The organism is Paenibacillus germinis (assembly GCF_013141785.1).
Lineage (GTDB): Bacteria > Bacillota > Bacilli > Paenibacillales > NBRC-103111 > Paenibacillus_E > Paenibacillus_E phytorum.
This window is the reverse complement of record NZ_WHOC01000081.1, coordinates 1-44,228: the sequence shown is the minus strand read 5'-3', so window position 1 is coordinate 44,228 and position 44,228 is coordinate 1. Positions and strand designations below refer to the sequence as shown.

Here is a 44,228-nt window from a genome sequence, read left to right as displayed (position 1 = left end):
GATGGGAGCGCAGCTTATAACGATTAGCCCACAAAAGCCGGATCATTCGTTATCCCTTCAGGAAAAGGAAGGATTGGAGTTTCAAGTCCTTAGCGATCCGAACGGCTTGGTAACGGCCAAGTACAATCTGCTCTTCGATGTTCCGCCGGGAGTAAGGGAACTCATGGAAGGTATCGGACTCGATCTAGCGGAGTACAACAATACCTCGAAATGGGTTTTGCCGGTTCCGGCTACATTCATGATTGATGAGAGCGCCATTATTCGCTCCTCCTATGTCAATCCGAATTTCATGCAGCGTCAAAGCCCGGAGGGAATTTTGCGAGAGCTAAAAAAGTTGTAACGTTTTTTGCATCATTCTTGCCGTACGATAAGACCTGACATATCCATATATGCTGATGATACGGGGAGAAGCTTATATGGCTGGGTTCAGCGACAATCGGTGCGGGCGGGCGCACGAGCAGGGCTGTATTCCCTGGTCGTGCGTTTAAATAGCCCACAAAGGCCGCAGACGTCCCGCGTCTTCAAGCGAACATTTTGTTGATAGAGAGGGATAGAGGAATGGAAAAGAATTCACAACCTCAGGACATAAACGTCGAAAAATTGCTTCGTCATTGGCTGGGTGCTATGAAGTTCCGATTCACGGTTGCCATTTCCGGAACAGCGAGCGATTTTGCTTCATTTGATGCTGATTACGGCGTCAGGACGCCGATCGAAATTGTACGTCACATATCTCAATTGTTACAAACCTGCTGTTCAACGATTGCCGGTTCGCCGCGCGTACGACTTGAATCTAAAGGCTGGTATGAAGAAGCGGCGCGATTTTATGAAATAGTCGAACAATTGGATCAAGCCATCTTGCAATTTATACCGGAGCAAAGCGTTGTCGAAAACCTTGTTCAGGGACCGTTAGCGGATGCGACCAGCCATATCGGCCAATTGACGCTGCTTCGCAGATTAGCAGGAAGTCCGGTTGCGTACATCAATTATTCGCAAGCAACGATTTAAAGGGTGGATGGCTAAGGCAGACGGACATAGATTCCTGTGTTGGCTCTCAAGCCGCGTATACCGCTTGAAGAGGTCAATGCGTGGGCGGAGCGAGAGGCTGAAGCGGATTAATGAGGCAGACGCAGGCGGCTATCGACCGCGTAATGGCCGTGATTTACTCCGGAGAGATTGCCCCTTATTTGGCAAAGTAATGATAGAGGACCGGTACGGCGAATGCCATCCGGTCCTCAGTAAAAAGAGAGCAATAAAATCATCATCCAATAAAAGGGAGGTCGTTCTCTATGAAAAAAATGTTATGGGTCATCCTCATGATGTCCACCGGAACTTCCTTTACGTCGCCTTTATTTCCGCTATTTCAGGAGCAGTACCGATTAAGCAGTCTGCAAATCACCATTTTATTCGCTGTGTATGCGGTCTTCCTGTTGCCCTCTTTGCTCATTGTCGGCTCCAGAGGAAGCGGTTGGGGGCTGAAGCGGGTTCTTCGCATCAGCATCCTGTTGTCGATCCTGGCCACCCTTCTCTTTATGGCAAGCCAGCAGGCCTGGCTCGTTTACGGGGCGAGAATACTGGAAGGAATCGCTTATGGAAGCTTTACGGGCACCGCAGTCGGGTTTTTGCTGAAGCAAACGTCCGAAGAGAAAGCGGGCAAAACGATTCTGTTATCGGGTATGGCCGTTTCATTTGGTTTCGGTCTAGGACCTGCCTTGGCCGGTTTGATCATCCAGTATCTGCATCTGATGCCGCTGCGCGCGCCGTTTTGGCTTTTGACCGTTCTGTTGCTGAGCGCTTGGGTCGGCCTGGAAACGTTGCAGGACGAGGATTTTCAAGCCCGGAAGGAACGCCGTCGAGCGGCGTCGGCATCGATCTCGCTCGGGGTGTCTACCGACATTAAGCCTCATTTCTGGTCGTTCAGTGCGCTGCCCGTTTTCACGCTGTTTACCTTGAACGGAACCGTTCTCTCCTTGATTCCTTCGTTCGTGAAAAACGTGATTCACACTTCCAACCTTGCCGTGTCCGGTCTCCTGATTCTGCTGCTTATGGGAGGCGGCACGATGATGCAAATGCTGCCTTGGTTCAAACAGCCGGTCGTACGCCTTCGGTGCGGTATCGCTTTATTAGCTTGCGGAGCCTGGCTTGTCGTTCTCTCCGGGACGTCGGAAAGCATAAGCCTAATGTGGATCGGGGTGCTCGTTCAGGCGCTGGGCAGCGGTTGGACGTTCCAGATCAGCCTGCGATTGGCCGGCGAGCTTCCGAATGCATCGGAGCGGCCGAAGGTGATCACGACTTTCTACTTTGCGGGTTACATCGGATTTATTGTTCCCATCGTGGGAGTCGGTCTCCTAAGCTACTTATTTGACTTGTACGTGTCTCTGATCGTCCTGAATGTTCTCGCTTCCCTGGTGGTTCTCTACATGTTGTGTTATTCCCTAAGGTTTGCCCGGTACTATGCCGCCAGAAACGGAACGCAAGCTCAGGCGGAAAGTCTTCCATCCAAGGCGGGTTCGCAGGCCTTGCAATCCTGACGGATGAGGGGGCGGTTTAATTGCCGTGCCGATGGGAGAAGGCCATTCGAACGGCCGGATCCACACCTTGAATGGGGAGATCGGACATGAAACAAGTTATTCAACATTTGCTGAGTTTCACACCGACGAGGATCGTACTGGCGCTTGCTCTTTTTGTCCCGTTCTTGTTTACCGTGATCTGGATGACCGGTTACCATAACGCGACACAGCGCCTCGGCGTGCTGCAGATCGCCGTCGTCAATCTGGGGAGGGGTTGACGGAGAATCCTCCCCATAGAGCACAGCCGGCGATCGCCTCGGCCGCTCCGGTAGAGCAATAGATACAATTTGGATTCAGCCGATCTTCCCGGTTTGCGCAGCCAATTGTAATCTGGTTTACAGATAATAAAAGAATTGGGTCGTAAAATAAAATAGGAATGAACGAAATTTGTATTAAGGGAGATGCTCGAAAATGAGTTATTTAGCCTTATCTGGAAAAACAGCACCAGTCACTGGAGGATTTTCCCCATAAGGTTTGCTTCAAATTTATTTGTAAACAAGTTAAATGCTCCGTGATATGGATGAAAACAGAAGAGGAGGCCTTCCTATGCATTACAAAGCGATTATTATCGGTACAGGTCCGGCCGGTCTAACGGCGGCGATCTATCTGGCAAGAGCGAATGTTGCTCCACTTGTTATTGAAGGAATTCAACCCGGCGGCCAATTGACGACAACAACCGAGGTCGATAACTTCCCGGGGTTCCCGGACGGGATTATGGGTCCCGAGCTGATGGATAACATGCGCAAGCAAGCGCTGCGCTTCGGCGCTACGATTCAGCCGGGACGGGTGACGGAAGTGGACATGTCCAAGCGGCCGTTCACACTGTTCTTGGAGGACGGCGGTCAATTGACGGCTGATTCGCTGATTATTTCGACAGGCGCATCAGCCAAGAAGCTGGGCATCCCCAGCGAAACCGAGAATATCGGCAGAGGTGTCAGCACCTGTGCGACCTGCGACGGCTTCTTCTTCCGCAACAAGAGAATCATCGTGATTGGCGGCGGAGATACCGCGATGGAGGAGGCGCAATTTCTGACCCGGTTCGCGTCCGAAGTTCGCGTCGTGCATCGCCGCAATGAACTGAAGGCTTCGAAGATCATGCAGGATCACGCGCGCGGCAACGAGAAGATTGCTTGGAGCCTGAACCGGACACCGCTCGAAGTAACGGCGGGGCCGATGGGCGTAAGCGGACTGAAAGTGCGTAACAACGAAACGGGCGAAGAGGAGCTGCTGGAAGCCGACGGGATTTTCCTGGCGATCGGCCACACGCCGAATACGGGCTTCTTGGGCGGGCAGCTGCCAACCGATGAGCTCGGTTACCTGCAAGTCATTCCGGGCACATCCCAAACCGCCATACATGGCGTTTTCGCCTGCGGCGACGTGCAGGACCGCATTTACCGCCAAGCCATTACGTCGGCAGGCAGCGGCTGTATGGCCGCGCTGGATGCGGAAAGGTTCTTGTCCGAGCAGCACGCTTAATATTTTCGCATAACGAATCAACCAATCATTCTTAAGGGAGGCATATGCCATGTCAGTTCAACCGATAACAGATGCTACTTTCCAAAATGAGACCGCAGCGGGCACTGTGCTCGTCGATTTCTGGGCGCCTTGGTGCGGACCTTGTAAAATGATCGCTCCGGTACTGGACGAACTGTCCGCCGAGATCGGCGATAAAGCCAAAATCGTAAAAATCAACGTGGACGATAATCCGGAATCCGCGGCCAAGTACAACGTCATGAGTATCCCCACCCTGTTAATATTCAAAGACGGGCAAGTCGTGAAACAACTAGTCGGGGTGCAACCGAAAGATCGATTGAAGGCGGCTATCGAGCAGGCCTGAGAGTTAGAAAAAACACCCATAAACCATATTCCACTTAAATGGCAGCGTACATGACACAATTACAAGAACGCACAGGAGTAGCGACATTAAGAGGTAACCCGATTACACTTTGAAATATAAGTTGCCAGATTACATGCATGAATTTCTTCGTAACGTAGGTATGATACTTGAAGAATTTAATAGTGACGATTCGTTTGAACTGCCTTCTACGGCAACTTATATAATAAATCAGAACTGCGTAATCACAGCCGGCTATGCGGATGTTGATCTAAAGCAAGCGAATGGATCCTTTGGATACAATCCACGCAGTGCAATCGTTAAAATCGCGTACCATGACACAGGCTGCCGTTATTACATCGTTAGCCCGTAGAGCGTTTGGGGTAAAAGAGTAAAATCGGGTTTACATTGGGCCATCAGTTGATGGAGGGAACAAAGTGTACTATAAAGTTATGAGTGGGAAAGTAACCGATCGAAAACCATCATTTATTCAGTAAATCTGCCAAGGCAACTAGCCAAGGCTTTTTTTCTTGTTAATGTCAGCATTTATTATAGGTATTTTCTTGTCGCGCTTTAGGTAACTGCACGCATTTGAGGTATCTTCTTGTCGTGAAATTTTACGATTTTGATGTTTGTAGGGACTTTCTTGTCGCTAATGAGGGTATTTTCTTGTCGTTAGACTAGCTTGTTAAAAAGACGTATTGACAGCTTTTCAGCTCTATTCTATAATTTAAACAAACGTTTAATTTAAACGATCGTTTAACGAAGAGGAGTGGTTAAAATGAACCAAGCACTAGGTGCATTTCTAAAACAAGCAACGACGAAGGTCGGGATTATCACAGCCATTACGTTTCAGTTGTTGTTTAGTTTAATTTGGATGACGGGTTATAAGGGAGTAACCGATAATACGAGCCAATTAAAGATCGCGATCGTCAATGAAGATCAAGGTTTGGGGAGCAAAATTGTTCAAAACCTGCAGAGCAATCTTCCGTTTCAAACAGAGTTAGTGACTACTAATGAACAAGCACAAAATTTGTTAAATGATCGTCAGGTTCAGATGGTTATGCATATTTCGGCTGATTTCTCTAAACAACTTCAAACACCAGGACAGACGGTACCCATTACATATACAATTAATGAGTCTAATCCTTCTATGACGAAGTCCGTGATGCAGGCGGTAGCCGGGAATGTCACGGCGTCTGTTAACAAAGAGGCTGTAGCAGCTGGGGCATCAGCCGTTCTAACACAGATGAATCCGAAGCTGCCAGCCGAGCAAGCAGGGCAAATAGCTCAAGGACTCGCAACTAAGGTGACCTCGGACATTCAAAGTACCAATAAAGTAAAGGATATGCCGAATCAGATGCTTCCTATGATGCTAGTGCTTGCTTCTATTGTGGGTACGATGATCATGGGAATGAACTTTAATGTATCTACGAATATACTCGGTGCATCTGTTAATAAAATGGGCAAAATGACTGCAAGAATCGCTGTGACTGTCATTGCGGTCGTTGTTGTGGGACTGATCAGTGCAACAATGGTCGTTGCCTTGGGCGGGCATGTGGAGAAAGGCTTTTTATCCCTTTGGGCGTTCGAAACCTTATTCTTACTCACCTTTGCGCTCGTCGCTCAAATGTTTTTGACATTGTTTGGGAACGCAGGTATGCTATTTAACATCGCGATGTTGTCCTTGCAATTGGTGTCTTCTGGCGCTATTGTGCCAAGGGAGCTTTTATCGCATTTTTATCATACAATCAGTAATGCTTTCCCAGCTACCTATGCAGTGAATGGGTTAATGAATATCTTGTTTGGTGGACCAGGTGTTGCCAAGGAAGTCAGTTTCTTGTTTCTTATTGCCGCAGTTGCACTAGTCATTGATATTTTGGTTGTGTCTGCGAAAAAGGCAAAAGCAGTGACTGCTATGGAACAACGTCCACAGACCGCTTAGCTCAAGTACGAGGAGGGCGTTGATAAAATGGTTGAACCAGAATTAGATATGAAGATGAAAATTTTATTAGCAGCTAAAAAATTGTTCGCGAAGCATGGCTATGATTGCACAAGCGTTCGCCAAATTTGTGAAGAAGCTGGGGCCAATGTGGCTCTGGTTTCTTATTATTATGGCGGCAAAGAGAGCGTTTTCTACGAAATATTTAAACAGTTTTTCCCTATGAACAAGATCGTTGATTTTATAGCCATTGAGGATCCTATCGTAGGTATCCGGACGATTATTCAGGGTGTCGTAGAGATCAGAACTGCTGATCCTCAAATGATTAGTCTTATGCAAATGGAGATTATTAGCATCACCCCACGTTTGGAAAAAATGAGAGAGCTCGTGTATCCATTATGGAAAAAGGTGAGGGATTTACTAGAGCAAGGCAGACAGGATGGTATTTTTCATTTTGAATCTCTGGATAGCACGCTTATGTTTGTGCTGGGTTCCATATTTTTCTATAAGCAGAGGGAGTTTTTTGAACTTTTGTTTACGGAGGAACGGCCTGATACCCAGACCTTAATTGAGCAAACGACAACCTATGTGCTAAATGCGTTAAGATATCAATGCAAAGGGGAATGATGGATTTATGGGCAAAACATGCATCGTATGTTTAGGTGAGCTTTTAATTGATTTCGTACCGGAGGTGAACGGGCAAGCGTTGGCAGACGTTACGAGCTTCCAGCGGGCGGCGGGCGGAGCGCCGGCCAATGTTGCTGCGGCGGTCGCCAAGCTGGGCGGCGACGCAAGGTTTATCGGTAAAATCGGCCGTGACCCATTCGGCGATTTTTTGGTGCGCACGCTTGACGAAGTCGGCGTGCATACGGCCGTTGTGCAGACCGATGAGGCGAAGACCGGTCTGGCGTTTGTTTCACTGCGCGCGGATGGTGAGCGCGATTTCTTGTTTTTCCGCGACCCGGCGGCGGACATGCTGCTGCGCGCAGACGAAGTCCAGGCGCAGTGGCTGGAAGACGCCGCGGTTTATCATTTCGGCTCGGTATCACTGATCGCCGAGCCTTGCCGCACCGCGACGCTGGACGCAGCGCGCCGAGCGAGAGATTTTGGCGCATTGGTGTCGTACGACCCCAATGTGCGCCTGGCACTGTGGCCGAGCGCTGACGCAGCTCGGGCAGAAATCCTTGCGCAGCTTCCGCTTGCGGATGTGGTCAAAGTCAGCGAGGAGGAAGTCGAATTCCTCCTCGGCGTGGACGCGACCACAGGTGCGCAGCAGCTGCTGCAGCGCGGACCTAAAGTGATTATCATCACTTTAGGTCCTGGGGGCTGCCGTGTCGTGACCGCACGGCAGGATGTCGTCATCCCCGGCCAGCCTGTGGCAGCCGTGGACACGACTGGCGCCGGCGATAGTTTTGTCGGCGGCATGCTTTATCAGCTGGTGGCGCTTGGCGCTGCGCCAGCAACCATCGTTGACGTGCTCGCTGAAACAGGAGCCGCTGAGCAGGTATTCGCCTTCGCCAACCGCGTAGGCGCAATTACGACGACGCGCAGGGGGGCGATTCCTGCGCTCCCTACTCTGGCGGAAGTGCAAGGCTAGCTTGTGAGAAGCCAAGACTATGTGCACTATCCCCACAGCTCAGAAATGGATACGAGAAAAGATTCATCCAATTAACCGAAAGTTAATGGGATGAAATAACTTCCTGACGTATGTGCAATTCTGAGGGGAAGGGATAGTGGTGTGAGACTGAGCAGTAAGAATTATCAATGCTGAGTGGTCGATTCATGGAAGCCAAGCCTAAGCTCACTATCCCCGCAGCTCAGAAATGAATGCAGTGATTGCAGGCCATAGAATTCTAACGACATGAAAATGCCTACAAAAGAACCTTGCTATATCAAGGTTTTTTTTCTTTTGTGGGGATATTTTTGTCGTTTTTTTTGCTACAAGAATATCTCCCTAATATGTGCAATAGACGTTTAATTGGGGGAAATGAACAAAGAAATCGTTGTTGACCGCTTTGGTTTGAATCTGGGCGGAGAAGAGCGTACTTGTTTCATCCATCTAGTTTGATTTGAAGTAAATATGATGTGTCCGCAAAAATTGAGCCTTGCTTGCGACAAAAAGCATCAGTTACTCTACACTACGTATACTTAGGTACTGTTACATCATTGGGAGGTGAGCCATTTAAGTGAAAATTTTGGATTTATTTTCTTATTTGTATAGAATCACTTTAAAAGTTAAGCAAGCCGCCTCCGCTTCTGTATGGACAATGCGTATTGATAAATGATTTATAGACTTGCAGAAAGTCTTCCTTTGCATGATCGCCGGCGAAGGGGTATAGCCCCTCTTGTAGACGTGAAGCTTGATGAAAAGGAGCGGATAAAAATGAACAAAAAACCAAATATTTTATTTCTTATGAGTGATGAACATCGCGCGGATACAGCCGGTTTTGCAGGAAACCCCGTTATCCGTACTCCTAATCTGGATCGGCTCGCCGAAGCCGGTGTCGTATTCACGAACGCCTACACCCCTTCGCCGATCTGTATCCCGGCCCGGCAAAGCATCATGTCCGGTCAACTGCCAGAGACGACGGGTTGCAAGTCATATGGGCAAGACCTGGCGCCGGGCCATATGACCTTTGCCCGCCGTTTCGCACAATATGGTTACGCGACAGTTGCTTGCGGCAAGCTGCATCACATAGGGACCGACCAGATGCAAGGTTGGATGCAGCGGATCGGGAACGAGATGCAGGTTGATCTTCCTTTTCTCGAAGGCCGTGACGAAATAGAGTGCGGTAAGGCTGTAAAACCGGTTGGAGCAATGAAATGGGACCAGCCCAAGGAAGTGAAGAGAGCAGGAATCGGAATGGCGCCCCATACGGTTATGGATGCGTATACGGTTCTCGGAGCGACTAATTTCATTGATGAATATTTTCTTAACCCTTATTATGACCGAGAATCGCCGGATCGTCCCCTGTTGCTGAAGGTAAGCCTTCTTCAGCCCCACTATCCGTACATCGCGGACGAATATAAATTTCGTTATTATTTGAATCGGGTGAAGCCCTTCGAGGATCAGGAAGTGTTCGACCATCCGTTTCTCAGCAGGCTTCAAGTGCGGCCGGGCGTGGATGCATCGGAGCGGGAAATTTGGCGGGCGGTTGCCGCATATTACGCCATGATTGAAACGGTCGATGACCATTTCGGCACTGTCATGCAGGCGTTGGAGACTGCCGGACAAAATCTGGACGATTGGATCATTATCTATACGAGCGATCATGGGGAAATGCTTGGCGAGCACGGTGTCTGGGAGAAGCAAAAGTTTTTCGAAGGTAGCGTGCGAGTGCCGCTCATCATTCGTTGGCCTAAAGGGTTTGACGGTGGACGCATCCTCTCGGAAAATGTCAACCTTTGCGACCTCTTTGCAACGATGTGCGAGCTTAGCGGCATCCCTGTTCCTCCTGTACTCGACAGCCGCAGCATGGTGCCGCTGCTCACGGGCAGCCCGCTCAAGTGGGACAATAGGACTATTTCCCAGTTTGGCCCGCATTACATTATGATTAAACAAGATCATTTGAAGTATCAATATTATGGTCCCGACATGCCGGAGGTTTTGTTTGATCTTAGCCGCAATCCGGAAGAAACGATGAATTTCTGCGGTGATCCCGACTATATGAGACAGATGGAGTCGTTTCGTAAGCAGCGGCGGGAATTTCTGCAAGAAGGAGCTGTCAGCTGAATCTTCCCGGAATCTGATTGTCAGAAAACTGAGACTTGCGGAACTAGCAGGCGGAACGCCAATTTTATTGGTAAATACGCCTGTAAAATAATGAACGGAGTCGAAGCCTGTAACTTTTGAAATTTCTGTACTTGGCCATCAGAATAACAGAATAAACGAGCACCCTACCTTCTAAATTCCTTCCCGGAAATAGACGATAGGGTGTTTTTGGTGTGGAATGACCTTAACCGACAACGTTTATCGAGAAAATCTGTCATATGACATTATGGCACTAGCCGATTTTACATCACAAGAACTAGCATAAGAGTTGTACAAATGAGAGGACTTTTAAATTAGAGAGGATGAGATGGACATGAATCAAAGAATCCGGAATCACCTGAGAAACTTCTATTTTTTGTTGCTTACTTTTGTGACAGGGTTGTTTTACTTTTGCTTTTATTTGGTGGGTATTACATTAGGGGTCTCGATGGCGTTCACTTTAGTAGGGCTTCCGATCCTCCATTATGTTTTGCGTTCCACTGGTGCGTTTGTGCAGCACGAACGGATCCAAACCGAAGCCTACACGGATATCTACATTGGCCCTGGTCCAAGCCGAACAAGAATGGAAGGAAGCTTATGGGATCAGGTTAAAGCTGAACTGTCCGATACGCGTAATTGGAAAGCGATATTCGTGCTGATGTTGAGATTCGTTATCGGACTTGTCAGTGTGATTTGCGCTGCTCTTTTCTATGTGACACCGCTTACCCTTCTGTTAGCGCCCATCTTGTCCGTCTTGAATATGTTAGATTATTTTTCATTCTTAGGGATGGAAATCAGAACGTTTGGCGACTCGCTCTACGTCATGCTTGCAGGTGTAATCCTTATATGGTTCGGTCCTTATTTGGGTAATGGCTTGGTAAGGATGATCGGGAGCCATACGCGTCGTATGGTTGAAGGTTTAGCTGGAAAATAAAGTGATAACAACAGATGATGTAGAATTCCAGCTGTAGTCTAGCATTAAAGGAATCTGCATATCAAATGAGAGTGGGGGAAGATTATGACAGTATCACTTATGAAAACATCCTCACAGTCCCTCTGGATGATGTGGGAGCACGTGTTTGACTTCTTAAACAGATTTCGAAGCGAGTCTGTGTGGGGATATGGCATATGTAAATTGGTGGTCAGGCAGCATCGCGGAAATAGTATTACCTGTCAAGACGGGCGTCGGATACTTGCCGGAGATTGGGTGGGCGAACTTCATCTGGATAATCGGCAAGTACTGAGGCTTACACGTACGGTCGGTGCAGATCGAGCCGGGTTGAGTACTGCACGCTTGTTTCGCCTTGCAATCAAGCAAATAAGTCAGGAGCTGGATAGCAATCCGGAACTGGTGAAAGTCCAGGCCTTAACCGGGATCACATTGCTTCACCGGGGGATCATTCACGGAATAGGGTTTGAACAGCATCCCATTGAGTCCAAATGGCAGGAACGATTTTATGCGATGTATCTTCGCTTTCTTCTTCGTATACTGCATCCGGAAGGGAAACAGCGAGTCGGGCACAGCATCGAGAAGTTATCTCCCATAAGGATAGTGATAAGCAAACAGTCTCTGAAGGAACGTTTTACGGTACGGAAAAAGGATTCGAAACCATCATCTCTTGATGGTAACCAGGATCTGCAGGGTCAAAGGAAGAAAGAGGCGGTCTCATGATACAAAAACTAATTAATTTATCCATAGATGTGATGATTCTCTATATGATAGTTCCCTTTATTCTTACCCGAATATGTAGGTGGGGCGTTCACTCCAAAGGAAAAGTGGCGAAGGGAATTGCCTTTACTTTCGATGATGGTCCTGACCCTTGCTATACGCCTAAATTGCTGGACTTGTTAAAAGAGCGTGAAGTAAAGGCCACCTTCTTCGTACTGGGCAGCAAGGCCGAAAAATATCCGGAGCTGATTCAGCTCATGTACCGGGAGGGGCACCAAATCGGCATTCATAACTATACGCACACTTCCAACTGGATCTTGTTCCCATGGACGAGTAAACGAGAGCAAGCAGATCGTACAGCTGACATTGTCGAGCGAATCACAGGAGAGCGGCCTATCTTTTACCGCCCGCCTTGGGGGCTTCTCAATCTAGGCGATCTCCTTTTGATGAGAAAGTCTTATCGGATCGCTCTGTGGTCGGTCATTGTAGGAGATTGGAAATTATCGGTCAGCGCTGAAAAAATGAAGCGTGCCTTGTTGAAAAGGATTAAGCCTGGTTCCATCGTCGTTCTACACGATAGCGGCGATACACTTGGAGCAGATGAAGAAGCACCGCGGCACATGATAGCAGTTCTGAAAGAAGTTTTGGAAGAAATTCAAATGAAGGGTGTGAAATGTCTACGAACGGATGAGCTGTTGGGTAAGGAAGTGAGGGGGATTGGAGACGTTGTATCGAGAGCCAAATCTCCTGGTCAGGTCCATATGTAGGCTCGCTTAGTGAATGAGAAGGTAAGGATAGAAAGCCTGGATTTATGAGAGAAATCCGGCTTCCAATGCCTTCTGTATAGCTTCTTCCCGGTTACGAACACCCAATTTCAGATAGGCCGTTGAGGCATAATTTCTCACTGTACCGTCAGATAAGTATAATTTCGAAGCGATGGTTTTATAACGGAGGCCTTTGGATACAAGCTGTAAAATTTCAATTTCGCGTGGAGTCAGGTCGTAGTTCTCGGTTGTTTTCGGTTTCAACAATTCGGTTTCATTCTTGTCCATTTCGAGCTTCTCAAACAATTTATGCGACATCTCCTGATCAATCAGTGTGCCCCCGCGATAGACAAGACGAATGTTTTCAGCAAGCTCACGCGGTTCAATAGATTTCAATAAGTAACCGTCTGCTCCGCTTCGCAGAACTTCCAGGGCCTGTTCGGTATCTTGAAACGTGGTCAGAATCAGAATTCGGATGTGAGGCCATGTTTGCTTTATTTTTTTTGATGCTGAAATCCCATCCATGTGGGGCAAGTCCAAATCCATGAGCACCAACTGTGGCTGACACTGCTCGCATAACTCAATGGCTTGTTCGCCATCCTCGGCCAATCCCACCACTTGCAAATCCCTGTGTCCCTCCAGAATGGTCCGGAGGCTTTCTCTGATGAAGGGTTGGTCATCGACGATTAGTAAGCGAATGACCTCATCCGATAATTCCACTTGCCTTGGCAATGTGCAGGTAACAAGCGTTCCTTCACCATGCTTTGTATAAACAGAGACTTGCCCTTGTAGATTCATGGCTCGCTCTTTCATCGCGTTCAAGCCGAAGCCATCCTGCCATTTCTCCGTCCCTATACCGTTATCCTGCACTTCCAGCCTAATGTGCCGCTGCTCAAATTGCAGTGAAACGGTAATTTCCGTAGACTGCCCATGACGTACAGCGTTAGTTAACGATTCCTGCAAGCAACGAAAAAAGGCCATTTTGGCTTGCTTGGGTAACGGGTACTCCTCACCAAAAGTTCGGAAGCGAACGCTCACTTTGGCATGTGCTTGAAATTCTTCTCCTAATTGTTGCAACGAATGGAGCAGCGGAAGCGTCTCCTGCGGTGACTCTAATTGATGCAAGTATCCTCTGACTTCGTCTATGCCCTTGCGAGCTAAATTCAACAGAGAATCGAGCTTCTGTTCCCCGGCTTCCATAGAAAGTTCCGGACGCAAAGTTTCTAATCCCATGATAATAGAGGTATAGGAATGTCCAACCGTATCATGAAGATCCTTGGAGAGCCGATTGCGTTCTTCAGCTAGCGTGATGCGTTCGATTTGGGACAAATACTGTTCTAAAACCGTATTCTGTTCACGGATGACCTCACTTTGCCGATGATTGACCACCAGTAAATGAAAGGCAAACCCAATGGCATAAACGAGCCCGATGTGAATCATCATGATCAAATAATCGCTCTGATGAGAAAGCACTTTTATCAAAGTAGGTATGAGAAGAATCGTGACGGGCCCTGACCAACGATAGGATTTATGAGCGCTGTTCACCGCAATCAGGAAAGCAGATGGTAGAAACGCGAGATAAGCTTCCGGAAACAAAGAAGTTAAATACAAGATTAGTCCGCCCGAAAAAATGATTTCTGTAAGTAGATAATACTTATAGTTGAGAAGCAAACAAAGCCAAGGAACGGAAAAAGCGATAATCTGCCAAAAAATCAAAGCCCAAAGGGGCAGCGTTATGTCAGCATGAAAATTTACGGTTGTGATCATGAGAGAAGTACTACCAATAAGTCGGAACATGAGCATAATCCAGTCATACCAAAACCACTGTTTTACAGTTTCAAACAAGTCCATCATCCTCTACTAAACTTTCAGATTCTTGCTGTTTCCTTACCAGTATAGAACAAATATTAATCAAACGACACTTTTCTCAGTAGTCGTGGGATCGGTTTAACATTTTGATCATTTGACGTGTGTAACCGCCGATCAACCGTACCAACCCATTTGCTAACCAAGCGCTCACAAAAGTCATAAGAATCCCCACAACTGATACAAGAAGAGATTTCGTGAATGTATCTATCGGTATTCCAATGACGTTTATGTCAGAAAAAGGAAGTAACAACGGAGCCAGGATAAACAAAAGAGGCGTCACATAGAGCATGGCTGCACTTAGGAGACAAAGAAGCCCAATCAAAAATTTCAACATCAACCAACAGATAGCGATCCAGTTGCGGGGATCTTGAAGCTCCTCTTTGGCTTGCTCCCAGAAAGACGCCTCTAGTCTTATTTTCCGTTCGTAAGGCGGAGTGGTGATATCGGTATAAATCTTCGTTTGTATACGTTCGAATTGTATGAAAGTTGACGTGGTTCGCAGTACTTGTGTGAGAAGTGGAATGCCTGCCACTGTAAAAGAAAGACCAAAACCTAAGGTAAGGGTAACTAGATAAAAACAAAAGTAAAATAATCCTGTAGCAAAAGTGAACAGTAAGAAGTAGCCATTTTGAATGAAGCCTATGATCTTCTTTTTCATGAATAACTCATCGTCCCTTCAATGTAATAGCCGTATCCTACTGCTTTCCGTGTCAAATAATCTAGTGCCAAAATGTCATATGACATTATTGGGAAAGCCAAGTAAACGATGACGAAATGCAACTTGTTCGTATGACAATCGTTTTGCAATACTGGGTAGGCCGAGCGTTCACAGGCTAAAGCGAAAAAGAGGAGATGGATATCATGAGAAAAATAATTCGCAACACCAGTCTCGCAGTACTACTATTATCTGCGAGTGTCGTTACAGCTTGTACTGCTTCAAATGGTGCACCAACATCAGTACCGGTATCAACAGAGAAAGTCAGCTTGGAGGGACCTCTAGATGGGAAAGAAGTAGAGGCGTTCGCTGATCCCTTATTCGCAGATAAGATGAAGAAATTTAATACGGTCGGCTCCAATTTCGTAGTCGTCAAGGATGGGAAAGTAGTGTTAAGCAAAGGCTACGGATATGCAAATAAGGAAAAGAATATCCCTGTCGATAAAGACACTATTTTCCAAATTGGCTCTGTTACCAAGTCTTTTACAGCATTGGCGGCTATGCAGCTTGTCGATCAAGGGAAAGTGAGTATGACTCAAGATATTCAAGCATATCTTGGAGGATTGAAAGTACCGAATACAACGGGAAAACCGCTGACGATGTTTGATCTGCTTACTTATTCGAGCGGTGTGGACTTGCCGGATATCGTCACTGATTTTTCGCTGGAGCATTTGAATAAGGACATTCCAATGAAGGGGTATTTCAATACGCATATGCCGACTGTGGTAAGACCCCCCGGAGAAGCTTATACGTATGACAATTTTGGTTTTATGTTAGCGGGATATGCGGTAGAGAGCGTAAGCGGCATGCCTTATTCTCAATATATGGAGAAGAATGTATTCAAACCATTAGGGATGAACAAGACCGGTGTTCGATTAACTCCTGAGGTATTATCCAATATGGCTGCACACTATGGACCGAATGGCGAGCTTCAGCCGACAATTGGATTTGCGCCGTCAGAGAAGCCTGAGGGAAGTATGACTTCAACAGGCGAAGACATGGCTAAGTACTTGATCATGCACTTAAATAAAGGAGTATTTGAAGGCAAAGAAATCGTAAGTAAAAAAAGCATCGATCTGATGCACACCTACCATATTTTCGCTGACCCAACAATTCCTATCACAACCGTTGGATTTGAAGGGTATTTCAACAATTTGATGAATGGCCAGCATGTGATACTCAAGGGAGGGAATGTTCCGGGCCATTCCTCGTTGATCGCCATCCTGCCAGAGAGGAATACTGCTTTTTACATGTCTTACAACAACGATTCAATGATGAGTTTAGAAGTGTACGAGGCATTTATGAATCACTATTTTCCTAAGACTGGGAAAACACAGCCATCCACCTATATGCCAGTCAGTGAGCAAGCAGCTCAAGCATACATTGGATTATACAAAAATACGCGTGTACATGCGTTAAGGACTCAAATTTCTTATGCGGACGGGAATTTGCTCATGGAAACGGGGACTACGGGCAAGCACACGCTGAGAATGGTCCATCCGCTTCTATTTGAAGACGAAGCCGGTAATAAAATGGCATTCAAGAAAGATGAATCGGGCAATATCGCCTATTTCTATTATACGAATCCAAAAGGACTGGATTTCGTTGCTCATGCGCAAAAAGTGAAGATGAAAGCGGCATTTTCCGATGTGCCTAATGACAGTCTATTTAAATCGTATATTGATAATCTAAACGGATTAGACATTATGGGAGCCAAGTCAGGTGACCGCTTTGACCCTAAAGGAACGATGACACAAGGAGAATTTGCGGATGTGCTGCTGCGCGCCCACGGTTGGCATACAATTTCGGATTTGTTCGAAGGGAATAAGAAACAGATGATAGTTGGAATACCCAATTATCAATCAGCGTCTCCAATCACAAGACAAATGGCGGCGGTTATGATTCAAAATCTCAAGCAAGCAGCGCCTGGAACCAATGTTAAGCTAATCGGCAAAACGGATTCTTGGGCGGCTGAAGCTATCACTGCGCTTGTTTCTCAAGGCATTGTAGACCCGGATACGAAGGTTAATTCGGATCAGACTGTTGATTTCCGCTCCACACAAAATTTGAGTCGTCAAGAAGCCAGTGCATTACTTGATAAAGCTTTTGGTTACTACACATTGCCAATTAAACTCTAAGGGTCAAGGGCTGGCGATTAACGGAAAAGTGTTAAAAGAAAACAAATAAATATTTACATCACTCCCCAAAAACCGCGAAGCCTTGATGCTACGCGGTTTTTGTTCTTTTTTATACAAAGTCTTTCATTATTCTTTTATTGGGCTTTAGTAAAATTAAAGAATAGAGATTGCAATATTCATTGAGACTTGTTTCGACGTGTACAGTTAAGATTGTGCAAGTAGGATCAATCATGGGAGTGGGAGAACAACGATGTTTCTATTAAAATTATCAGGTTCTACAAGAGTACTACGGAGTTTCACGATTCGTTTGTTAGTGGGATTAATGTTATTTAGTTTGTTCTCGTCTTCGCTTTCGTTGAATGCATCGGCAAGCGGAGGTAACGTTGGACCGGACGGCAGTCCCGGTTGGACCTATTGCGCGGATGAGGGGACGACTTGCGCCTTCTCGGGAACGATGGAAGTCCGATATTGGGGATATGACAATAACAGCCAGACCTCGATCGGCTATCGGACAAGCGTCGCAGCGAACAATATAGATTGTACAACGGCTGCTTTCGGCGGAAGCGATCCCGCGGACGGAGTCGTAAAAAAGTGCTACTACCGCGGCGTACAGTTAGACAGCGGGGGGATAACAACAAAGATTAGCGGACTCAACAAGATTGTTACAGTTAGCTTTAGCGTATATGCCTTGCAGGCGGGAACCGCGGATGGTTTGAAGAGTAAGATTACCGTGAAAAAGACGAGCGGAGGCAGCTTCGCGGCGTTAGGTCAAGCCGATACGGTGGTGAATGCAACCTATACCCCTACATCGAGTACGCTTGAGATTCATTTTGAAGATACTGTAACTGGTTCGGAAAATGCAATTCGAATAGATGGCGGTGCGTTCGTAGATAGCTCGGGCGCTCTATACAGTCAATCGATCGAGATTGCCCCGCTCCGATTTGCCCCGCCCGTTCTCGTCCCCGACGCGACCGATAATTATACCATTAATGACATTGAGATCGTGTTTGCGGACGATCCGCTGTGGCGCGGGGCGATCACGGCAGTATGGAACGGGGGATACTCGTTAATCGAGGGGACGCAATACGTGGTCACGCCAGGTCTCCTTACGATCAAAGCCGGCATGCTTGCCAAAGGCACTCATAACCTCCTGATCAAGGCAACGGGGTATTCGGAAGTGACGGTGAATCAATCCGTCATCAAGTTTTACGAAGGACCGGAATCGGGAACGGGTACGGAAGCCGATCCGTATATCATTGCAACTCCCGAACAATTGGATGGCGTTAGAGAGAATATGGGGTACCTCGAGCATTATCGGTTGAAAAACGATATCGATTTGAGCGGTTACCCGAACTGGGAGCCGATTGGCACCAGTAACGACCCCTTTTACGGACACTTGGACGGCAATGGGAAAATCATCTCGGGACTAACGATCACTAGCGTTGGCGGAAATGTAGGACTATTCGGGAGGACGTGGACGACTAGTTCGATTAAGAACACGAAGCTGCGCAACGTGAATATTACAGGTGGATATAGCGTCGGTGGATTGGTTGGCACCAATACCGGCATCATAGAAAATTGCTCCGTTACGGGGACGGTGAGCGGAGAATACTACGTCGGCGGATTGGTTGGCGGTAGCGGCGCAATGGAGATCAGCAACAGCCTTTCCTCGGCGGATGTGAGCGGATTGAACTATATCGGCGGCTTGGCTGGATCACTTGATGGAACAATCAGCCATAGCTATGCCACAGGAAATGTGAGCGGTCAAGAAGCAGGAGGACTAGTCGGTATAAACAGTGGAGAGATCCTTTACAGCTTTGCCACGGGGAATGTAACGGGGACGAATATGCAGGATATAGGCGGCTTGGTCGGATTCAACTTCATGGGAAAGATCAGCTATAGCTACGCCTCGGGGAAAATGAACGGAAGCTTTGGAGTAGGAGGCTTAGTCGGTTTCAATAGCAATGGAGAGATTAGCAACAGCTACGCTTCTGCCGCAGCTAGCGGAAGTTATGGCGTAGGAGGCATGATCGGGGTTAACAATAACAGTTCTGGCGGAGAGATTATCAACAGTTACGCGTCAGGTGCCGTGAACGGAAGAGAAATCTATAGCGGGGCTCTGGGTGGGTTAATAGGAAAAGACAACTTGGGAATCATCACGAATAGCTTCTACGACTCAGTAACTACCGGACAATCCGTATCTGCCGGAGGGGTAGGTAAATCAACCGAAGTCATGAAGGATAGAGCTACCTACGAAGAAGACAGCGCTAATGCTTGGGATTTTGCGGATTTCTGGGCAATAGATTCGTCGCTTAACGGCGGGTATCCTTACTTGCGAGACATTCAGGTATTTTTAACCTATGACGGGAATGGAAGTGCCATCGGGGCCGTTCCGGCCAGCGTCTCTTTCATGCCGGGCACGGTAGCTGACATTTATTCGGGAACCGTGGATTTACGCAAGACGGGATATCTTTTCGATGGATGGAACACGCAGGCGGATAGCCACGGTGATTCCTACTTGCCGGGGGATTCCTTCCGCATTACGTCCAATGAAATTTTGTATGCGAAATGGAAGTCGACCAGCGCGATAGCCACGCTGACTTCGACGATCGGGACCGTAAGCACGGGGGGAACGGCGAACGAAAGGATTACGAGCGTTCCGAACGGAACGACGTTAGCCGCATTCAAGGCGGCAATCACTCCGGCCGCGGGAGCCTCGTTTGAGATCTACGATGCGGACGGAACGACCGTTGCGACCGAGCTTGCAACGGGCAAGAAGGTGATCGTCATCGCCAAGGATCGAATCACTACGGTTACGTATGCGGTGATGGTGAGTGCGCCGATAAGCAGTGCGGCAACGCTGATCTCGACGATCGGGACCGTAAGCGCGGGAGGAGCGGCTAATGAAAGCATCACGAAAATTCCATACGGGACTTCGTTAGCTTCTTTCAAGGCAGCGATCACGCCGGCAACAGGTGCAACGTTCGAGATCTACGACATGGACGGAACGTCCGTAGCGATCGAGCTTGCGACGGGCAAGAAGGTGATCGTCACCGCGGAGGACGGGTTAACGAAGGTGACCTACACGGTGTCGGTGAACGCAGTGGCGCAGAGCGGATATAGTGGAGGCGGTGGTTCGCCAAGTGATACTCTCTTAAGATCGACAGATGGCAGGCTGACGCTTCCGGCAGGTAAAGCGGGAGAGGTTAGCTTGGGCAATGAAGTCGTCGTCTCGATCCCGGCCAATGCGACGGACAAAGAAATAAAAGTCACCATCGATAAAGTAACGGACTCTCAGAAACTTCTCGTGAATAATGAAGTTCTAGTCAGCGCGGTATACGAGATTCTGAAGAACTTCCCGGAGAACTTCACGAAGCCGGTAAAGCTGATCTTCACCTTCGATCCGAAACAAATAAAGGGGAATCAAAAGCCCGTTGTCTTCTACTATGACGAAACGAAGAAGGAATGGATGGAAGTCGGCGGTCTGGTAAGCGGCAATCAGATCACCGTAGAAGTAGATCACTTTACTAAGTATGCGGTATTCACCTTAAATCAAGGGGAAAAACCTGGTAAGGAGCCTTCGGCCGACTTCAGCGATATCTCCGGACACTGGGCGGAGTCAAGCATCAAGCAAGCGGTTAGTATTGGCCTTGTTAATGGGTACGCCGACGGAACGTTCAAACCGAGCAAATCCGTGAGTCGAGCCGAATTTACTGTCATGCTGATGAATGCGTTGAAGTCGCAAGAAGCGGGCACGGAGTTGACTTTCACAGATACCGAGAAGATCGGATCCTGGGCCCGGAAAGCGGTAGGGCAAGCGGTACAAGCGGACATTATTAATGGTTATAAGGACGGCTCATTCCGTCCGACCGCAGAAATTACGCGCGCCGAGATGGCAGTAATGATCGCGAAGGCGCTAAAGCTATCCATCGTGCCGGACGCCGAAACCGGATTCTCGGATGACAAGAGCATTCCGTCATGGTCGAGAGGCGCAGTAGCCGTAATAAAGGAATATAACCTTATAGAAGGAACGGGCACGAACCGTTTCAATCCTATTGAGCAAGCAACGAGAGCGGAAGCCGTAACGGTTTTGATGAAGATGTTGGCGCTTAAGGGTAAGTAGAAAAGCCGCGTGGGATCAACACATCCAGTCTAATACTTTATTTTCCTTGAACAAAAGGACTCATACTAGGCGTGGTTTCCAGATCGATTGTAAAAATATGTTGAAAAATGGAAGATCATATGATATTTTAAATGTATCGTTTTATTTACTCAAACAAATATGTTTTATTTGCGAAGAACGCAAATTTCGGATGAATGTCCGGGATTGCGTTCTTTTTTGTTTTGGCGAGAAAACAGGGGGTGAGGTTTTGAATCGCAGGAGAAGCCTGCTTATTAGTTTGGTTGCTGCGGTTATGGCGGGGTTGCTTGTATATGGGGTGTATGTCATGCAAGTGAATCAGGTCGAGCTGCAGCAGACTGTTCAGATTGCGGTTCCGAAGGATTTTATTCGGGCCGGTGTCTTGATTCGTGAGGATATGGTGGAATTTAAAGCTGTTCAGAAGGGCAGTTACACAGAAGGCATGATGACGAAGCTGACGGAGGTGGTTGGGCTGGAGACGTTGATACCGCTTGGTAAGCAAGAGCCTATTTTGAAATGGAAGGTAAATCGTTATCATCTGCTCCCCAATGAGCAGCAGGCTACTTTTCAAATTCCTAAAGAATATTTATTGTCAGTTTCAAATGGTATTCGTGCCGGGGATCGTGTACGTATTTATCTGTCTGGTGCTGATGGCAGCTCGCGTAGGCTGTTCGATGAGAAGGAAATTACGGTTGCTTCCGTGAAGTCCTCGGCGAATGTGGAGGTGGATAATCCGAAGAGTTCTAATCTGCTCTCCAAGGTGGAAGGCGATAAGGAAAAGATGTATGCTTCCCGATTGGAAGCGAATGGCGCTATCGACCAAATCAACCTTAATTTAGCGGAGAGTGAGTGGCTTCAGATTGATCAATTATGCAGCTCGAAGAAAGCGAAGTTGGTTATCGCGTTTAGCTCCTCTTCTATTTTGGCAGAAGAATGAAAAGGTGGACGAGGTCGGCGAGAAATGAAAGGAGGTATGAGATTTGCATATAGGACTGCTATCAACGGATCAACGATTAATTGATGAGATTACGAATGTGGTTTATTCGAAGCCATTAAACTGGATGATCTGCTCGGCTGCTGATGATTTACGTAGTAAATTAACGGAGATGCCTTACTCACATACGATCATTTCGGATCGGGAGATGGATTTTGGGGATTTTGAAGAGTTTCTTGAGGAGTTACAACACCAGTACGTAGGTTTAAAAATCATTGTCCTGCTCTCGAACTATCATGATGCTTCCATAAATGAGAAATATTTGAAAATGTGCAAGCTGATGAAGCTTGATTATGTCCAGCCAGGGCGCAGCACTGCTGTTATTGCTGATGATATTCGGGCTTGGGTTGATGGTTCTGGGGTAGATCATGTGAATCAACAATCGTCAGGCAAGTTAATTACTTTCATCGGCTCAACGCCGAATATAGGTACGACTTTAGCTTCATTTGGTGTAGCACATGCGCTAGCTCTTGAGACATCTATGAAAGTAGGATACTTGTGTCTCAATCTAAAAAGCTCTAAACTTCATCGTTATTTAGGGCGAGACGAGCATGTTTTTACGTTGGATGGTCTGAGAGCGGAGCTGAAGGCGCAAAGTCTCACACCGGAAAGGCTGCAGCAGGTATGCGATAAACCGAAAGAGGCACATGGGCTTCATATCTTATATGGGAATATGCTTCGAGAGCAGGCGGAGTTTTTTACACCATCGGAGATTATTCATTTACTGCGTGTGGCTCGAGGCACTTTTGATGTATGCATCATAGAAGTTAGCGCTTATTGGGACAATGCGGCGACGGTTTGTGGACTGCTGGAAGCAGATAGCAAAATTGTGGTAACGACAGCGGATATCGCCCATTTTCAAGAGGATTTTTCGAGGTGGATCAGACAGGTTGGCGCTGTTTTTGGTCTTCAGCCGGATGGCTTTGAGTTAATGGCTGTTCAAACGGAACGACATGCCAAGCATAGCGAGTTCACGATTAAAGATATTCGCAAGGAAACACAACTGCATCTGATTGGTCAAGTATCTAGGCATGCTGATGCGCTATCGCGTTGTAATCAAGGCAAACTGTTGGACATGTTCGTGCTGACCCACGCCATGCATGAGGAGGTTAGGGCGGTTTCTCGAAAATTCATTGATTACTATAAGCTGCCAAGGAAGGTGAGTTTACGACAAGTAACATGGCTGCAAAAGATGATAACAGGCAGACGTGCTGCAACTTAAATCAAGCAGGGAAGAGGTGAGGGGAGTGAGTGAAGAAAGGTTTTCAATCATTACATACATGCATGAACGCAAAAGCGAGGGCGCAGTGGTTGATTTGACTTCAAGTACTGAGCTGGAAAAGAGAAGAGGATCAGATTATGGCTCAGTGAGATCTGGTTTTGGGGCAGAGCAGGGAGGGCGGACTCTGGGCTCTGTGGGAGAAGATGAAGATGGCGAGGGAAGTCCAAGAGCTGTCGGTGGAGAAAGACCTGAACGGCAGATGCAGGGGGATGTTCTTTTTAACCAGTGGGTACAGGATATTCGTAGTGAACTTGTTTCGATGAAGGGCAGGACTGAGACCGAAAAGCAGCTGTATAACGAGACGTTGAATCGTGCGATTCTTGGTTATGAGGAGGATCGAGGCAAGTTTCTTGCGATTATCCATGATCTAGTTTCGAAAAGAAGACTTTCGGATGTGCCTCCGAGGACGAGTGGATATACGACTTTGCCGGAAGCCATTTTTGCAGAGATTATTGGGCTGAACGTTCTTGAACTTGTACTAAAACATAAGGAGGGACTTGAAGAGATTCAGGTTGTGGGGAGACAGATTTTTGAAGTGCGCGGTGGGATGGCAAAGCCGTCTGCCTATTCGTTGCCTTCTGTGCATGAATTAGAGAGGATACAGCAGAATTTGGTTCTGTTTAACAATGATACTTTGAATCCCAGGAAGCGATGGGCAGAGGTTGTTCTTCGGGACGGATCCCGCGTTACGATGACTGGGTTCGGGTTCACGGCTGAACCGACATTAACGATACGTTTTTACACAATTAAGCGGTTTGATTTAGCGTCCCTTGCTGCTGTGGAATTAGCCACGATGGATAAAAGGATGGAGAAGCTGATTCTGATCTTGATCCGATCCTATTTCAATATGGTGGTTATCGGTCCTACCAACTCTGGGAAGACAAATTTAATCAAAGCGATTATTGCCGAAATGGACGATAATGAACGAATTATTACGATCGAATCGAGATTCGAGTTGAATTTAAAGCGCGATTTTCCGCATAAAAATATCGTCGAATACGAAATTGACGAGGAGGATCCGAGGCATTCTGGGCTGCAAGCTTTTAAATTGGCATTAAGGCAATCGCCAAAGCGCATTTGTCATGCTGAAATTCGGGATGATGACGCGAACCTTTATGTGAGGGCTTGTACGCGGGGTCACGAGGGCAGTATTACTTCGGTTCATGTGAGTGAACTTGAGGATGTGCCTGATGCGATTACAGATATGTGTATGTTGGATGGCAGGGGGATGAATCCACTTCGTCTAACGAAACGGATTACAGAGTTTGTGACACAAATCGGTATGGAGATGGCTGTCGTTGATGGAAAAAGAAAGATTGTGCGAATCGTCGAATATCGTTATGAAAATGAGGAGGTTTGCGTCACGGATCTCGCAGCTTATGACAAGTCGACAGATGAATGGACATTTCCCGGGAAATTGTCGCATCATGCATCGCGGAAAATAGTTAAGTACGACAAAGAGGGGTTTGCTTTGTTGAGGGAACTCGGATTTATTGAGAAAGAAGGCGAGTCTTAGCCATGATTTTCGCCAAATATGTCTTTCTCTTGTTGTTATTTGTTCTAGTTTTTGTACTTATTCAATCGCTTTTACATGTACTTATCCGACAACGCAAAGCGAGATATAGGCTGCATTATGTCAAAACCTCCACGTTCGTCGCTAGATTCAGCGAATATTTGGGAAATAGGAGCTCTTTATTTAAGCATATAAAGGAAATGATGGAATCCGTCGAATCCAAAATGAGCATGCGAGGCATTATGACAGTTAGTTTCGTTTTGTTTTTAGTAGGATTGTTGGCGGGGATGTTGTTTTTTCAGACGTTAAAAGGGGTCGTTATCGTTACTTCGATCTGTGTTTCACTTCCTTATATGCTGCTTCGGTTGAAGCTGGTCAGTGTCAGACTGCAAACTCGATTGGAGTTTCTTCCGGCCGTTGAAGTGTTCTATCAGTATTATATGGTGGATCCAAATAAAAATATGAAAATGGCTCTTAAATATTGTTTAGAAGAGAATCGAATTCTTTATCCGATCAAGCCCGTATTTGAACAATTATATCGTAATCTCATGACGCAAAGGGATACGGAGGAGAGCTTACACATTTTCTCACTCACTTTGGGCCATACATGGGCCGATTATTTTGTCGGAGTCATGCGTGTTGCTTTGACGGAAGGGAGCTTTGTCGGTGAAAGTTTAAAGGATTTGATTGTCGATATGCGGAAAGCGCAGCGATTCGATCAGTTGGAAAGAAATCGACTTTTGGAGATACGTATTGCTAATTTTACGCCGATATTATTTCTTGCCTTATTCTTATTTATTAATTTCAAGGTAAACACGGAGAACGCTTATTTGTATTATATTGTTGACCCTGGTGGACGAAACATGATTCTGGATGCGCTTCTCCTCATTTTTGTTTCGTTTTTAATGGGCATGTACTTATCTATGCGTAGAATGTGAGGGATTTGCTGCAATGATTATTGAAAGCACGCAACTAGCTAATCTGCAGATGGTTTCTAATTTGCTGCTCTTTCTTCTTTTTATGACTATTTTTTATCACTTTTTCATGCATATGCCTACACGTAAGAAGAGATGGAGATCACTACATGTCAAAAGAGCACTGCAAGAAACAAAACTTCCTTCATGGATGTTCTCATGTTTAGGGATGAGTGCGAAAATCGTGGAGGAAAAGCGTCAACTGCTGCTAGGGTGCGGTATTTGGATGAATGCAAACCTGTATGAAGGTGTGAGAAGGATTGGGATAGGTGGCGCACTTTTGCTCGGTGTAATTGCTTATTTAGCTCTGGAGTATCCGATGCTAACTTTGTATATACAGCCGATTTATGTCATGGTTGGGACTGCTTGCGTACTCATTTTTTTGTTTTTTGACAAAAAGGTGCTGGCTCAATTAAAGGAAAAACGAGCGCATCGAATAGTCCGTGAGATTTACGTGATTAGTCATCATCTACTCTATTACAACGATTCTGGACTGAATTTACACGCCAAGTTATCCTTATGTGTTTCACAGACGCGCTCGATCCGGTCGCACTTTCAGTTGATGTTGAATGAATGGTATCAAGGCTCGGAACAGGCTATTAACCATTTTAAAATCAGACTTGGGACAGACGAGGCACACAGCTTTGGGGAAACGCTTAATGCTTTGAGACTGAATGAACATGGCAGCTATTACGAGTTGTTAAAGCAAAGAATTCAGGACTACAAAGAAAAAATGGAACTGGTTCGAGACAGTAAAAAAGAAACTGTGTCTTATCTTTTGTTTGTATTAGCAGGACTGCCGATTTTGAACACATTTCGGGTATTCATGTATCCATGGATCGCTGAAGGTCAACGATTATTTAATGCGATTAACTAAGGAAAGAGGGAAGTTATGAGAAATATTTTGATCACAGTTATGATGCTAATTGTTGTGGCATTACTATTTACATCGATTATTAATGATGGGTCGACAGGGATGAGGCGGAATATTTCGACGCACGGAACGCAGGCAAATACGGATATTACGGCATTAAGGCCGTAGTGATGGCAGATTTGCTGTGAGATCGATCCTCGTTACGGTGATGTTGATTATGGTGGTGATTGTCATATATAACAGTGTGGTTGGTGGCAGCACAGGTACTCGGAAGCAAGTAAGCAACAGCGGAGCAAGGATCAATGGGACGATTGAGCGGATTAACCCATGAAGCAGATTTTGGTGTTTATCCTATTTGCGACTTTGCTTTGTTGGTTTATGTTTGCTCCTGTTTATAAGCATGTCATTATTGTTCGGCAGGCTGTTTTGCAAAAAGAAGTCGATTATTTGCTTGAAATCGGTGCTAATGGCAGGCACGGTTATATTAATAGCACCATGATTCAGGATTCTAGAGATCGGATGGCGGAAAGAGGCTTCATTCCCGGAGATCTCGTTTACACGGTAAATACGACTACAGGGGTCGGAGGAATGGATCCAGGAATGCCCGTTTGGCGAGGAACGGGATTGAGTTTGAAAATGACATATCCGTATCATCGACTTTTTGTCATTGATCAGCTTGTCGGAATTACGGTCCCTTCCGGATCGGATCGTATGGGGGCAACAGGCATGAAGATGAGTGAGTATGTGCCTTAAGGGCCTGAGGTGATGTCTTGTATAAACTGCTTTTAATCGTCTTGATGAGCGTCGTCTTTATGTCGCTATATGGGCTGCAAACGGATGAAGAATTGGCGATGCATACGCTCTTTCACGGGAAGCATGCATTGAATAACTCGGTGCATGCGGCGGCTCAGCAAAGTGATCAAGTAAAGCTGGCAAGCGGTATTCACAGTATTGATGAGACAAAGGCTAGAGCTGTGGCCATGCAATATTTGCAAGCTAATTTAAGATTAAATGGAGTGAACGATCCGCTGCCGAATACGTTTTTGCGCAGCAGGGTTGTCGTGGAATTATTTAAGATTATTAATGATAATGAGGTATTTCCTTATACGTATATGGATGCGGGAAATGGCTACACCGTAACGCTGGATCGTCCTGGTGTGATTATGTTTATTCGCTTGGAGTTTCCGCGGACTTATACGGTTTTGCAGCCGATAACTTGGACGATTAAGTCTTCGGCGGAGATGGTATTTTGAATTGCATCGATAGAGGTTATTTCATTGTATAATGAGAGGGTGAGGTGTGAATTCAGGGTTACGAGGAGAGATACATATGACAATTTTCCAGCAACGGCAGCAGGCGCTGCAGTGTGAGATGATCCAGCGGGGTTGGTCCGGCTTCTTGGTCACGAACAACGTCGATATATATTACTACTGCGGATCCATGCAGACGGGGTATTTGTTTATTCCGGCGGAGGGAGACGCACTTTACCTCGTACGCCGAAGTTTGGTCAGAGCGGAGGAGGAAGCGTCAGCGGCCGTGGAAGCGCTGGGGTCTTTGAAGACGCTGGGGGAGCGACTTCGCGCGCGCTGCGCGGATGGATCCGCGGCTTCTGGAGTGATGCGGATCGGGACTGAGCTGGACGTGTTACCCGTCCAGCTGTATGTAAGGCTGCAGGCCGCGCTGCCCGGCGCGGCCTGGGAGGACGGCTCGCTGCTCGTGCGCGAGCAGCGGATGATCAAATCGCCGGACGAAGTCACGGCGATTCGAGCGGCAGCGCGCGTCGTCGACGCAGCGTTGGAAGCAGTCATCCCCCACATTCGTGAGGGGATGGCGGAGTTTGAGCTGATGGCGCTCATTGAGCATCAGCTCCGGCTGCGCGGGCACCAAGGGCTGATGCGTATGCGCGCGTACAATTCCGAGTTGATAACCGGAATGGTAGCGGCAGGCGCGACGGCAGCGGTGCCCACCTATTTTGACGGGCCGGCCGGGGGCACGGGGCTTCACCCGTCCAGCCCGCAAAGCTCGGGCCGCGCGCTGATTGGGCGCGGCGAACCGATTCTCGTCGATATCGGCTGCTCGATCGACGGCTATCTCATCGATCAGACGCGCACGCTTGTGATCGGCGATCTAGACCCTGAGCTGCAGCGGGCCTATGACGTGGCGGAGCAGGTGCTTCGCGCCACGGAAGCCAGGCTGCAGCCTGGCGTTATTGCCGAGCATCTGTATCTGCTCGCGTTGGATCAAGTGCAGGAAGCGGGGCTAAGCGCCCACTTCATGGGGTACGGCGCCGACCAAGTGAAGTTCCTTGGTCATGGCATCGGGCTCGAAATCGACGAACTGCCTGTACTCGCCAAAGGCTTCAAATACCCGCTGGCGCCTGGCATGGTCATCGCGATCGAACCCAAATTCACCTTCCCCGGACGCGGGGTGGTTGGTATTGAGGATACGTATTTGATTACCGAGAATGGATATGAAAAACTGACAATTTCGAGAGACGGTATTCTCCGAGTATAACTAATTTTCCATAAAAGAGAGACTGGCGGAAAATCATGCTAGTCTCTTTGTTTTTAATTAACAAGCAAGTATACTTGACCCATATGAAAATCATAAGGGGACAATGGACAATGAAATTGAGATATTTCATACCACAAACGTTAAAGTACAAGCTGTTCTTAGCTTTTTTACTTGTTATTCTGCTGCCCATCATCATCCTAAATATGACCCACGTTCAAAAGTTCGAGACGTTAATGAGAGAACAAGTTAGCAGTCAAAATCTCGAGCAAATGACGACAATTACATCCTCACTTGGCAGTTTATTAAGTGTTTCGGAGAAGACCTTTACTCTGATTGAACAGGATTCTTTCGTAACAGCGATTTTGAGAAACCCCGAAGCGGCGGGGTCTTATGCCTCCTTCCAACAAAGACAGAAAATTGAAGAGAAGTTTAATGCCATTAATAATAGTGTTTTTATCGCTAATTCGTATGTCTACTATACTGTTCTTGATGCGGAAGATCATGTTTACACATCATATGGACCTACTCATATATTAAGCCACGCTGCTCTTTCGGCAATGCCAGTGATACAGGATGCTTTCCTTGGAAAGTCCCTTTCCAAATGGCAGTTAGAAGAAGGCGGGCTAACCTCAGCCTTTGGTATTCAACCCTCATTATTGACTATGTATAAAGGATTGCGAGACGAGAATAATCGGGTATATGCCGTTGTAAGAATCGGCGTTGACTATCAAAGCTGGCTTCGAAGTGCTATTCCAAGCCCGATGAATGATGAATTGTATGTATTGGCTTCCGCAGAAGGAGAAATCTATGGGCGCAGCAATACATCCAATGCTCTTGCGCTGCCAAACCCAATGAATACGTTAGGTTGGGAGCCGACTGGAAGCAAAGTCGAGAATGACCACATCATTAGTTATTCTAAAATTCCGAGCTTGAATTGGTATCTAGTCAAGAGTATCCCAACTAAATATCTGTTCCATAAAGTGAATCAGCTTCAGCAATCCTACTTTTTGACAACGCTAATTATTGCCGGTTTGTTTATTGTCATGACCTTTCTGATCTCGACCACGATCACAAGGCCACTGCAGCTTTTGCAGAGAAAAATGTCTGATGTCGTGAAGCGAAACCTGAAGATTCAATTGCCTGAGGAAAGCTATAAGGGGGAAATTCTAACCTTTATTCAGGCTTTTAATAAGATGGTCAGAGATGTGGAGAGTCTTCTTAATCGGTTAAAAGAGGAAGAACGCCACAAGGAGGCTATGCGGTTCCAAATGCTTTTATCACAAATGAACCCGCACTTTCTGTTAAACACGTTAAATACGGTGAAATGGCTTGCCATTGAACTCGGTAATCATCAAATTCCTGAAGTATGCGAGTCGCTCGGCAAGTTATTGGAAGCAGGAATGCGATTGGATGTGGATTTAATTCACCTGGAGCATGAGATTGAACTTGCCCAAAGATATATCCGTATTCAGCAGCTTCGCTATGACCGCGAATTCGATGTTCATATCACATTTGATCCTGAGCTTCGCCATGCGCTTGTTCCTAAGTTGAGTTTGCAGCCGCTAATTGAGAATAGTATTTATCATGGGTTTGCTAAGATCGAGAGGGCAGGCAGCATCCAAATTAGAGTTCAAAAACAAGAAAATAAGCTTGTTATCGAAGTGGAGGATAATGGTGTTGGAGTAAGCAACGCAGCGTCAACCACCGGTACAGGAAATGGTATTGCCTTGAAAAATCTCGAAGAAAGACTCGTGCTCCTGTTTCGAAAAGAAGGAACTTTGGCGATAGCATCCATGCCCATTGGGACATTAGTTCGCATTTGCATTCCGTTCTTGTTGTCTCCACCCTATTCGAAAGGAGAAAGCTTACATGTGGACAGTTCTCTTGGTAGAAGATGAAGCCTTCGTGAGACGGAGTATCCGAAAGGGAATGCCCTGGGAGGAAAATGGCTTCAAGGTGATAGAGGAATGCGGAAATGGACAAGAAGCCTTGGAATTCATCAGGAATAAAAAGCCGGATTTGGTTATTTGCGATATTATGATGCCTGTCATGAATGGTGTAGAGCTTCTTGCGCAGGTTCGCCGGGAGAATTTAGGAACAGCCTTCATTATGCTCACTGTCATGAATGATTTTGAGTTTATCCAGCAAGCGATGGAGCTAGGGGCATCGGGTTATGTGCTTAAGCTTTATTTGACTCCGGAGAAAATGACTGAGGCGCTGACAAAGGTAAAACGGGAGTTAGAAAGAAACTTGCGTCTTATTTCTCAAGAAATAGACGATTACTGTGAGATTTTATATAACGAACCTAATGATCAGGTGCGGACGATTGAAAGCCCGGCTTTTATTCGGGATTCTTTTAACCCCAATCTACTTATCCTTGTTTTGCATGGACAAACCATTTTTGATAAGCCAGATTTGCTGCAACTGCCTTTATTCGACACGGAAATGAATGCAAGGATGCATCTTTTTACCAGGATGGGGATGACCACTGTCTTCTGCTGCGTTCCTGAGGAAACAAAGATTAGAATAAGGAACACTGAACAGCGTAGCGATTTCGTTGTTTTAATCTCAGAGCGGTTGTCGGATGAGGATATTCATACGGTTTGGAAGACCATGGTTTCTCGGTTGAGTGAACTATGGTATGCAGGTAGATCGGGCATTTTCTTCCACCAGCCCAAAACCTTGATGTCTAATGTCTATTCCAACCTGCCTTGGTCCTTGGAGAAGAACTTAATCCAAGCTTTTGAGCAGATGAACCAAGGGTTACTTGATCTTTCATGGCAGGAAATCTGGTCGTGGATGAAGGACGTAGAACTGTCTTTGCTTCGTGTAAAAGAAATAGTGCTGCGTTTAGATCGCAAATTTGCAGAGCTCGCATTCATGACAATTGACCCGTCGAATGCCTTTGTAGAGGCTCTTTCTCATAGGGAGGCGGGGACTCTTTTTAAACAGAGAATCGATATGTACATGGCACAATGGAAGGCAACGAACTATGAGGTTACGGATCATGCTGAAATCAATAAAGTCATTGCCTATATGAATCAGCATTTTGAAGAAGAGATGCCGCTGTCCCTGCTTGCTGGTATTGCAACGATGGACGATAAATATTTAAGTGTCCTTTTTAAGAAAAAAACCGGTAAAACCATAACGGAATATATCATGGGGCTGCGCATTGAAAAGGCTTGTCATCTGCTGCTGCACACGGATCAACCTGTTGCTCAAATCGGGGCCAATGTTGGTTTTGCCAATGAGAATTACTTCGCTCGCATATTTCGTAGAGAAGTCGGGATGCCACCGAGTATTTTTAGACAACAAAATGCGAAGTTATGAAGAATCAAATCAAACTTTTGTGCTAAAAGAACAATACATTGTTCCTTCGAACCCTAAAAAGCTGGTGATATAGTTGATTTGTAACCAGTAAGGATATGAAATACAGGAGGGTCAAATGATGAATATGAAGAAAACAACGCTAAGTCTACTCTCAGCGGCTGTCGTGTTGGGAGTTGCTGCAGGCTGCGGTTCATCGGGTGAGAATGCCGCTAAGAACAGTCCTGCTGCTTCTTCAGAAGCTAAGAAAGCAGTCACGCTTACGATGTGGGGGGGCGTACCAGCCGAATCCGGCCCGCAGTTGGTTGTTGATAATTGGAACGCAAAGAACCCCGATATTCAGGTGAAATATGAGCGTTTTGTCAATGATGATGCCGGCAATCTGAAGCTTGATACGGCTCTTACGACAAATCAAGGTATCGATTTATATGTCAACTATACCTTATCGGGTTTATCGAAACGTGTTGATGCTGGAACAGCACTCGATCTTAGTGAATTTAAAGACTACAATATTGACGATAAAATGGGCACCGATGCAAAGGACTGGAAAGTAAAAGATAAGTATTACGGTCTTCCAACCAAAAAGAATGTATCTTTCGTTTGGTTGAACAAAAATGCACTCGATGAAGCGGGGCTGGCCGTTCCTGCGTTAGATTGGACGATGGCCGATTTGCAGCAATATGCGACGAAGCTTAAAAAAGGCACACGTTGGGGCTTTACACAACATATCTCTGCGTATCCTAGCTTCTTCGATGGCACCAATGCGGGAGCAGGATTCACGAAAGCAGATGGCACATCTAATCTCGATGAACCAACTGTTCGCAAGGCCTATGAGGCCGTATTTAACATGATGTATACCGATAAGTCGATGCCCTTGCTAGGCGAACAAATTACGAGTAAGATGCCGACAGATACGATGTTCCTAAAAGGCGAAACAGCTATGCTGGGAGCGGGCGAGTTTATTTTCCGCAGTTCAAACAACATGAAAGATTTCCCGCGCGACTTCAAGATTGCGTTTGCCACCGTTCCTAAAGTGACGAAAGAACAGTCATCATTTAAATATCCGGGAGGACTTGGCGACGTTATTTCCATTAATCCAAACTCGAAGAACAAAGAGCAAGCTTGGAAGTTTTTGAAATGGTATGCCGATGGTGGAATGATGCCGCTTGCTGCCGGCGGACGAATTCCTTCTTCTAAGGATGCGAATGTGGAAGAAGCTATTAAACTACTCCTTGGAGACAACGAGAAAACCTATGATGTAGATTCGCTCAAAAAGGTTGTATTCGGCAAATTCCCTACGTTTACAGCAACGATCCCGCAACAGGTTGTAGATGCGCGAAGAGAAGAATATGAGAAATATTTCTTGAAGGCACAATCCTTAGATGACACCCTGAAAAATACGGTCAAGCGCCATAACGATTACTTATCCAAAAATAAGAAATAAGCAAGAAAAATGGGGGGATGCATCAAGAAAGAGGCACCTCCCTTTTTTGTTCAAAAAGGAGTGGTTGATTGCATGAACTGGGCAAAAAAACAACAGAGATTAGGGTACTTGTTCATTTTACCTAACATGCTTGGCGTCATATTATTCTTTGTAATCCCTGCCATATTCTCGCTCGGGATTATGTTCACGAATTATAAATACACATCGCCGGATATCGAATGGATCGGCCTCGACAATTTCAATAGATTATTTCATGACCCTGTATTCTATGTTTCATTGAAGAAAACAGCCTTATTTCTTGCTGCTGTCCCTGTCTCAATAGGATTAGCCTTTCTTGTAGCTCTTGTATTAAATCGCAGTGTGTATGTAAAGAGTCTGCTTCGGGCTATGTTTTTCATGCCTTACATTACGAGCGGTGTAGCTGTAGCTTTTGTATGGATGCTTTTGTTTCAGCCGTCGCAGGGACCTATTAACAGCTTTCTTCGTTCTATTGGCATTGATAATCCGCCAGGATGGATGTCTACGACGACTTCTTCGATGTACGCCATAGACATTATTTGGATTTGGTTTCTTCTTGGTTATAATATGATCATTTATTTGGCAGCGTTTCAAGAAATACCGCAAGAACAACTGGAAGCCGCAAAAATCGATGGAGCTAGCTCATGGACGACGGTTTGGAAAATCATCTTTCCGCTAGTTAGTCCCTCTACGTTCTTATTAATGATTACGGGCTTGATTACGTCGATGAAGACGTTTGGCATGATTGAAGCTGTTACGCAAGGCGGACCTGGCGGCAGTACAACGATTTTATCCTTATTTATTTATCACAATGCGTTTCGTTACTATGAAATGGGCTATGCTTCTGCCATCTCATGGGTCTTATTCGCTATCATCTTCTTGATCACGATGATTCAATGGGTTGGTCAGAAGCGATGGGTTCACTATTAAGTAAAAACCGGAGTTGAGACATATGGAGATAAAATCGACAAAGTTACTATATACGATTGCCATGCTGATATTGGGTCTTTTTATGATTTTGCCGTTTCTTTGGATGATAAGTACATCTTTTAAAACACCCAATGAAGTGTTCCAGTACCCGATCCAATGGATACCCCAGAAGGTGACGTTTGAACATCATATTAAAGTATGGACAGGCAAGGAAAGCTTTCTTATTTATTATATGAATTCGTTGAAAATAGCTCTGATTTGCATGGTTGGAGCTACATTCTTATCCTCCTTAGCGGCTTATGGATTTTCGCGAATAGAGTTTAAGGGGAGAAACCTGCTCTTCATGTTCTACTTATCTATGATGATGGTTCCACCGCAAGTGTTATTTGTTCCCAAATTTATTTTGTTTGATAAAATAGGGATTTATAATACGCATTGGGCACTTATTCTTCCTGGCTTGTTTACCATTTTCGGGGTATTTCTGATGAGACAATTTTTCATGTCAGTCCCGCAGGAGATTACTGAATCTGCTTTTGTAGACGGGGCTGGTCACTTCCGTATTTTCTTTCAACTCATGCTGCCTCTGGCCAAACCGGCGTTGGCTACCTTAGCGATTATTGATTTCTCCTGGCACTGGAATGACTATGAGAATGCCCTCGTTTTCCTGCTTGACCGTGATCTGTATACGGTCCCGCTGGGCATGCAGAATTTCATACTAGAATTCAATATTGACTATAACGGGATGATGGCAGCTACTTCTGCTGGCATTGTTCCCATGCTGCTTGTATTTCTTATTGGACAAAAATATATCATTCAAGGTATTACGGGTTCCGCGGTAAAAGGTTAGGGATAATAGGAGACCTACGTTCCCTTGAAGCGCTCATTTATTACTGAAAAAACCCTAGCCAGTAGCTAGGGTTTTTCAATCTTGATTTATAGGATGAACCATTAGATTTTCTCAATTACCTTATCAATCAATCCATACGTTTTCGCATCTTCAGCGGTTAGGAAGTAATCACGGTCTGTGTCTAATTCAATCTTCTCGATCGGCTGCTTCGTTGTTTCAGCAAGGATACGATTGAGTGTTCGCCGTGTTTTGAGAATGTGCTGGGCACGAATGTGAATATCGCTGGCTTGGCCTTGCGCGCCTCCCCATGGTTGGTGAATCATGACCTCTGCGTTAGGGAGAGCGAACCTTTTGCCAGGTGCACCTGCCGTTAAGAGAATGGCACCCATGGATGCGGCCATACCTACGCAGATGGTGGAAACATCAGGCTTAATGAAATGCATCGTATCGTAAATCGCCAGTCCTGCAGAAGTGGAACCGCCGGGTGAGTTGATGTAGAGAGAAATATCTTTCTCCGGATCTTCAGCGGAAAGGAACAACAACTGGGCAACAATCGCATTGGCCACTTGATCGTTAACCTCCGTGCCAAGGAACACAATGCGATCTTTGAGTAGTCTGGAATAAATATCGTAAGAGCGCTCGCCGCGCGAAGATTGTTCGACAACCATAGGTATGAAACTCATAGGAATCATCCTTTCATTTTTAAGTATTATATTTAAGAAGCTTTGCTTTGGACGGTATGACTGTGGACAGTACGTTTTTGACCAAAACCAGAGGATACCATGATTAAACGGATCGGTTCTTCGCCATGGGTGGTTTGAAATTCACGAACGGTGAAGGTAGCTTCTGATTCATTAGGCGAGGTGCCTTGACGACGATAAGAGTCGATCGAGATCACGTTGCTTCCTGAGGTTTCAGGAGTACGATCAACGGCTTGCTCCCAAGCAATAACAGGTGTTGCAGGTACTGCGTCATTCTGCGGTTTACTTGTTTGTTGTTCATGATTCATGGCGTTTGCCTCCTCATTCTTTCGGTTTGGGATATACGGCTAACAAGACTTGATAGGCATCATTTCCGTCTTTGCAGCCCGAGTATCGATCCACCAATTGCTGCACCATGGCAGCGTACTCCTCAACGAATGTTTGCCTTTGCTGTTCATCAGACAGATGGACCTGCAGCTGTAGCGTTGCACTTGGAATTACTTCGCCCACATCGGATTGCTCCATAAGCAGCATCGCATCTCTTCGAATCCGCTCGGATGTGGTCACAAGGTGAGCCAAAGAGCTCTGGTCCTTCAACCTCTGCAAGGTTTCAGGCTTCATACTTAACGATTCGGCCAGTACGAATGTTTTGGCTATCGCTCTGTATAAGACTTCGACTAGATTGCGCACCTGACGAGTGCCAACACGTTGAACCAAGCCTGCTTTTTCCAAAGCTTTGAGGTGATAGTTAATGCGTTGGGCCGTTTCCCCGAGTGTTCGAGCCACTTCAGCAGCTGAGCCAGGTTCCAGCAGCTGAGCAATGATCTCCCCGCGAATAGGGTTCAACAAGACGGTAGCTTGCTCTGGAGACTCGATGTAATAGCTGTCTTGAATATCTTTTAGCATGGAGTGGATAGCCTCCAATACAAAGTATGTGTTACGTAAAAATATTTTATTACGTGGAAGATGAAATGTCAATGGGCGGGGTGAAAGCTTCTTGTTGGCTGACAAATAAGTTTTGAAGTAGACAATAAAGTTTTGAAGTAATTAGGCGTTCACTCTACTGGGTGAACGCTTAATTATTTTAGCAGGGTGATGAGGTGACTATAATAAATGAAACGAATCTTTCTTAGGCGGTTTTTGTTGTAAGGTGATAACCCCGACTGAGGGACGGGCATGATAGTTGAAGATCAATTGCGGAGAACCATAACACAACTAGGACGAAATTTTCGAATAAAGCCTTGCAGGATAAGTTTGGCGCTAGCAAATCTTAGGGTTTTCTCTGAAAATGAGAAGATCCTTTCTTCTGTTCTAATCATACAAAAAGATGTCAGATGCACTTTATGACCAAAAGAGATAGAATAAAATTATTAGTAAAACACACTCAGCACCAAGGACATGGGGGATAAAAAGATTTGAATGAGGCATATGAGCTGCCGCTAAGATCGTATATAAAGGCGAATGCGATTAATATCCAACAATTTTTTTCCATAGCATTGCAAGTCATGGAGATGCTTCGAGAGCGGCATCAAAACGAGGTTGGCTTCTTTCAAATCACCTCGGAAAATTTATTTGTACGCTTCGAAGACGGGCAATTGACGCTTAGGCGGGGTCAGCAGCAGCAAAGCTCCTCCAATGAAGGGCTTGCCTACATTTCGCCAGAACATACAGGCCGTATGAAGCGGAAAGTTGATCTGCGCAGTAATTTGTATGTAGTAGGTATTCTTTTTTATGAGCTGTTAACGGGAGAGCTTCCGCTAAAGGCAAATTCGGCTAGTGATTGGATTTATGCCCACATGGCCATGAAGCCAGTCCCGCCTCGGGTGGTTAACCTCGATATTCCGAAAGTGTTGAATGACCTTGTCATGAAGCTGCTTTCCAAATCAGTCGAAGATCGCTATCAAAGCGTGTACGGTCTCCTTGACGATCTGAACAAATGCTCCGATCAATGGATCGAGAAAGGAACGATCGATCTCTTTCCATTGGGGGTAGTTGATGAACGCAGCCGATTTCGGTTGCCTGATCGGATTTATGGCCGGGACCTGGCATGGCAGCAGCTCATAGATGCGTATGAACGCTCCAGTTCTGGCTCCAAAGAGCTATTGTTTATCGGCGGTCATGCTGGAAGCGGCAAATCTATGCTGGTCAAAGCCTTTCAATCGCACGTGATGCAGAATAAGGGCTATGTGGTCTTCGGTAAATATGAACCGCTTCAGAAATCCAAGCCTTATGCCGCATTCGTTACGGCTATATCAGTTCTAATTCGGCAGATTATGGCGGGCGGGGAAGAGCAAGTTGCAAGGTGGAGAACGAAGCTGTTAAAAGCTTTAGGGCAAAGCGGAAGTGTTCTTACGCAAGTGATCTCCGAGTTAACTTGGATTATCGGGGAGCAGCCGTCGGCCGAGAATTTGTCTCCATTGGAAGCAACAAACCGATTTCAGATGCTTTTTGGCAATCTCATCAAGGTCTTTGCAGACGAACTGCATCCGCTCGTGATCGGGCTAGAGGATTTGCAATGGGCGGATTCGGCCTCGCTTCAACTGATTCAGGATTTATGGAACCATGCCTCGCTTAAGCATGTGTTGATTATCGGGACGTATCGGGATGATGAACTTGATGTGAGGCACGCTTTCAGAAAGTTGGTTTTCGAACAGTCCGATTCCTTAGATATCGGTAGTCATTTTATGAACATCCATGCACTTGGACATTCGGACGTTGTCCGGTATGTCGCGGATATGCTGCATGACGATTTAAGTGAAATAAAGCCGTTGGCGGAGGTCCTCTATCGGCAAACGGCAGGGAATCCCTTTTATTTAACACAAATGCTGCAAACGTACTATGATCAAGGGCTGCTGTTTTTTAATTCCGATAAATTGAGTTGGAATTGGCAGATAGAGGAAATCCGGCAAATGGAAGGATTTCATGATGTCATTGATCTGATTGTGAGAAGATTAGAAACGCTTCCGGAGGAAACCCGTCAGGTGCTGGGTTTGGCAGGCTGTCTGGAAAGCTCTTTTGATCGTACTATGATATCAACCCTATGCGGGAAGTCCGCCAATCACACAGAGCAAATCTTGGTGCCAGCGGTAAGCGAAGGGTTGATCGTTGCAGAAGAAAATAGTTATAGGTTCTTGCATGATCAAGTACAAGAAGCCGCTTATCATCTGCTGCCGGATGATGAAAAAAAGCGGATTCACTTAAAAGTCGGACGGTTCATGCTGCGGTCTTTTCATCTGGACAACCCCGGTGATCGTTTGTTCGAAATCGTGCATCATTTGAATGCGGGCAGCGAGTACATGACCGACCCTGCGGAAGTGGACCAATTGGCTCATCTTAACCTTGAAGCGGGAAAGAAGGCGAAAGCATCCGCCGCGTATAGCCAAGCATTGGAACTATTGAAGAAGGGTACACGATTGACCCAGGGCGAGGGCCCATCCCGATCCAGCTCGCTTTATTTTGAGCTTGTGCTGGAAAGCGCGGAATGCCGCTATTTCTTCGGTGATTTTGACCAAGCCGAGATTGATCTGCTGCAGCTGCTTCGGCATGCCGAACTAGTGACGGATCGAACCCGCATTTATGTCATCCTGATCATGATGTATACGTTTTACAAGAAAGAGAAACAAGCCGTTGAAATCGCGCTGCAGGCGATGACGGAGCTTGGGATGGCGATTCCTTCCCACACTTCCCGCGGGTCCATTCTCGCCGAAATCGCCCGTACGCAACTGACGCTGGCCAAACAGCGCAATCAGTTGAAGGCATTGCCGATGAGCAACGATCCCTTGCAGCAGGCATTGGCGGAAGTCGTCATGGTATCATCTGCGGTTATTTTTGTTGTCGATGCGGAATTGGCCGTCATTATGTTCGCCAGGTATGTACGGATGTCGCTGAAGCAAGGCCTCGGCGAGGCGTTCTCCATTGCACTGGGATCGTATGCCATCACCATGGCCTTAGGATTTGGATGGTACGGGACCGCACTACGTTTAGCCGAGGTCGCCCGCCATTACGCTGAGCAATCGGACCGAATGCTTTTAAAAGGAAGAATCGAAATGATCAGGGCTCTGGTCTTACAGTTTCTTCACCCTCAAGAAATAACGCCTATTTTTGAAAAGGCGGTACAGCTGAGCACGGAGTGCGGTGATATGGTGAGCGCGGGGAATTCCGTATCCTGCCATATCATTGCAGCGGACGGGGATTTGAGACGATTAGAGCGTATTTGTAACACTTATGAAGAACAGTATGCGAACATGCTCGATGAAATGACGCTTAGGGTGCTGCAAATCTCCAAACGATACGCCCAGCTTCTGGAGCGGAAGACCGAGGTCTGCGAGTTGTCGTTCGACATCGGGAATGCACAAGAGGATCGGATGTTGAAGGAAGAGCTGCTGAGCGAAGAACATAAGGGAAATCGGTATTACTTCTACACGTGCAAGCTTGAAGTCGCGTATGTCTATGCCCGTTATGCGGAAGCAGCCTCATTGGCGGAGCATTCCAAGCACCTCGAAGCCAATATGTTGTTGTCTGTTAAACAGAGACATTGTTTCTATCATGCCTTAGCCGTCATGGCGATTTATCCCGAAGCTTCCGAACGTTCTAAACGCACCTATCGCAAAACGCTGCACCAGCTACTGAAACGAATGAAACGGTGGGCTAAAATCGTCCCGGATAGCACGTTATCCAAATACTACGCGATGCAGGCGGAATACGCTCGTGTGAATCACGAACACGGAAAGGCGTCGAAGCTGTATAATCAAGCCATTCATTATGCACGAGAAGCAGGCGAACCGCGAGATGAAGCGACTGCGGCGGAACTTGCAGCTAACTTCCACCTAACATTGAACGATCATCCTTTGGCGGAGGTGTACCTGCGGAATGCTTGCGAGGCTTATTTCAGGTGGGGGGCAACCGGGAAGTTGAATAGCTTGCAGGAACGCTATCCCGCACTTGCAGCACTTTCATTCAAAGAATGGGACGAAGCTGAAGTTTCCGATAGACGTACAGAGGAGGAAATGCAGCCGTGGAACAGTAATCCCCATGCTGAACTAGGAAAAGAAATGGATATGGAGATACTTCGGCAGGCCAATAAAATCCAATCCGGGGATCTGGCAGAAACGGAGTTGCTCGAGACCTTCCTTCAGTTGGCAATCCATAATACCGGCGCGGAGAGAGGACTGGTCCTGCTCAGCAAGCTAGGGGAATTAGTCATAGAGGCTCAGCAAGAGACTAACGGTGAGCTGGAGATCTCCATAGATAGGAGAGGCGATTATGCTTCTTCGGTCGTTCAATTCGTCATGAAAACGAGGGAGTCTGTTATTCTTGGTGAAGCACGAGATAGTCTGTTTGAAGCTGATCCTCATATCCAAGAGAAGCGGCCCAGATCGATTCTGTGTTTGCCTGTTCGTTACTTGGATCATCGGGACGGGGTCTTGTATTTGGAAAATAATTTGACCCCCGATGCTTTTACGGCAGAGCGATTAGAAGTGCTGGAAATGATATTTTCGCGACTGGTTTATCTAAGGCTATGGCAAATAGAGGAACATGGTGATTCACACACGGGGGAAAATCAAGCAAAGGAGACTCTGGTCGAATTGCTAACGAGTCGCGAGCTGGAGATTGTTCGTCTCATGGCCGAAGGATTGTCCAATAAACAGATCGCGTTGCATTTGGATATTACGGAAGGAACCGTAAAAAGCCACGCGAATAACATCTATGGAAAACTGCAGGTCAATAAAAGAGTGCAGGCAATCAAAAAGGCAAGGGAACTTCAGTTGTTGAACTAGTTTCAATCGGTCTCACGGACAATAGGCGGTTACTGATTTCATTAGGAAATCGGTGACGTCCTATTTCTAGTTTAATCAAGAAAAACTACGACTTTTTTTGACAAAAAAAGAGTTTTTTTTCGAGTCTATAACTTTCTATAGATGTGCCTTTAGTACTTTTAACCTAAACTCGATCTACGTGATAACAACAAAGATGCCCATACGAGAGGAAGAGCGATACAACCTCTGAATTTACGATGCAGGCAAATAACACGAGGGAGGAAAAAGTATGAGTAAAAAGGTAAAACAGATTATGGCTTGTGTACTGGCGTTTCTGTTGATGGCGATACAGCTGCCTGAATTGTCTGGGGGAATAGCTTATGCCGCTAGTAACAACATCATCAGCACGGTGGCAGGTACGGGGGTTGCTGGCTATTCGGGAGATGGGGGATCGGCGACGTTAGCTAAATTGAACGGCCCGGGTGGAATGGCACTAGACAGCAGCGGGAATCTGTATATTACGGATTATAGCAACCATCGGATTCGGAAAGTGGATAAGTCGACAGGGAACATTAGCACAGTGGCAGGAACAGGGGTTGCTGGCTATTCGGGCGACGGAGGACCGGCGACATCGGCTCAATTGCGTATCCCGCGTGGAGTTGCTGTAGACAGCAGCGGGAATCTGTATATTGCGGATTATGGAAACCACATGATACGGAAAGTAAATCAATCGACGGGGAAGATCAGCAAGGTGGCAGGCACGGCGTTTTTAAGTTCGGGGGTTTCAGGTTTTTCGGGAGACGGAGGACTTGCGACGTCGGCCCGATTGGACAACCCGGGTGACGTGGCTGTGGATAGCAGCGGTAATTTGTATATAGCGGATACTGAAAACCAACGCATACGGAAAGTAGATCAATTGACGGGGAACATCAGCACGGTGGCAGGCACGGGGACTATAGGCCATTCGGGAGATGGAGGAGCGCCGACGTCGGCCCAATTGAGCATGCCTCTGGGATTAGCTATTGACAGCAGTAATAATTTGTATATAGCAGAAAATGGAAATACGATTCGGAAGTTAGTTCTATCGACGAATGCCATCAGCACGGTGGCAGGCACGGGTGTGGGGGCTAGCTATAGTGGAGACGGAGGACCGGCGACGTCGGCCACTATGAGCAACGTGAATGACGTTGCTGTGGACAGCAGCGGTAATTTGTATATAGCGGATACTAATAACCAACGCTTACGGAAAGTAGATCACTCGACAGGGAAAATCAGCACAATGGCAGGCACGGGGGTTGCTGGCTATTCAGGAGACGAAGGACCGGCGACGTCGGCTCAATTGATGACCCCGACTGGAGTAGCTGTGGATAGCAGCGGTATTCTATATATAGGGGATTCGCTTAACCAGAGGGTTCGGAAAGTGGGGCAATCCAGCGATGCGAACTTGAACAGCTTGACGTTGTCGAGCGGCAGTTTAAGTCCGGGGTTCGCATCGGGCACGACGAGCTACACGGCTAGCGTAACGAACAGTGTGTACGACATCACGGTTACACCGACGGTAGCGGATAGCACTGCGACGGTGAAGGTGAATGGCACGTCCGTGACGAGCGGCTCGGCATCGGGTGCAATCAGCCTGAACGCGGGAAGCAACCCGATTACGGTCG

The 44,228-nt window shown here is 46.6% G+C and carries 38 protein-coding genes; 33 read left to right on the top strand and 5 right to left on the bottom strand.

The window, feature by feature from the left end:
• From GC102_RS16765 to GC102_RS16700, 14 genes are all read left to right on the top strand, one after another.
• The coding region (locus GC102_RS16765; RefSeq protein WP_171690562.1) for a redoxin domain-containing protein at positions 1–340 on the top strand (340 nt) is incomplete at its 5' end.
• A 218-nt stretch (positions 341–558) separates the two neighbouring features.
• Positions 559–1,005, top strand: coding sequence for a hypothetical protein (locus GC102_RS16760; RefSeq protein WP_171690561.1), 447 nt, complete (start codon positions 559–561; stop codon positions 1,003–1,005).
• A gap of 281 nt (positions 1,006–1,286) precedes the next feature.
• Positions 1,287–2,528, top strand: coding sequence for an MFS transporter (locus tag GC102_RS16755; protein WP_171690560.1), 1,242 nt, complete (start codon positions 1,287–1,289; stop codon positions 2,526–2,528).
• Positions 2,529–2,614: 86 nt separating this feature from the next.
• Positions 2,615–2,785, top strand: a complete 171-nt coding sequence (locus GC102_RS16750; RefSeq protein WP_171690559.1) for a YhgE/Pip domain-containing protein — start codon at positions 2,615–2,617, stop codon at positions 2,783–2,785.
• 328 nt (positions 2,786–3,113) lie between these two features.
• Entirely contained in the window at positions 3,114–4,043 is a 930-nt protein-coding gene (gene trxB, locus GC102_RS16745) for a thioredoxin-disulfide reductase (RefSeq protein ID WP_171690558.1), read from the top strand.
• Between the two features lie 49 nt (positions 4,044–4,092).
• Positions 4,093–4,404, top strand: a complete 312-nt coding sequence (gene trxA / locus GC102_RS16740; protein ID WP_171690557.1) for a thioredoxin — start codon at positions 4,093–4,095, stop codon at positions 4,402–4,404.
• A gap of 109 nt (positions 4,405–4,513) precedes the next feature.
• On the top strand, positions 4,514–4,774 hold the full coding sequence (locus GC102_RS16735; protein WP_171690556.1) for a hypothetical protein: 261 nt from the start codon (positions 4,514–4,516) through the stop codon (positions 4,772–4,774).
• Positions 4,775–5,182: 408 nt separating this feature from the next.
• Complete coding sequence (locus GC102_RS16730; RefSeq protein WP_171690555.1) at positions 5,183–6,346, top strand: YhgE/Pip domain-containing protein; 1,164 nt, start codon at positions 5,183–5,185, stop codon at positions 6,344–6,346.
• Positions 6,347–6,373: 27 nt separating this feature from the next.
• Positions 6,374–6,970 carry a TetR/AcrR family transcriptional regulator gene (locus GC102_RS16725; protein ID WP_171690554.1) on the top strand — a complete coding sequence of 199 codons (597 nt, stop codon included), beginning with the start codon at positions 6,374–6,376 and terminating at the stop codon, positions 6,968–6,970.
• 7 nt (positions 6,971–6,977) lie between these two features.
• The gene (locus GC102_RS16720; RefSeq protein WP_171690553.1) at positions 6,978–7,940 is read left to right on the top strand and encodes a PfkB family carbohydrate kinase; all 963 of its coding nucleotides are present in this window, start codon (positions 6,978–6,980) and stop codon (positions 7,938–7,940) included.
• Between the two features lie 786 nt (positions 7,941–8,726).
• Positions 8,727–10,076: a sulfatase-like hydrolase/transferase gene (locus tag GC102_RS16715; RefSeq protein ID WP_171690552.1), complete on the top strand. Its 1,350-nt coding sequence runs from the start codon at positions 8,727–8,729 to the stop codon at positions 10,074–10,076.
• Positions 10,077–10,428: 352 nt separating this feature from the next.
• Entirely contained in the window at positions 10,429–11,028 is a 600-nt protein-coding gene (locus GC102_RS16710) for a sensor domain-containing protein (protein ID WP_171690551.1), read from the top strand.
• An 84-nt stretch (positions 11,029–11,112) separates the two neighbouring features.
• On the top strand, positions 11,113–11,766 hold the full coding sequence (locus GC102_RS16705; protein WP_246320956.1) for a YkoP family protein: 654 nt from the start codon (positions 11,113–11,115) through the stop codon (positions 11,764–11,766).
• Positions 11,763–12,530: a polysaccharide deacetylase family protein gene (locus GC102_RS16700; RefSeq protein WP_171690550.1), complete on the top strand. Its 768-nt coding sequence runs from the start codon at positions 11,763–11,765 to the stop codon at positions 12,528–12,530. Before GC102_RS16705 ends, GC102_RS16700 begins: the two co-directional genes overlap by 4 nt.
• Positions 12,531–12,572: 42 nt before the next feature.
• On the opposite strand, the gene GC102_RS16695 is transcribed toward GC102_RS16700, so the two are convergent.
• Complete coding sequence (locus GC102_RS16695; RefSeq protein WP_376769380.1) at positions 12,573–14,378, bottom strand: response regulator; 1,806 nt, start codon at positions 14,376–14,378, stop codon at positions 12,573–12,575.
• A gap of 76 nt (positions 14,379–14,454) precedes the next feature.
• Entirely contained in the window at positions 14,455–15,054 is a 600-nt protein-coding gene (locus GC102_RS16690; RefSeq protein ID WP_171690548.1) for a sensor domain-containing protein, read from the bottom strand.
• Positions 15,055–15,257: 203 nt separating this feature from the next.
• Between GC102_RS16690 and GC102_RS16685 the strand changes: the two genes are divergently transcribed.
• The 17 genes from GC102_RS16685 (at position 15,258) to GC102_RS16605 (ending at position 36,107) form a co-directional block, all read left to right on the top strand.
• Positions 15,258–17,249 (top strand): serine hydrolase domain-containing protein, encoded by a 1,992-nt coding sequence (locus tag GC102_RS16685; RefSeq protein WP_171690547.1) that lies wholly within the window; start codon positions 15,258–15,260, stop codon positions 17,247–17,249.
• A 250-nt stretch (positions 17,250–17,499) separates the two neighbouring features.
• Positions 17,500–21,372, top strand: coding sequence for an S-layer homology domain-containing protein (locus GC102_RS16680; protein WP_171690546.1), 3,873 nt, complete (start codon positions 17,500–17,502; stop codon positions 21,370–21,372).
• A gap of 247 nt (positions 21,373–21,619) precedes the next feature.
• Complete coding sequence (locus GC102_RS16675; RefSeq protein WP_171690545.1) at positions 21,620–22,327, top strand: CpaB family protein; 708 nt, start codon at positions 21,620–21,622, stop codon at positions 22,325–22,327.
• A 43-nt stretch (positions 22,328–22,370) separates the two neighbouring features.
• Complete coding sequence (locus tag GC102_RS16670) at positions 22,371–23,606, top strand: CpaE/TadZ family protein (protein ID WP_171690544.1); 1,236 nt, start codon at positions 22,371–22,373, stop codon at positions 23,604–23,606.
• 25 nt (positions 23,607–23,631) lie between these two features.
• Entirely contained in the window at positions 23,632–25,182 is a 1,551-nt protein-coding gene (locus GC102_RS16665; RefSeq protein WP_312883301.1) for an ATPase, T2SS/T4P/T4SS family, read from the top strand.
• Positions 25,183–25,184: 2 nt separating this feature from the next.
• The gene (locus GC102_RS16660; RefSeq protein WP_171690543.1) at positions 25,185–26,117 is read left to right on the top strand and encodes a hypothetical protein; all 933 of its coding nucleotides are present in this window, start codon (positions 25,185–25,187) and stop codon (positions 26,115–26,117) included.
• Positions 26,118–26,130: 13 nt separating this feature from the next.
• Entirely contained in the window at positions 26,131–27,030 is a 900-nt protein-coding gene (locus tag GC102_RS16655; RefSeq protein WP_171690542.1) for a hypothetical protein, read from the top strand.
• 15 nt (positions 27,031–27,045) lie between these two features.
• Complete coding sequence (locus GC102_RS16650) at positions 27,046–27,195, top strand: hypothetical protein (RefSeq protein WP_164484210.1); 150 nt, start codon at positions 27,046–27,048, stop codon at positions 27,193–27,195.
• A 16-nt stretch (positions 27,196–27,211) separates the two neighbouring features.
• The gene (locus GC102_RS16645) at positions 27,212–27,358 is read left to right on the top strand and encodes a hypothetical protein (RefSeq protein WP_164484208.1); all 147 of its coding nucleotides are present in this window, start codon (positions 27,212–27,214) and stop codon (positions 27,356–27,358) included.
• Positions 27,355–27,780 carry a hypothetical protein gene (locus GC102_RS16640; RefSeq protein ID WP_171690541.1) on the top strand — a complete coding sequence of 142 codons (426 nt, stop codon included), beginning with the start codon at positions 27,355–27,357 and terminating at the stop codon, positions 27,778–27,780. The genes GC102_RS16645 and GC102_RS16640 overlap by 4 nt, the downstream gene beginning before the upstream one ends.
• A gap of 17 nt (positions 27,781–27,797) precedes the next feature.
• Positions 27,798–28,280 carry a hypothetical protein gene (locus tag GC102_RS16635; RefSeq protein ID WP_171690540.1) on the top strand — a complete coding sequence of 161 codons (483 nt, stop codon included), beginning with the start codon at positions 27,798–27,800 and terminating at the stop codon, positions 28,278–28,280.
• A gap of 76 nt (positions 28,281–28,356) precedes the next feature.
• On the top strand, positions 28,357–29,541 hold the full coding sequence (locus GC102_RS16630) for a M24 family metallopeptidase (protein ID WP_171690539.1): 1,185 nt from the start codon (positions 28,357–28,359) through the stop codon (positions 29,539–29,541).
• Positions 29,542–29,651: 110 nt separating this feature from the next.
• Complete coding sequence (locus GC102_RS16625) at positions 29,652–31,439, top strand: cache domain-containing sensor histidine kinase (RefSeq protein WP_171690538.1); 1,788 nt, start codon at positions 29,652–29,654, stop codon at positions 31,437–31,439.
• Positions 31,411–32,871 carry a response regulator gene (locus GC102_RS16620; RefSeq protein ID WP_171690537.1) on the top strand — a complete coding sequence of 487 codons (1,461 nt, stop codon included), beginning with the start codon at positions 31,411–31,413 and terminating at the stop codon, positions 32,869–32,871. The genes GC102_RS16625 and GC102_RS16620 overlap by 29 nt, the downstream gene beginning before the upstream one ends.
• A gap of 115 nt (positions 32,872–32,986) precedes the next feature.
• On the top strand, positions 32,987–34,312 hold the full coding sequence (locus GC102_RS16615; protein ID WP_246320955.1) for an ABC transporter substrate-binding protein: 1,326 nt from the start codon (positions 32,987–32,989) through the stop codon (positions 34,310–34,312).
• 72 nt (positions 34,313–34,384) lie between these two features.
• Positions 34,385–35,260 carry a carbohydrate ABC transporter permease gene (locus GC102_RS16610; RefSeq protein WP_171690536.1) on the top strand — a complete coding sequence of 292 codons (876 nt, stop codon included), beginning with the start codon at positions 34,385–34,387 and terminating at the stop codon, positions 35,258–35,260.
• A gap of 22 nt (positions 35,261–35,282) precedes the next feature.
• Entirely contained in the window at positions 35,283–36,107 is an 825-nt protein-coding gene (locus tag GC102_RS16605) for a carbohydrate ABC transporter permease (protein ID WP_171690535.1), read from the top strand.
• A 101-nt stretch (positions 36,108–36,208) separates the two neighbouring features.
• On the opposite strand, the gene clpP is transcribed toward GC102_RS16605, so the two are convergent.
• The 3 genes from clpP to GC102_RS16590 are packed head-to-tail and all read right to left on the bottom strand — an operon-like array spanning position 36,209 to position 37,714.
• On the bottom strand, positions 36,209–36,790 hold the full coding sequence (clpP, locus tag GC102_RS16600; RefSeq protein WP_060649272.1) for an ATP-dependent Clp endopeptidase proteolytic subunit ClpP: 582 nt from the start codon (positions 36,788–36,790) through the stop codon (positions 36,209–36,211).
• Positions 36,791–36,822: 32 nt separating this feature from the next.
• Positions 36,823–37,116: a hypothetical protein gene (locus GC102_RS16595; protein ID WP_171644946.1), complete on the bottom strand. Its 294-nt coding sequence runs from the start codon at positions 37,114–37,116 to the stop codon at positions 36,823–36,825.
• Positions 37,117–37,129: 13 nt separating this feature from the next.
• Positions 37,130–37,714 (bottom strand): ArsR/SmtB family transcription factor, encoded by a 585-nt coding sequence (locus GC102_RS16590; protein WP_060649270.1) that lies wholly within the window; start codon positions 37,712–37,714, stop codon positions 37,130–37,132.
• A 509-nt stretch (positions 37,715–38,223) separates the two neighbouring features.
• On the opposite strand from GC102_RS16590, the gene GC102_RS16585 reads away from it, so the two are divergent.
• Both GC102_RS16585 and GC102_RS16580 read left to right on the top strand, forming a co-directional pair.
• Positions 38,224–42,585, top strand: a complete 4,362-nt coding sequence (locus GC102_RS16585; RefSeq protein WP_171690534.1) for an AAA family ATPase — start codon at positions 38,224–38,226, stop codon at positions 42,583–42,585.
• 268 nt (positions 42,586–42,853) lie between these two features.
• Positions 42,854–44,228: NHL domain-containing protein (locus GC102_RS16580; RefSeq protein WP_171690533.1), on the top strand; the 1,375-nt coding region annotated here is incomplete at its 3' end.

What these genes read in the sequence shown, in the direction of transcription:
- GC102_RS16760 (WP_171690561.1), top strand. Translation starts at nt 559, where the DNA reads ATGGAAAAGAATTCACAACCTCAGGACATAAACGTCGAAAAATTGCTT.
- GC102_RS16755 (WP_171690560.1), top strand. Translation starts at nt 1,287, where the DNA reads ATGAAAAAAATGTTATGGGTCATCCTCATGATGTCCACCGGAACTTCC.
- GC102_RS16750 (WP_171690559.1), top strand. Translation starts at nt 2,615, where the DNA reads ATGAAACAAGTTATTCAACATTTGCTGAGTTTCACACCGACGAGGATC.
- trxB (WP_171690558.1), top strand. Translation starts at nt 3,114, where the DNA reads ATGCATTACAAAGCGATTATTATCGGTACAGGTCCGGCCGGTCTAACG.
- trxA (WP_171690557.1), top strand. Translation starts at nt 4,093, where the DNA reads ATGTCAGTTCAACCGATAACAGATGCTACTTTCCAAAATGAGACCGCA.
- GC102_RS16730 (WP_171690555.1), top strand. Translation starts at nt 5,183, where the DNA reads ATGAACCAAGCACTAGGTGCATTTCTAAAACAAGCAACGACGAAGGTC.
- GC102_RS16725 (WP_171690554.1), top strand. Translation starts at nt 6,374, where the DNA reads ATGGTTGAACCAGAATTAGATATGAAGATGAAAATTTTATTAGCAGCT.
- GC102_RS16720 (WP_171690553.1), top strand. Translation starts at nt 6,978, where the DNA reads ATGGGCAAAACATGCATCGTATGTTTAGGTGAGCTTTTAATTGATTTC.
- GC102_RS16715 (WP_171690552.1), top strand. Translation starts at nt 8,727, where the DNA reads ATGAACAAAAAACCAAATATTTTATTTCTTATGAGTGATGAACATCGC.
- GC102_RS16710 (WP_171690551.1), top strand. Translation starts at nt 10,429, where the DNA reads ATGAATCAAAGAATCCGGAATCACCTGAGAAACTTCTATTTTTTGTTG.
- GC102_RS16705 (WP_246320956.1), top strand. Translation starts at nt 11,113, where the DNA reads ATGACAGTATCACTTATGAAAACATCCTCACAGTCCCTCTGGATGATG.
- GC102_RS16700 (WP_171690550.1), top strand. Translation starts at nt 11,763, where the DNA reads ATGATACAAAAACTAATTAATTTATCCATAGATGTGATGATTCTCTAT.
- GC102_RS16695 (WP_376769380.1), bottom strand. Translation starts at nt 14,378, where the DNA reads ATGGACTTGTTTGAAACTGTAAAACAGTGGTTTTGGTATGACTGGATT.
- GC102_RS16690 (WP_171690548.1), bottom strand. Translation starts at nt 15,054, where the DNA reads ATGAAAAAGAAGATCATAGGCTTCATTCAAAATGGCTACTTCTTACTG.
- GC102_RS16685 (WP_171690547.1), top strand. Translation starts at nt 15,258, where the DNA reads ATGAGAAAAATAATTCGCAACACCAGTCTCGCAGTACTACTATTATCT.
- GC102_RS16680 (WP_171690546.1), top strand. Translation starts at nt 17,500, where the DNA reads ATGTTTCTATTAAAATTATCAGGTTCTACAAGAGTACTACGGAGTTTC.
- GC102_RS16660 (WP_171690543.1), top strand. Translation starts at nt 25,185, where the DNA reads ATGATTTTCGCCAAATATGTCTTTCTCTTGTTGTTATTTGTTCTAGTT.
- GC102_RS16655 (WP_171690542.1), top strand. Translation starts at nt 26,131, where the DNA reads ATGATTATTGAAAGCACGCAACTAGCTAATCTGCAGATGGTTTCTAAT.
- GC102_RS16650 (WP_164484210.1), top strand. Translation starts at nt 27,046, where the DNA reads ATGAGAAATATTTTGATCACAGTTATGATGCTAATTGTTGTGGCATTA.
- GC102_RS16640 (WP_171690541.1), top strand. Translation starts at nt 27,355, where the DNA reads ATGAAGCAGATTTTGGTGTTTATCCTATTTGCGACTTTGCTTTGTTGG.
- GC102_RS16630 (WP_171690539.1), top strand. Translation starts at nt 28,357, where the DNA reads ATGACAATTTTCCAGCAACGGCAGCAGGCGCTGCAGTGTGAGATGATC.
- GC102_RS16625 (WP_171690538.1), top strand. Translation starts at nt 29,652, where the DNA reads ATGAAATTGAGATATTTCATACCACAAACGTTAAAGTACAAGCTGTTC.
- GC102_RS16620 (WP_171690537.1), top strand. Translation starts at nt 31,411, where the DNA reads ATGTGGACAGTTCTCTTGGTAGAAGATGAAGCCTTCGTGAGACGGAGT.
- GC102_RS16615 (WP_246320955.1), top strand. Translation starts at nt 32,987, where the DNA reads ATGATGAATATGAAGAAAACAACGCTAAGTCTACTCTCAGCGGCTGTC.
- GC102_RS16610 (WP_171690536.1), top strand. Translation starts at nt 34,385, where the DNA reads ATGAACTGGGCAAAAAAACAACAGAGATTAGGGTACTTGTTCATTTTA.
- GC102_RS16605 (WP_171690535.1), top strand. Translation starts at nt 35,283, where the DNA reads ATGGAGATAAAATCGACAAAGTTACTATATACGATTGCCATGCTGATA.
- clpP (WP_060649272.1), bottom strand. Translation starts at nt 36,790, where the DNA reads ATGAGTTTCATACCTATGGTTGTCGAACAATCTTCGCGCGGCGAGCGC.
- GC102_RS16595 (WP_171644946.1), bottom strand. Translation starts at nt 37,116, where the DNA reads ATGAATCATGAACAACAAACAAGTAAACCGCAGAATGACGCAGTACCT.
- GC102_RS16590 (WP_060649270.1), bottom strand. Translation starts at nt 37,714, where the DNA reads ATGCTAAAAGATATTCAAGACAGCTATTACATCGAGTCTCCAGAGCAA.